Origin of the sequence: Hymenobacter aranciens (genome assembly GCF_030580865.1) — a bacterium.
GTDB lineage: Bacteria > Bacteroidota > Bacteroidia > Cytophagales > Hymenobacteraceae > Hymenobacter > Hymenobacter aranciens.
On the sequence record NZ_JAUQSY010000018.1, the window covers coordinates 1 to 57279 of the forward strand.

At 59.7% G+C, this 57279-nt stretch carries 48 protein-coding genes, 1 other RNA gene and 1 pseudogene (1 of these 50 only partly in view); 25 read left to right on the forward strand and 25 right to left on the reverse strand.

Annotated features, from left to right (window positions below; translation table 11 throughout):
* Positions 1 to 2743, reverse strand: a 2743-nt coding sequence (locus Q5H93_RS20925) for a beta strand repeat-containing protein (protein ID WP_305008655.1), incomplete at its 3' end; no start/stop codon positions are given.
* 370 nt (positions 2744 to 3113) lie between these two features.
* On the opposite strand from Q5H93_RS20925, the gene nuoK reads away from it, so the two are divergent.
* The 4 genes from nuoK to Q5H93_RS20945 all read left to right on the forward strand — a co-directional run bounded on the left by nuoK (position 3114) and on the right by Q5H93_RS20945 (position 8172).
* Entirely contained in the window at positions 3114 to 3446 is a 333-nt protein-coding gene (gene nuoK / locus Q5H93_RS20930; protein ID WP_305008656.1) for an NADH-quinone oxidoreductase subunit NuoK, read from the forward strand.
* Positions 3447 to 3519: 73 nt separating this feature from the next.
* A complete protein-coding gene (nuoL, locus tag Q5H93_RS20935) occupies positions 3520 to 5466 on the forward strand; it encodes an NADH-quinone oxidoreductase subunit L (RefSeq protein ID WP_305008657.1) in 1947 nt (648 codons plus the stop codon).
* A 76-nt stretch (positions 5467 to 5542) separates the two neighbouring features.
* Complete coding sequence (locus Q5H93_RS20940) at positions 5543 to 6886, forward strand: PQQ-dependent sugar dehydrogenase (protein WP_305008658.1); 1344 nt, start codon at positions 5543 to 5545, stop codon at positions 6884 to 6886.
* Positions 6887 to 7008: 122 nt separating this feature from the next.
* Positions 7009 to 8172 (forward strand): prolyl oligopeptidase family serine peptidase, encoded by a 1164-nt coding sequence (locus Q5H93_RS20945; RefSeq protein ID WP_305008659.1) that lies wholly within the window; start codon positions 7009 to 7011, stop codon positions 8170 to 8172.
* A gap of 9 nt (positions 8173 to 8181) precedes the next feature.
* Here Q5H93_RS20945 and Q5H93_RS20950 read toward each other — a convergent pair whose 3' ends face one another.
* On the reverse strand, positions 8182 to 8859 hold the full coding sequence (locus Q5H93_RS20950) for a hypothetical protein (protein ID WP_305008660.1): 678 nt from the start codon (positions 8857 to 8859) through the stop codon (positions 8182 to 8184).
* A 404-nt stretch (positions 8860 to 9263) separates the two neighbouring features.
* Here Q5H93_RS20950 and Q5H93_RS20955 point away from each other — a divergent pair, with 404 nt between their 5' ends.
* Both Q5H93_RS20955 and Q5H93_RS20960 read left to right on the forward strand, forming a co-directional pair.
* On the forward strand, positions 9264 to 10244 hold the full coding sequence (locus Q5H93_RS20955) for a hypothetical protein (protein ID WP_305008661.1): 981 nt from the start codon (positions 9264 to 9266) through the stop codon (positions 10242 to 10244).
* Between the two features lie 53 nt (positions 10245 to 10297).
* Positions 10298 to 10471, forward strand: a complete 174-nt coding sequence (locus tag Q5H93_RS20960; RefSeq protein ID WP_305008662.1) for a hypothetical protein — start codon at positions 10298 to 10300, stop codon at positions 10469 to 10471.
* Positions 10472 to 10622: 151 nt separating this feature from the next.
* Here the strand turns inward: Q5H93_RS20960 and Q5H93_RS20965 are convergent, their stop codons facing one another.
* Complete coding sequence (locus Q5H93_RS20965; protein WP_305008663.1) at positions 10623 to 11345, reverse strand: hypothetical protein; 723 nt, start codon at positions 11343 to 11345, stop codon at positions 10623 to 10625.
* On the reverse strand, positions 11338 to 12777 hold the full coding sequence (locus Q5H93_RS20970; RefSeq protein ID WP_305008664.1) for an AAA family ATPase: 1440 nt from the start codon (positions 12775 to 12777) through the stop codon (positions 11338 to 11340). The genes Q5H93_RS20965 and Q5H93_RS20970 overlap by 8 nt, the downstream gene beginning before the upstream one ends.
* A 230-nt stretch (positions 12778 to 13007) precedes the next feature.
* On the opposite strand from Q5H93_RS20970, the gene clpB reads away from it, so the two are divergent.
* Positions 13008 to 15617, forward strand: a complete 2610-nt coding sequence (clpB, locus tag Q5H93_RS20975) for an ATP-dependent chaperone ClpB (protein ID WP_305008665.1) — start codon at positions 13008 to 13010, stop codon at positions 15615 to 15617.
* Between the two features lie 134 nt (positions 15618 to 15751).
* Positions 15752 to 16972 carry a hypothetical protein gene (locus Q5H93_RS20980; protein WP_305008666.1) on the forward strand — a complete coding sequence of 407 codons (1221 nt, stop codon included), beginning with the start codon at positions 15752 to 15754 and terminating at the stop codon, positions 16970 to 16972.
* Between the two features lie 70 nt (positions 16973 to 17042).
* Here the strand turns inward: Q5H93_RS20980 and Q5H93_RS20985 are convergent, their stop codons facing one another.
* The 3 genes from Q5H93_RS20985 to Q5H93_RS20995 all read right to left on the reverse strand — a co-directional run bounded on the left by Q5H93_RS20985 (position 17043) and on the right by Q5H93_RS20995 (position 19465).
* On the reverse strand, positions 17043 to 17750 hold the full coding sequence (locus Q5H93_RS20985; RefSeq protein ID WP_305008667.1) for a hypothetical protein: 708 nt from the start codon (positions 17748 to 17750) through the stop codon (positions 17043 to 17045).
* A gap of 371 nt (positions 17751 to 18121) precedes the next feature.
* Positions 18122 to 18979, reverse strand: coding sequence for a hypothetical protein (locus tag Q5H93_RS20990; protein ID WP_305008668.1), 858 nt, complete (start codon positions 18977 to 18979; stop codon positions 18122 to 18124).
* Between the two features lie 15 nt (positions 18980 to 18994).
* Positions 18995 to 19465, reverse strand: coding sequence for a hypothetical protein (locus Q5H93_RS20995; RefSeq protein WP_305008669.1), 471 nt, complete (start codon positions 19463 to 19465; stop codon positions 18995 to 18997).
* 138 nt (positions 19466 to 19603) lie between these two features.
* Here Q5H93_RS20995 and Q5H93_RS21000 point away from each other — a divergent pair, with 138 nt between their 5' ends.
* Entirely contained in the window at positions 19604 to 21970 is a 2367-nt protein-coding gene (locus tag Q5H93_RS21000) for a M1 family aminopeptidase (RefSeq protein ID WP_305008670.1), read from the forward strand.
* A gap of 76 nt (positions 21971 to 22046) precedes the next feature.
* Here the strand turns inward: Q5H93_RS21000 and Q5H93_RS21005 are convergent, their stop codons facing one another.
* From Q5H93_RS21005 to pheT, 6 genes are all read right to left on the reverse strand, one after another.
* Positions 22047 to 23282, reverse strand: coding sequence for a pyridoxal phosphate-dependent aminotransferase (locus Q5H93_RS21005; RefSeq protein WP_305008671.1), 1236 nt, complete (start codon positions 23280 to 23282; stop codon positions 22047 to 22049).
* A gap of 30 nt (positions 23283 to 23312) precedes the next feature.
* A complete protein-coding gene (locus Q5H93_RS21010; RefSeq protein ID WP_305008672.1) occupies positions 23313 to 24071 on the reverse strand; it encodes a hypothetical protein in 759 nt (252 codons plus the stop codon).
* A gap of 99 nt (positions 24072 to 24170) precedes the next feature.
* The gene (gene rny / locus Q5H93_RS21015; RefSeq protein ID WP_305008673.1) at positions 24171 to 25859 is read right to left on the reverse strand and encodes a ribonuclease Y; all 1689 of its coding nucleotides are present in this window, start codon (positions 25857 to 25859) and stop codon (positions 24171 to 24173) included.
* 135 nt (positions 25860 to 25994) lie between these two features.
* Complete coding sequence (locus tag Q5H93_RS21020) at positions 25995 to 26291, reverse strand: cell division protein ZapA (protein WP_305008674.1); 297 nt, start codon at positions 26289 to 26291, stop codon at positions 25995 to 25997.
* A gap of 39 nt (positions 26292 to 26330) precedes the next feature.
* Entirely contained in the window at positions 26331 to 26627 is a 297-nt protein-coding gene (locus Q5H93_RS21025) for a hypothetical protein (RefSeq protein ID WP_305008675.1), read from the reverse strand.
* A gap of 116 nt (positions 26628 to 26743) precedes the next feature.
* On the reverse strand, positions 26744 to 29167 hold the full coding sequence (pheT, locus tag Q5H93_RS21030) for a phenylalanine--tRNA ligase subunit beta (protein WP_305008676.1): 2424 nt from the start codon (positions 29165 to 29167) through the stop codon (positions 26744 to 26746).
* Between the two features lie 127 nt (positions 29168 to 29294).
* On the opposite strand from pheT, the gene Q5H93_RS21035 reads away from it, so the two are divergent.
* Positions 29295 to 29903, forward strand: coding sequence for a Uma2 family endonuclease (locus tag Q5H93_RS21035; RefSeq protein WP_305008677.1), 609 nt, complete (start codon positions 29295 to 29297; stop codon positions 29901 to 29903).
* Here the strand turns inward: Q5H93_RS21035 and Q5H93_RS21040 are convergent.
* The 3 genes from Q5H93_RS21040 to radC all read right to left on the reverse strand — a co-directional run bounded on the left by Q5H93_RS21040 (position 29894) and on the right by radC (position 32501).
* Positions 29894 to 30418: a DUF1684 domain-containing protein gene (locus Q5H93_RS21040; protein ID WP_305008678.1), complete on the reverse strand. Its 525-nt coding sequence runs from the start codon at positions 30416 to 30418 to the stop codon at positions 29894 to 29896. The genes Q5H93_RS21035 and Q5H93_RS21040 overlap by 10 nt on opposite strands.
* Positions 30419 to 30538: 120 nt before the next feature.
* Positions 30539 to 31726 carry a PQQ-dependent sugar dehydrogenase gene (locus Q5H93_RS21045; RefSeq protein WP_305008679.1) on the reverse strand — a complete coding sequence of 396 codons (1188 nt, stop codon included), beginning with the start codon at positions 31724 to 31726 and terminating at the stop codon, positions 30539 to 30541.
* Positions 31727 to 31769: 43 nt separating this feature from the next.
* Positions 31770 to 32501, reverse strand: coding sequence for a RadC family protein (radC, locus tag Q5H93_RS21050; protein ID WP_305008680.1), 732 nt, complete (start codon positions 32499 to 32501; stop codon positions 31770 to 31772).
* A gap of 114 nt (positions 32502 to 32615) precedes the next feature.
* On the opposite strand from radC, the gene Q5H93_RS21055 reads away from it, so the two are divergent.
* From Q5H93_RS21055 to Q5H93_RS21075, 5 genes are all read left to right on the forward strand, one after another.
* Complete coding sequence (locus Q5H93_RS21055) at positions 32616 to 33857, forward strand: metallophosphoesterase (protein ID WP_305008681.1); 1242 nt, start codon at positions 32616 to 32618, stop codon at positions 33855 to 33857.
* Positions 33858 to 33983: 126 nt separating this feature from the next.
* Entirely contained in the window at positions 33984 to 34643 is a 660-nt protein-coding gene (locus tag Q5H93_RS21060) for a hypothetical protein (protein WP_305008682.1), read from the forward strand.
* Between the two features lie 196 nt (positions 34644 to 34839).
* Positions 34840 to 35454, forward strand: coding sequence for a carboxypeptidase-like regulatory domain-containing protein (locus tag Q5H93_RS21065; RefSeq protein WP_305008683.1), 615 nt, complete (start codon positions 34840 to 34842; stop codon positions 35452 to 35454).
* A gap of 114 nt (positions 35455 to 35568) precedes the next feature.
* A complete protein-coding gene (uvsE, locus tag Q5H93_RS21070) occupies positions 35569 to 36546 on the forward strand; it encodes a UV DNA damage repair endonuclease UvsE (protein WP_305008684.1) in 978 nt (325 codons plus the stop codon).
* A gap of 52 nt (positions 36547 to 36598) precedes the next feature.
* On the forward strand, positions 36599 to 36946 hold the full coding sequence (locus Q5H93_RS21075; protein WP_305008685.1) for a hypothetical protein: 348 nt from the start codon (positions 36599 to 36601) through the stop codon (positions 36944 to 36946).
* Between the two features lie 70 nt (positions 36947 to 37016).
* Here Q5H93_RS21075 and Q5H93_RS21080 read toward each other — a convergent pair whose 3' ends face one another.
* The 4 genes from Q5H93_RS21080 to ssrA form a co-directional block, all read right to left on the reverse strand.
* The gene (locus Q5H93_RS21080) at positions 37017 to 37403 is read right to left on the reverse strand and encodes a hypothetical protein (RefSeq protein ID WP_305008686.1); all 387 of its coding nucleotides are present in this window, start codon (positions 37401 to 37403) and stop codon (positions 37017 to 37019) included.
* A gap of 121 nt (positions 37404 to 37524) precedes the next feature.
* Positions 37525 to 37842: a hypothetical protein gene (locus Q5H93_RS21085; protein ID WP_305008687.1), complete on the reverse strand. Its 318-nt coding sequence runs from the start codon at positions 37840 to 37842 to the stop codon at positions 37525 to 37527.
* A 109-nt stretch (positions 37843 to 37951) separates the two neighbouring features.
* Positions 37952 to 38485 (reverse strand): hypothetical protein, encoded by a 534-nt coding sequence (locus Q5H93_RS21090; RefSeq protein ID WP_305008688.1) that lies wholly within the window; start codon positions 38483 to 38485, stop codon positions 37952 to 37954.
* A gap of 299 nt (positions 38486 to 38784) precedes the next feature.
* Positions 38785 to 39153, reverse strand: a transfer-messenger RNA (tmRNA) gene (gene ssrA / locus Q5H93_RS21095).
* A gap of 156 nt (positions 39154 to 39309) precedes the next feature.
* On the opposite strand from ssrA, the gene Q5H93_RS21100 reads away from it, so the two are divergent.
* From Q5H93_RS21100 to Q5H93_RS21115, 4 genes are all read left to right on the forward strand, one after another.
* The gene (locus Q5H93_RS21100) at positions 39310 to 41298 is read left to right on the forward strand and encodes a DNA polymerase III subunit gamma/tau (protein WP_305008689.1); all 1989 of its coding nucleotides are present in this window, start codon (positions 39310 to 39312) and stop codon (positions 41296 to 41298) included.
* A gap of 166 nt (positions 41299 to 41464) precedes the next feature.
* Positions 41465 to 44503 (forward strand): M16 family metallopeptidase, encoded by a 3039-nt coding sequence (locus tag Q5H93_RS21105; RefSeq protein ID WP_305008690.1) that lies wholly within the window; start codon positions 41465 to 41467, stop codon positions 44501 to 44503.
* 150 nt (positions 44504 to 44653) lie between these two features.
* On the forward strand, positions 44654 to 45919 hold the full coding sequence (gene icd / locus Q5H93_RS21110) for an NADP-dependent isocitrate dehydrogenase (protein ID WP_305008691.1): 1266 nt from the start codon (positions 44654 to 44656) through the stop codon (positions 45917 to 45919).
* Positions 45920 to 46008: 89 nt separating this feature from the next.
* Positions 46009 to 46731 carry a hypothetical protein gene (locus Q5H93_RS21115; RefSeq protein WP_305008692.1) on the forward strand — a complete coding sequence of 241 codons (723 nt, stop codon included), beginning with the start codon at positions 46009 to 46011 and terminating at the stop codon, positions 46729 to 46731.
* Positions 46732 to 47028: 297 nt separating this feature from the next.
* Here Q5H93_RS21115 and Q5H93_RS21120 read toward each other — a convergent pair whose 3' ends face one another.
* Positions 47029 to 47742, reverse strand: coding sequence for a hypothetical protein (locus Q5H93_RS21120; RefSeq protein ID WP_305008693.1), 714 nt, complete (start codon positions 47740 to 47742; stop codon positions 47029 to 47031).
* Positions 47743 to 48219: 477 nt separating this feature from the next.
* On the opposite strand from Q5H93_RS21120, the gene Q5H93_RS21125 reads away from it, so the two are divergent.
* Positions 48220 to 49368 (forward strand): hypothetical protein, encoded by a 1149-nt coding sequence (locus tag Q5H93_RS21125; RefSeq protein WP_305008694.1) that lies wholly within the window; start codon positions 48220 to 48222, stop codon positions 49366 to 49368.
* A gap of 5 nt (positions 49369 to 49373) precedes the next feature.
* On the opposite strand, the gene Q5H93_RS21130 is transcribed toward Q5H93_RS21125, so the two are convergent.
* Positions 49374 to 49814: a hypothetical protein gene (locus Q5H93_RS21130; RefSeq protein ID WP_305008695.1), complete on the reverse strand. Its 441-nt coding sequence runs from the start codon at positions 49812 to 49814 to the stop codon at positions 49374 to 49376.
* A gap of 18 nt (positions 49815 to 49832) precedes the next feature.
* The gene (locus Q5H93_RS21135) at positions 49833 to 51233 is read right to left on the reverse strand and encodes a mercuric reductase (protein ID WP_305008696.1); all 1401 of its coding nucleotides are present in this window, start codon (positions 51231 to 51233) and stop codon (positions 49833 to 49835) included.
* A 264-nt stretch (positions 51234 to 51497) separates the two neighbouring features.
* On the opposite strand from Q5H93_RS21135, the gene Q5H93_RS21140 reads away from it, so the two are divergent.
* The 3 genes from Q5H93_RS21140 to Q5H93_RS21150 all read left to right on the forward strand — a co-directional run bounded on the left by Q5H93_RS21140 (position 51498) and on the right by Q5H93_RS21150 (position 54033).
* Entirely contained in the window at positions 51498 to 52226 is a 729-nt protein-coding gene (locus tag Q5H93_RS21140) for a hypothetical protein (RefSeq protein WP_305008697.1), read from the forward strand.
* A gap of 183 nt (positions 52227 to 52409) precedes the next feature.
* The gene (locus Q5H93_RS21145; RefSeq protein WP_305008698.1) at positions 52410 to 53192 is read left to right on the forward strand and encodes a hypothetical protein; all 783 of its coding nucleotides are present in this window, start codon (positions 52410 to 52412) and stop codon (positions 53190 to 53192) included.
* A 49-nt stretch (positions 53193 to 53241) separates the two neighbouring features.
* Positions 53242 to 54033, forward strand: coding sequence for a hypothetical protein (locus tag Q5H93_RS21150; protein ID WP_305008699.1), 792 nt, complete (start codon positions 53242 to 53244; stop codon positions 54031 to 54033).
* Between the two features lie 68 nt (positions 54034 to 54101).
* Here Q5H93_RS21150 and sucD read toward each other — a convergent pair whose 3' ends face one another.
* Positions 54102 to 54983 (reverse strand): succinate--CoA ligase subunit alpha, encoded by an 882-nt coding sequence (gene sucD / locus Q5H93_RS21155; protein ID WP_305008700.1) that lies wholly within the window; start codon positions 54981 to 54983, stop codon positions 54102 to 54104.
* A gap of 289 nt (positions 54984 to 55272) precedes the next feature.
* On the opposite strand from sucD, the pseudogene Q5H93_RS21160 reads away from it, so the two are divergent.
* Positions 55273 to 56247 (forward strand): annotated as a pseudogene (locus Q5H93_RS21160) (PLP-dependent cysteine synthase family protein); the annotation flags it as partial.
* Between the two features lie 75 nt (positions 56248 to 56322).
* The gene (locus Q5H93_RS21165) at positions 56323 to 56739 is read left to right on the forward strand and encodes a response regulator (RefSeq protein ID WP_305008701.1); all 417 of its coding nucleotides are present in this window, start codon (positions 56323 to 56325) and stop codon (positions 56737 to 56739) included.
* A gap of 180 nt (positions 56740 to 56919) precedes the next feature.
* On the opposite strand, the gene ade is transcribed toward Q5H93_RS21165, so the two are convergent.
* On the reverse strand, positions 56920 to 57279 hold the final stretch of the coding sequence (ade, locus tag Q5H93_RS21170; RefSeq protein ID WP_305008702.1) for an adenine deaminase. 1284 nt of this gene lie beyond the right edge of the window; 360 of the gene's 1644 nt are visible here — the last part of the coding sequence; its start codon lies off the right edge, out of view; its stop codon occupies positions 56920 to 56922.

A 57279-nucleotide genomic window follows, 5' to 3' on the forward strand; every position in this document is an offset into this window, starting at 1 on the left:
CGCTGCGGATGCTATAGTAGGCCGTCACCGGCCCGAATACCGTCGATTCGCCGGCCGTGTACTCGCCGTCGAAGTAGCCCACGTTCGGGAATTGAATCACCGACGTGGTGGCGCCTTCCACTACCTGGTTCACGTTGTTGGTGCTGGTCCAGGTGGTGGGGATGTAGCGGCCGGGCACGTAGCTGGTCAGGGTGCCGACGGCGTCGGTGTTCAGCATCGTGAAGCTCAGGCTCACGCCGCCGGCCGCAATGGTGCCGAAGTCCACGCTCCGCACTTTCCAGTAGTAGTTCAGGGCGTTGGGGCCGGTCACGAAGGGGTCGCGCACGGCGGCCGGGCTCACGCTCACGCGGCCGTAAGCCTGGGGCGCGGCGTTCAGGGTGATGGTGGCGGGGGTGTATTTGCCAGCCGTGCCCACCGCGAAGGTGAAGCCGTTCACGCCGCCGTAGGTTTTGCGCAGGCCGCCGTCGCTCTGGTTGCCGGCCGTCCGAATCATGCGGGTGGTCGAGAAGCCGCCCGCGCCCGCCACCAGCGCCGTGGGGCTGATGTCGGTCAGCGACAAGCGGTAGATGCCGATGTCGAGCAGGTTGTTGCTGGTCAGCGTGAGGGTGCTGGCCACGCTCTGCTCCGCCACGAGGGTAGCGCCCACCGCGCCGGCTGCCGCCGTCGAGTTCAGCACGAGGTTGCCGAATACACCGCTGCCGGTGCCGCCGATGGTCTGGCTGCCGTTGCCGCTCAGCGTAATGTTGCCCGAGCCGCCCGCGCTGGTGTGCGAGGCCGAGTTGATGATGTTGCCCACCACGCTCAGCACCTTGCCGCCGTCAAACAGCACGCCGTTGAGCAGGCTCAACGTGGCGTTCACGGTGAAGGTCGTGGCCGCGCCATTCAGCTGCAGCGTGCCGGCCGTCTTGTTCATCGTCAGGTTATTGAGGTTGCCCGCGATGGTGCCGCTGTTGGTGAAGAGCTGGTTGTTGGCCCCCGTAAAGAAGGTCGTGTTGGTGGTCGGCGTATAAGTAGTGCCGCTGTTGATGGTGAAGTCGCCCTGCACCGTCACGTTCTGGGTGTTGGCGTCGAGGGTAGGGGAGTTGCCGGTTACCAGCGTCAGGTTGCGCTGCACTACCAGCGGCTGGGCCGTCAGGGTCGCCGCACTACTGTAGGCCGGCGTAACCGTCAGGTTGCCAAACGTGGCCTTGCTCGTGCCACCCGCTACCGGCTTCTGAATGTTCAGGTCCCACAGCGGCGCCGTGCTCAGAATAACAAAGTTGACGTTCGACGAAGGCAGGTTCACCTCAATCACGCCGCCCGAAACGATGGCGTTGTCCGGATTCACGCCGATGTGCAGGCCGCCGCCGTTGGTCGTCACCGGGTTGGCAATGCGAATCGTACCGCCCGTCATCCGGAACGACTGCGTGCGGAACGGCACCGAGAAGCGAGCGTAGTCCGGGTCGCTGCTCGTGCCGATGGCCTCAAACACGCCGCCCGTCATCGTAAAGCTACCCCGGTGGTTAATCGACGTGTTCGAAGGCCGGAACTTGGTCACCGTCGTCGTGCCGCCCTCAATCAGGTATTGCCCGTCTTCGCGAATTACCGCGCCTTCCGAGCCATTGCTCTGGAAAATACCCCCACTGATGCGAAACGAGCCGTAGACTACCAGAGCATTAGAGTTGTTGTTGCGCACGTCGGCGCCCGCCACCCACAGCCCCGGGCTGCTCGACGTGGTGCCGATATCATAGTTGTTGCCCGTGATATTGCTCAGGCGGGGCAGCACAATGTTGGGGCCCAGCTTCAGCGTGCCGCCGCTCAGGATAACCAGGTCGGCCGAGCCGAAATAATTCAGACGGAGGTTGTTGCCGTTGGCCGTGGTGTTCAGAGTAGCGCGGCTGCCCGAGCCTTTGCTCACCTGCAGGCGGCTCAGGTCCGTAGGGCCATTGCACACAAAGTTAGCGTCGGTAGTGCCCGTGAAGCGCAGCAGCACGCGCTCATTGTCGTTCACCCCGTTGTTGTTGTGCAGGTTAATGGTGCCGTTGTTAATCAGGCTGCCACCCACGTTCCAGAGGTGCGCGCCGGTCACACCGGCCGTGATGCCCACCGTGTTACCCACGCCCACGTTCACGTCGCCGTTCACTGTGAAGGTACGGTCGGCGGCCGTCTGGCCGAAGTTCAGCGTTACGCCGCCGCTGCCCGAGCGGGCCAGGCTTAGCGTGCCGCTCACGGTCAGGTTGGCGTCAAGGCGGGCTTCGTAGGCAGTGCTGGTGGTGTTCAGCAGCCGCAGGTTGTTATAAGTGTTTGAGCCCGGTTGGGGCAGCACGCTGGGCGTAGTGGCCCAGTTGTAAAATTCCACCGTGCCCGTGTTCGGGTCGTCAAAATCGTTGGTCGTAACCGCCGGGAAGTACGCCTGCCCGATGCGCAGCGTGCCCTGCCCCGCCAGTCGCGTCAGTGGGTTGGTGAAGCCAAAGGTGCCCAGGTCGAGCGTACCGCCGCGCTGCACCGTGATGGTCAGCCCGGTAATGGTGGTTTCGTTCGCCGTTAACTGAGCTACAAAGCTGTTGGTAATAAATACGTTGTCGCCACTGACTGGCACCCGAGCCCCCACGCTGGTCGAGCCGGTTGGGTCGGTCGTCCAGGTAAAAGCTGCGTTCCAGTTGCCCGAAGTGCCTCCGCCGTTGAAAGTGTATAAGTTACCACTCTGGGCACTAGTGGCAAGACTGCATAAAAACAGTAAAAATAGTAGAAGTGATGTTCTCACGGAGTAGGTAGTTAAGTGAGTAAAATACAATACAAAATTGCGGATTTTTAGCCGGAGTACAAAGAAAATATCGGGCCAAACAAACAGAATGTTCGAAAATCAAGGTTTATTCAGACCCCACAACTGATTATTTAGACCATTTTAATCTTCATGAATTTTATCTAAAATTCAAAAAGTGCAATTTGATGGGCTTTTCTACGCGTAGGGCAAGTTGGATTTTTGTGGCATACGTTCTGGCTTGGTTTAATGGATTTAGTGCCACCATTAGAGCACCAATTTGCTTGCCCCAACGGGGTTTTCTGTATTTTCAGAATAACTTTGCCTGCTAAGTCCGACCGGGTAGCGCCCGGCTCACCCCGTTCTCCCTCGCATGGAAACCTCGATTCCGGAAGTCATTCGCACCGTTCCGCTGCAGTATTACGTCTTTTTCGCCACGGCTCTGTTTGCCATCGGCGTTACGGGCGTGCTCATTCGGCGCAATGCCATCATCATCTTCATGTGCATTGAGTTGATGCTGAATGCTGTCAACGTCCTACTCACCGCTTTCTCGGCCTACCGGGCCGATGCCAATGCGCAGGTGTTCGTGTTCTTCATCATGGCTGTGGCCGCCGCCGAAGTAGCCGTCGGCCTGGGTATTATCGTTATGATTTACCGCAACTTCCAGAATACTGACGTCAACCTGCTTAGCCGCCTTAAATGGTAAATGGATGATTGGGTGAATCGCTTTTCAGCTTGCCTCATTCACCCAATCACCCATTCACCCATTCACCCTCCGAATGGAAACTGTACTTCCCGGCGCCAACGCCCCGTACCCGACGATTTTCTACGTCCTCATTCCGCTACTGCCCTTCCTGGGCTTCCTGCTGAATGGCTTGCTTAATAAGCGCCTCTCCGGCACCGTGGCCGGCCTGCTGGGCAGCGCCACCGTGCTGGGGTCGTTCCTATTGTCGCTCACGCTGTTTTTGAATTTCGAGTACCAGTATACCGTCCAGCTGTTCGACTGGATTTCGGTGGGCTCGCTGCAAATTCCCTTCAGCTACCAGATTGACCAGCTCTCGCTGATTATGCTGCTGCTCGTCACGGGCGTGGGCTTCCTCATCCACGTCTACAGCATCGGCTACATGCACCACGACGAAAACGTGGGCAAGTTCTTTAGTTTTCTGAACTTGTTCGTTTTCAGTATGCTGCTGCTGGTAATGGGCGCCAACTTCGTCATCCTCTTCATCGGCTGGGAAGGCGTGGGGCTGTGCTCCTACCTGCTCATCGGCTTCTGGAACAAGAACACCAGCTACAACAACGCCGCCAAGAAAGCATTCATCATCAACCGCGTGGGTGACCTGGGCTTCCTGCTTGGCATCTTCCTGATTTACCTGACTTTTAACTCGGTGCAGTACGCCGAAGTGTTCCAAAAAGCCAGCCTCGGGCAGTTTGGCACCTACGGCGTGGGCGTGTGCACCTTCATCACCCTGCTGCTGTTCGTGGGCGCGATGGGTAAATCGGCCCAGCTGCCGCTCTACACCTGGCTGCCCGACGCCATGGCCGGCCCTACGCCGGTATCGGCCCTCATCCACGCCGCTACCATGGTAACGGCGGGTATCTACATGGTGTTGCGCTCCAACGTGCTGTTTACCCTCGCGCCGCATACGCTGGAAGTGGTGGCCATTGTGGGCGCCGCCACGGCGCTGTTTGCCGCCACCATTGGCCTGGCGCAGAACGATATTAAGAAGGTACTGGCTTACTCCACGGTGTCGCAGCTGGGCTATATGTTCCTGGCGCTGGGCGTGATGGGTTACACCTCGTCGTTTTTCCACGTACTCACCCACGCCTTCTTCAAAGCCCTGATGTTCCTCGGAGCCGGTTCGGTTATCCACGCCATGAGCAACGAGCAGGACATGCGCCGCATGGGAGGCCTGCGCAAGGCGCTGCCCATCACGTTCATCACTTTCTTCATCGGCTGCCTGGCCATTGCCGGCATCCCGCCTTTCGCCGGCTTCTTCTCGAAAGATGAAATCCTGGCCCACGCCTACGAGCACAACAAAGCGCTGTGGGCTATGGGCCTGTTCACGGCCTTCCTGACAGCATTCTACATGTTCCGCCTGCTGTTTCTCACGTTCTTCGGCGAGTTCCGTGGTACCGAGGAGCAGAAGCACCACCTCCACGAGTCGCCCGCTACCATGACGCTGCCGCTCATCATCCTGGCCGTGCTGGCGGCCGTGGGCGGCTTCATGAATGCGCCGATGTTCCTGGGCAAAGCTTACCTGAGCGACTTCCTGGCCCCGCTCTTCACGTATTCGAAGAAAATCAACCCGGCAGCCTTCGCCGAGCACATCGACCACGGCACCGAGCTGATGCTGATGGGCTTCTCGGTAGCGGCCGGCGTACTGGGCATCATCCTGGCTTACGTCATCTACGTGGCCCGCGCCCAGCGCCCGGCCGAGGAGGACGCCCAGCGCTCGGGCCTCGAAAGCCTGGTGTACCACAAATACTACGTGGATGAGCTCTACGATACACTCTTCGTGCGTTCCATTATGGGCCTGTCGCGCGGCCTCTACCGCTTCGTCGAGCAGGGCGTTATCGACCCCATCGTGAACGGCTTTGGCCGCATCGTCACGGGCGGCGGCCACTTGTTGCGCTACGTGCAGACCGGTGCCGTAGAAACGTATTTGATTCTGATGGTGGTGGGTATTGTGCTGATTCTGGCGCTGAACTTCGGGCAGTTATAAGCGGAGACAACCAAACTCCTTCAAAAAAGTAAAAAAGCTGCCGGGCACTGAGCCGGGCAGCTTTTTTATTTATCCTATGTTTTCCAAACCCACTGCTTTTCTGGCTGCACTAGGCTTGCTGGCCGCCTGTTCTGGCCCCAGCAAAAAGGAAAAAGCCGTCGCCCAAGCCGATACCCCCGCCCAAACTGTCGAAACGCCCGACGCCCAAAGGGTCAAGCTGCCCGCACCCTACGAAACCAAGTCGACCACCAAGCGCGTGAAGGTAATTGGCTGGCCTGCTGGGAAAATGCCGGTAGCCCCCGCCGGCTTTACCGTGACGGAATACGCTGGCAACCTCACCAGCCCGCGCTGGATTTATGTAGGGGGTAATGGCGACGTATTTGTGGCCGAGGCCAATACCTTGCCCAAGGGCACGGCTAAGGAAATTGCGGCCGCCTTGAACCTTGACAAGTCGAAGTCGCTGCGGGCTACCAGCGCCGACCGCATCACGCTGCTGCGCGATGCCGACAAGGACGGCAAGCCCGAAGTACGCGAAGTGTTTCTGGACAAGGCGAACAGCCCCAAGCAGCCCTTCGGCATGTTGCAGCTTAACCAGTATTTCTACGTGGGCGGCACGGCCGAAGTGCGCCGCTACCCCTACGAAACCGGCCAGACCAAGCTCACCAAGCCCGGCCAGAAAATCCTCGATTTGCCCGAAGGTGGCTACAATAATCACTGGACCCGCAACCTGCTGGCGGCCCGCAATAATGCCACGATTTTCGTAACCGTGGGCTCGGGCTCCAATGTGCAGGAACACGGCGCGGAAAATGAGGTGCGCCGCGCCAACGTGCTGCAGATTAATCCCGACGGCTCGGGCGAGAAAATTTATGCCAGCGGCCTGCGCAACCCCATCGGCCTGGGCTTTCAGCCCACTACGGGCCAGCTGTGGACGGTGGTGAATGAACGGGATGAGCTGGGTGACGAGCTGGTGCCGGACTACTTCACCAGCGTGCAGGAAGGCGGTTTCTACGGCTGGCCCTACTCGTATTTCGGTCAGAATATCGACCCGCGCCGCAAAGGTGAGCATCCGGAGCTGGTGGCCAAGGCCATTGTGCCCGACGTGCCGCTGGAGCCCCACGTGGCGGCGCTGGGGCTGGCTTTTTATGACAAAACTGCCTTCCCGACTAAGTACCACAATGGTGCCTTCATCGGCGAGCACGGCTCGTGGAACCGCTCGAAATTCTCGGGCTACAAGGTCATGTTTGTGCCCTTCGCTAACGGCAAGCCCGGGAAGCCGGAAGATTTTCTAACGGGCTTCTTGGTGGGGAATGACGAGGAGGCATATGGCCGGCCGGTGGGCGTGGCTACGTTGCCCGACGGCTCACTGCTGGTGGCCGACGATGCGGGTGGTAAAATTTGGCGGGTGGCGGTGGCGAAGTAAGCCCTCTGTCATGCTGACGAAGGAAGCATCCTTCTACGTTTCAACGACTTGTTGTGGCGTGAGAGGATGCTTCCTTCGTCAGCATGACAGTGTCGGTGGGTAAGGATGCGTTTACTTGCAGCATGAAACAGCTTTTCCAGCTTTGTCTGTGTCTGCTGGTCTTCACTGCCCAGGCGCAAAGCGGCACCACCCTCACCGGCAGCATCCGGGCCGGGGGGCGCGTGCGCGATTACCGGCTGTACGTGCCGCCGAGCTACCAGCCCGGCCGCGCTACGCCGCTGCTGTTTAACCTGCAGTGCTATGGCTCGAATAATCTCAGCCAGGAGCGTTACGGCGACTTTCGCGCCATTGCCGATACGGCGGGCTTTCTGATTGTGCATCCGAATGGCACCATTGACCCGGGCACCAGCTACCTCTACTGGAATGCCTGGAACCAGAGCGGCGGGCCGGATGACGTGGCGTTTCTCGCGGCGCTTTTTGATACGCTGGCCCAGCGCTATACGATGGACCCCGACCGCCTCTACAGCGCCGGCTACAGCAACGGCGGCTTCATGAGCTACGAGCTGGCTTGCCACCTGGGGGCACGCGTGGCGGCCGTGGCCTCGGTGTGCGGCAGCATGGAAACTGGCCAGCCTGGCACCTGCCGGTCGGCGCACCCGATGCCGGTGCTGGAAATCCACGGTACCGGTGATACCAACGTGACCTATACCGGCGGGAGCTGGTTTGTCTCTATCCCCACGGTGCTGAATTACTGGGTGCAGGCGAATGGCTGCAACCCGGTGCCGGTGGTGACGGCGGTGCCCGATATCGACCCCACCGACAACACCACGGCCGAGCACAGCGTGCGGCGCGGCCCGCGCGTGGGGGCGGTGGTGGAGCATTTCCGCGTGCTTAACCGCGGCCACGTGTGGCCGGGTGGACCACCCAGCAGCACCGACGTGGTGAACCGCGACATCAGCGCCAGCCGGGAGGTGTGGCGGTTTCTGCGGCGGTACCGGCTGAGCCGGCTGGGGCTGGTGGCGGTGCCGGCCGGGGGGCCCGCGTCGGTCAGCATTTTTCCTAACCCCGTGGGGGAGGCGGCTACGGTGGTGCTGCGGGCGGGCCCGGGGCTGCGCCCGCCGCAGGTGCGGGCCTACGATGCGCTGGGCCGGGCGGTGCCGCTGGCGGCTACCGCTGGCCCCGGGGGCGCCGTGCAACTGGATGTGCGCAGCTGGCCCGCCGGGGTGTATGGCCTACGCGTGGCCGATGACGCGGCGGGCAGCCGCTGGGTGAGGCTGGTGAAATAAGCCGGGGCCCTAGGCGGTGGGCAGGGTGGCCTGATAGGTGTCGGCGTACTTGAAGTCTTCGAGCCAGTAGTCGGAGCTGATGATGTCGAAAACGACGCTGGTTTCGGTTTGGTCGCTGGGGGTGAGCTGCCAGAGGATGGCGGGGGCTTCGGGGAAGTCGGCTCCGGCTAATTGGGTGTCGAAGAGGCGGTGGAGCAGGGCGCGGTCGGAGAGGCCGGGGGCGAGCAGGCGGAGTAGGGTGGGGGCGGGGTCTTGTTCCAGCAGAGCGAGGTCGGCTGCCTGTTGGGCGGTGATTTTGACCTGGAATTCTACGGCCTGGGGGTGGGGGAATTTGCCGTTGAAGGCGAGGTAGAGGAGCTGGGTGGCGTTGAAAAAGCCCTGGTGAAGCTCCATTTTGGGGTTTTCTTCCCAGAGCTTTTCGGTTTGCATCTGGTGGGCGAGCTGGTCGATTTGGCCGGGGGTGAGCTGCCCGGCGAAGAGGTGGGTGAGGACGACCTGGGCGGCGGCGGCGGGCTCTAAGTCGGTGAGGGCCATATGGGTCATTTCCTGGAGCTCGGCGGGGGGGATGGCTTCGGGCTGGTCGAAGTCGAGGGCGGTGAGCAGGGCGAGGTAGTCGGCGGGCTGCCAGGCGGCGGGCAGGGCGGCGAGGTGCTGGAAGGTGAGGCGTTCGACGGTGAAGGTGGGCATGGGGCGGGGGTGAGGGGAGGCCAAGGGGGCCGGGTGGGTGTACGGGGGCGGGGCGGCGGCGGGTGGAATAGGCTTACCTAAGTGTGCAGCGGGCTTACCTAGGTATCACGGGCCCTTACCTAGGGCCCACGGGCGCTTACCTAGGCATCACGAGCCCTTACCTAGGGCCCACGGAGCCTTACCCAGGCATCACGGAGCCTTACTTGGAAGCCACGGAGGCTTACCTGGTGCCCAAGGCCGCTTACCTACGCGCCACGGGCCTTTACCTGATGCCCACGGGCGCTTACTTGGTGAAAAAAAGAAGGTTTTATACCGACTGCGGGAAGCATAGCGTTGTTTTTTGGAAAACTCTTTATCTTTCCGGTCTTCATTTACTTACCCACCAAAAGTCCTACCCCATAACCATGGATGCTCCCGACACCGCCACCCTCAACAGCGCCGAGCAGGTCGGCATTGATTTGGTCCCGTTTCAGGATTTGATTGACAGTTTTGAACCCCTGAAAGAGGCGCACGAGCAGCGGGGCGACTACGTCACGGCTATTCGTGAAAAGGCCGGGCTGCAGGGGACCGACACGGCCCCCAACGCCACGGGCAAAGACAGCGCCCGCGAGCTGATGGCCCGCTCGGCGGATGCCCTCTCGCAGCGCGCCGTGCCCTACGCGCTGGTGAAGGGCAACCTGGAGCTCAAGCAGAAGCTGAGTTTGTCGTACGCCGACGTGCGCTACGGCGAAGCCGATGAGGACGTGCTGGCCGTGCGCGCCCTGGTGAAGACCGTGCGGGCGCTGCCCGAAGACGTGCGCACGAAGTACTGGCTGACCAAGGAGCTGATTGACGCGCCCGAGGCGGCGGCGAAGGATTTTGAGAAGGCCGACGTGGACAAGACGGCCGCCCACGGCAGCACCCGGCTGGCGACGCTGGAATTGCCGGCGCTATTTACCGGCCTGCGCGGGCAGCTGACAATTATGAAGCAACTGACGGCTAGCCTGGCGACGCAGAAGGACAAGCGGTGGAAGTCGCTGGCAAAGGCGTTTGCCGATGCCAACAAGCGCCGCAAGGTGCTGCCGAAGCAGCAGCGCGATACGTCGAAACCGCGCATCATTCAGCGCTTTGAGGTGCGGCTGGCGGATGGGCAGCCGGCCCGGCTGCTGCGCAAGGTCTACGGGGCGGCGTATACCTTCACGGTGGAAAACCGCAGCGGGCACGACCTGCGCCTGTGGCTGGCCCAGGCCGACGGGTCGCCGACGACGCCGCAGACCTGCCCGGCCGGGCAGGTGACGGTGCTGACGCGGGCGGACATGGGGCCGGAGACGGCGACGTATCTGATGGGGCAGTTTGTGGGGGGCGGCGGCGAGGCTGGGGTGTTGGTAAGGAAGGTGGGGGAGTGAGGGCAAACCGGCAGCAGTGTATCTTCGTTGAGCCTACTCTTGCTGCTACTTCTATGAAACTCCGCGACCGATACCGCCAATTCCGCGACCCTGCGGTGGTGAAAGCCAATATTGTGCGCTCCGTGTATGCCTCGATGGCACTGGAAAACCAGACAGTTTCGGAGGAGCGGCTTAGTGAGCTGTACGACCAGCAGCGGCGCGAAGGCCGCTCAGTCCAGCAGGCGTAGCTGCTGGGTGATTAACTGCTCCAGTTCCTGTAAACCCTGGGTATCTCCAAGCTGAATGGCTTGGAGATACTTTTTTCGGCTGTTGCCAGCGGCCCGTTAGCACAGTGTCAATATGTGGCTTTACCAGCATTCAAGACTGCTGTTAATAAGGCTAAGGACACGTAAATTCATGAGTCTTGGCTTCGGAGAATTCAGGGCTGTTTATTATGTCATCTAAATTAATTTCCAACTCTTCCTTTTCTCTCCCCTTGTTTTCAATAAACATAATTTCAATATTAAATGTTTGGCCAAAATAGTCTCTCAGAATTAAACTTTTGCTTTTGCCCTCTTTAGAAGCTAAAAAAGCAGGATATAGTTGGTACTTTTTAATGTTAATATCGGCATTCGCTTGCTGAGTTACATGCTCAGTATTAAACGCTATTAGAAAAAAGAAATTCACCCTTTTTATGTAAGAGTGCCTCTCGTTGAATATAAAAGGTGTAGCAAAAAGGGAAAGCTTGCTTAAGGAATCCCTTAACTTATCCTCAATCTTTAGTAGTCCGTCATCACCACTTCCATATAGTTTGCTTTTCATCTCTATCAGTATAACATACGCTTCTTTTTTTGAAAATACAATAAGCCCTTTTTCTACCTTACTACATTTTGGTGTATAAAATAATTTATCCTCTATCTCAAAGTCAAACGACCAGATATTTGTTATAGATGATTTTTTAGAAAATGGAATGCCTTCAATATTTATCAATTTAAGATTGCCGGGCTGATTAGCCCTCTTCTCTCTGATTTGATATTCAGAGTCTTCAATTGCTTCAAAAACCCTGAACGTCTGCAAAGCATCCTTAACAAAGTTTCTGTTTTCTAAGAACGGGCTAATCATGCTTATTTTTTAAAGATGAAATCTTGTGACGCAGAAAATCGGAAGTTTCTCGAATCTTGGATTCTTCCTGAACGAAATCTCTGAAATACACCCCATAATCGTCAGGCTTGTATTCGCTAACTTGGCCGTCAGAAAAGAAATAAACCCCATATGCTTTGCTCTTTAGAGCGTTTTCTGTTATATAATCCTTGTTAGGATAATCGGTAGCTTGCAAAGACTGTTTCTCTTTAAGATAAGAGAGAAACATGTTGTTATTGATTGTCTCGGCGACAAGTGGACTATGTGTAGTGATGAGCACTTTATTGGTCCCTCTATTGGCGAAGTTTATTAATATATTAGCGACTTTTATTTGATTTTTTGGATGTAGATTTTCTTCTGGCTCATCAATAATTAAAAAATTGTAATCTGGGGTTGCCCAATATTTGAAATAAAGGTAAAGTAGGCTTAGCTGATTGCTTGAGGAACTTGCTAAATACATATCTATGTCATCGCCTCCGTCTAGTCTTAATTTAAAATCAATGGGTGCGATTCCTTCTTTTTGTGAGAATGTAAGTTGACCTGATATTATCTCTTCCAACTCGAGCAATAAGTCACTATATTGAGTTCGAGCCTGTAATCTAGGTAAAGAGGAAATAGCTTCAATCAATTGGTTTACAGGCTCGGTATGAGGGTACTCACTAATAGCATCTAAGTCTAGTTCATTTGTGTAACGGAACTGTCTTCTAACGGATTGAAATTCCTTCGCCTCGGTGCTGTATATATACTTGAAATAAGATGGGAAGAAAATTCTGTTTGCAGGCAGAAAAAATGGGGTGTGGTGAAATCGGAATAAAGTTTCCTGTATAGTGAAATCTACTATATCAGTTACTGACTCTTTAAGATTGCCAAGCATCGCACTCGTTAATGTGAATTTTAGCGAACCAAATATTTTGCTGTTAGGGGCGTCAATGAATGGGGTTTCACTCAAAATAAAATTCGCTTCACCTGATTTTTTTTCGAGGATATATTGATTGCTAGTTTTGTCTTGAAAGCTTTTTCCAAATAAGACTTTGTGTCTTGATTTTAACCACTCTTTTTCGTAATCACCTGTCAAGGTGATTCTAGCTTTCTTAAAAGCTGGATTGTCAGGAGATACATTAAAGATATTGCTTAAACCTAGGCTTAGGTTTTTACTGTAATCCGAAGCCACCTGAGAAATCTTCTCTGTGGTAATAGGTACCTCAATATTATTTCCTGCGAAATCGGGAAAGCTTATAGGAGTAGATTTTGTGTTATGAATATATCTCCTTCTTTGAGTGGCATACAAAGACCACAATGCATAAGATGCGTATGTTTTTCCACTATTGTTGTATCCAACAAATACATAAAAACGTTTATCTAAACTGATGTTAGCTTTGGCGATAGGGCCGATTCGGTTCAGTATAACATTCATGATTAGGCTTGGATATTCTCTGCAAAGGTAGTATGAACTTACACTTGAAAAAAGTTCTCATCTAGACTCTTCAACAGAACAGCCTTCGCGTCATTTTGTCTTTTGCTCAAACTCTGTAAGGCACATAATAAAGCCAAAAAGTCCGAAACTCCCCTCTCGCACCCCATTTGCTACGCCCTGCGTAGAACCCTTCGCCCACCGCGAAGCACCCACCAAGCACTTAGCAACCAATGGACTTTAAAAATTTCACCATCAAGGCGCAGGAGGCCGTGCAGAAAGCCACGGAGCTGGCCGGCGCCAACCAGCAGCAGGCCATCGAGACGGGGCACCTGCTGAAGGGCCTGTTTCAGACCGACGAGAGCGTGCTGCCCTTCCTGGCCAAGAAGCTGGGCGTGAACCAGGCGCTGCTCACGCAGCGGCTCGATGCCCTGGTGGCCGGGTACCCGCGCGTGAGCGGCGGCTCGCCCTACCTCGCCAACGACGCCGCGGCCGCCGTGCAGCGCGCTAATGCGGCCATGAAGAGCATGGGCGACGAGTTTGTGGCCGTGGAACACCTGCTGCTGGGGCTGCTCGGCGGCAAGGACGCGGCCGCCACGCTGCTCAAGGACGTGGGCTTTACCGAGAAGGACTTGCAGGCCGCCATCCAGGAGCTGCGCGGCGGGCGCAAGGTGACCAGCCAGAGCGCCGAAGACCAGTACCAGAGCCTCAACCGCTACGCCATCAACCTGAACGAGCGGGTGAAAACCGGCAAGATGGACCCCGTGATTGGGCGCGACGAGGAAATCCGCCGGGTGCTGCAGATACTGAGCCGCCGCACCAAGAACAACCCCGTGCTGCTGGGCGAGCCCGGCGTGGGCAAAACCGCCATCGCCGAGGGCCTGGCCCAGCGCATCGTGGCCGGCGACGTGCCCGAGAACCTCAAGGACAAAACCCTGATGAGCCTCGACCTGGGTTTGCTCGTGGCCGGGGCCAAGTACAAGGGCGAGTTTGAGGAGCGCCTCAAGGCCGTGATTAAGGAAGTGACCGACTCGGAGGGCCAGATTGTGCTCTTCATCGACGAAATCCACACCCTGATTGGGGCCGGCGGGGGCGGGGAGGGCGCCATGGACGCGGCCAACCTGCTCAAGCCCGCCCTGGCGCGGGGCGAGTTGCACGCCATCGGGGCCACCACGCTCAAGGAGTACCAGAAGTACATCGAGAAAGACAAGGCCCTGGAGCGCCGCTTCCAGGCCGTGCTGGTGGACGAGCCGAGCGTGCCCGACGCCATCAGCATCCTGCGCGGCATCAAGGAGAAGTATGAGCTGCACCACGGCGTGCGCATCACCGACGACGCCGTGATTGCGGCCGTGGAGCTGAGCAGCCGCTACATCACCGACCGGTTTTTGCCCGACAAGGCTATCGACCTGATGGACGAGGCGGCGGCCAAGCTGCGCATCGAGCTGAACTCCATGCCCGTGGAGCTGGACGAGGTACAGCGCCGCATCATGCAGCTGGAGATTGAGCGCGAGGCCATCCGGCGCGAGGAAAACCACGACCGCGAGGCCGTGCTGAGCAAGGATTTGGCCGAGCTGAACGAGCGCCGCGACGCCCTGAAGGCCAAGTGGGAAGGCGAGAAGTCGGTGCTGACCGGCATCCAGACCGAGAAGGAAAACATCGAGCGCTTCAAAACCGAAGCCGAGCAGGCCGAGCGCCAGGGCGATTACGGTCGGGTGGCGGAATTGCGCTACGGTAAAATCCAGGAAGCCGAGCAGAAGCTGAAAACTCTGCAGGATGAGGCCAACGCCAATAAGGACGGCGGCGGCATGCTCCAGGAAGTGGTGACCAGCGAGGACATTGCCGAGGTGGTGGCCAAGTGGACCGGCATCCCGGTGAGCAAGATGCTGCAATCGGACCGCGACAAGCTGCTGGCCCTCGAAGCCGAGCTGGGCAAACGAGTAGCAGGGCAGGCCGAGGCCATCGCGGCCATCTCGGATGCCGTGCGCCGCTCCCGCGCCGGCTTGCAGGACCCCAAGCGGCCCATCGGCTCGTTTATTTTCCTGGGTACGACGGGCGTGGGTAAGACGGAATTGGCCAAGGCCCTGGCCGAGTACCTCTTCAACGACGAGAATGCGATGGTGCGCATCGACATGAGCGAGTTCCAGGAGCGGCACGCGGTGTCGCGGCTCATCGGGGCGCCTCCCGGCTACGTGGGCTACGACGAGGGCGGGCAGCTCACGGAGGCCGTGCGCCGCAAGCCCTACTCGGTGGTGCTGCTCGATGAGATTGAGAAAGCCCACCCCGACGTGTTCAACATCCTGCTACAGGTGCTGGATGACGGCCGCCTCACCGACAACAAGGGCCGGGTGGCGAACTTCAAGAACACCATCATCATCATGACCTCGAACACGGGGGCCGACATCATTCAGCGCAATTTCAAGGAGCTGAACGAATACAACCACGACGAAGTGGTGGACCGCACCCGCGACGAAGTGGTGGAGCGCCTCAAGCAGCACATGCGCCCCGAGTTCCTTAACCGGATTGACGAAATCGTGATGTTCCAGCCGCTCAAGCGCCGCGAAATCCGCCGCATCGTGGACATCCAGTTCCGGCAGATTCAGCAGCGGCTGCGCGAGGCCGGCATCAGCCTGGAGGCGACCGACGAGGTGCTCGACTTCCTGGGCGAGCAGGGCTTCGACCCACAGTTCGGGGCCCGGCCGCTGAAGCGGGTGCTGCAGCGGTTGGTGCTGAATGAGCTTTCCAAGGAGATTCTATCCGGGAATGTGAGCAAGGATACCGTGGTGGAAGCGGTGCTGGAAGATGGGGTGGTGCGGTTTGAGAATGTAGAGATGCCGGCGGTGTAATTCCGTTTGGTTTTGAATGGGAAAGCTCCGCTGGCGTTTAGCTGGCGGGGCTTTTTCTGTGGAAGTGTCTCTGCCGATTTGGTGGCAACAGGCCGGCTTGCATACATTTGGCTTTCTCCTTCGCTGCTAGCTGTATGAATGCCGACGACCTTCCCCCCGCTGACGCCCCCGACGATGCGGCGCTGCCCCCGCTGCCCGAGGTAACCCCCTATGCCTTCCTGCAGGAGCGCGCCGACGAAGAGCAGGCACAGGCCCGGCAGGTGGATGCTTTTATCGACGACCTGCGCACCAACCCGCGCTACCGCCCCTGGCTGGAGCAGTTTCACCCCGACAGCATCGGCGACTTTATCCGCCACTACGCGCTGGAGAAGGGGCGGGTGCTGCGCTACGGCGACAGCTCGACGCGCTGGCTGCAGGAGCGCATCACCGAATACACCGATGCCGCTTACGAGCGGCTGTGGGATATTCAGCAGAAGAAACTGTTTGACTTGCAGTGCCGCTGGCGGGCCGAGCAGGTGACTGTGCCGGGCATCGACGTGAGCGCCGAATTTGAAGATTGGGGCAGCGACAGCTTCATCTACCGTTGTCCGTTTCTGGAGCCCATCACGGCTGAGGAGTTTGAGCTGTACTGCCAGTTCGTGGCCACTACTACCGACTTTGAGGATGATGTGGAAGGTAACGACTTCGTTGACTGGCAGAATTACGAGGAATACCGGGACGAGTACCTCGATAAAACCGACGGGGGCATGACCATGCCCGAGTGGTACCATTTCCATAACGCCCGGTGCGGCACGGCAGTGCTCATGAGCCTGCCCGATGTGCGCGGGACCAAGGAAGAGCGGTACTTGAAGGTTGCGCGGGAGGCCTTTCGGGCCAAGCGGGAAAAAGCCCGGGCCGAGCACGCGGCCGCCCAGGCGGCCACTCCGCCCGACCCCCGCCCGCGCCTGAGCTACGCCGAGCAGGACGCCCGCACCCTGGAATTTGCCGCGCAGTTTGAGCCGGGGAAGGTGCAGCGCCTGTTTGCCGCCTACCAGCAGGCCAACAAAAACCACAACGTGAGCGGCCTCGAAGAAGCCCTCGAAACCCTGCAGAATGCCCACGAAGACCTGATTCCTATCGAGGCGCACGCCGACTGGCGGCAGGCCATCCTGCGCGCGGCGGCCAACTACCGCCGCCAGCGCCTGCTGGAGGCCCTGCCGGTGGTGTACGACGAATACCTGACGCGGCAACGCCTGGGCATTGCCCACCCGCCGCTCACGGAGTACGAGTCGAAGTTCCGGGCCGCGAAATTCATGAAAAAGCAAATTCTGAAAGGCCGGCGGCTGCTGGGCGAACCCGAAGATTTCGATTTTTGAGCGAGCCTGCCCCACGCGAAGAAGCCCCGCCGGCACCAGGCCAGCGGGGCTTTTTAAGGCTAAAAGCTACCTACTGCGGCGGCTTCACCGGGCTCTCGCCGTCGGGGTTGCCGGGCGCGCTCTGGCGCACGTAGTCGTCGTAGCGGGCGGAGTCGGTGCCCCGAAACTTGCGCTGACACTTGCCCTGGATGCGCGTGATTTCGTCGTTGAGCGGGTTGTGGGCACGCACGCGGGCCTGGGCGTTGAGCGAGCGCTGCTCCTGCAGCCGGGTGCGCTGGTCGAGCACGTCCACCAGCGCCTGACGGGCCGGGCCGATGGCGGCCAGCTTGTCCAGGGTGAGGCCCTCGCGCACCACGTCGGCATCGGTGAGCAGGCGGGTGCCGGCGGCGTGGCAGTCGGTGGCGGCGCGCAGCAGCTCGGCGTCGTTCTTGCCCTCCAAATCGACGATGCCCAGGGCCCGGTAGCGGGGCGATTTCAGCCCGTACACGTCGATGACCGGCCCGGCCACGGCCCGGATGGCGTCCTGCAGGGTGTTCACGGCCGCGTCGCGCACCTGGGTTTCGGCGGCCTGGGTGGCTTCGTCCACCGTGTCGGAAGGCAGCAGTTCAAAGGCTTTGATATCCTTTTCGAGCTTATCGAGACGGTCGGCGTCCACGCCGTCGTCGGTGAGCAGGGGCAGGTCGCGGCGGGCGGCCACGAGCAGGCGGCGGCCATCGGCCACCAGGTCGGCATCAGAAATGCCGGATTGCCGGGTTTTGGGTTCGTTAGGAGTAGGCATTGCGTTAAGGTTTAGGAGGTGAGAGATGAAAACTGTGCCCAAACATACGACAAGCCCGGCTATTTACAACCGCCTTATCTCGAATAGTGTAAAAGAAATGCGATGTAACAAGCGACAAGAGCGAAAATCGTCGCTTCGGGTGCTACAGTGGAGGACAGTTGTGCCATCGACCCGGCCCGGGCTTGTGAAGTCGCATCTGCTCGTGCGAAAGAAGAAAACAGCCTTCCTAAAGTAGTAACCGGGCCTGCTAAACACATCGGCAGCCCTACTAAACACGTTTTCATGACAATACGGTAGTCGGCAACCGGGGTCGGCGAGTGTTTTGCTGCCACAATGGCAGGTTTTGGCCCCGCTGCTGCCCGGGTAGTTGCCTAGTCGTAGGGTTGCAGGTCCTTTTTGCGGAGGTGGCGCCGGATGGCTTTGGGCAGGGGCTGGCCGGCGCGGTAGTTGCGCTCGGCTTCGTCCTGCTTTTCTTCACTGTAAGCCGTGAAGTGGTACAGGCTGATGGCCAGTGGCAGCACAATGCCCACGCCGGCCCCTACCGCCAGCCCGCCGGCCGTGACCGGGCGGCTGTTGGCGGTGCTGGTGCCCAGGGCCAGCCGGGCCAGCGCCAGCGTGCCGCCGGTGCCGCCCGCGTAGGCCCAGGCCTTGCCGTTGCGCTGGTGGCGCTCAAACAGCCGCGTGATGGCGCGCAAGGTGTCGGCGCGGGCTTTTTCCTGCCGCTGCTCGGGGCTAAGGGCCGCCAGCACCGGCGGTGGGGCAATGCCTTCGGCCAGCAGCGGGTTGTAGTCGGAAGCGGCGCCTTTCACCACTTCAAACTTCCCTCGCAGGCGGCGCAGCACGCTGGGGCGCAGGTGGCCGGTAGCGGCCAGCTCGCGCAGCACCCGCCGCTCGCGGCCCCGCCGAAACTGAATGGTTTTGTTGAGTCCGATGAGCAGAAAGCCCGAGCTGATGACCACGCCGGGCGTCCACACGCCGGCGCTGGTACTTTGCAAAGCGGGGAGGGTAGAGCCCGCCACGCCCGCCGTGCCCAGGGCCAGCCAGCCCACGCCGCCCCCGCGCCGGCTTTTGAAGAGTCGCCGCACGGCGCGGGCGGTATCAGCGCGGGTCATGTTTTCGTAGCCCAGCGTCCGGGCCGGCGGGAGCGGGGCGGGCGTCGTTTGGGCCATGGCCCGGCTGGTAGCGGCCAGCAGCAGCGCCAGGCACAGCAATCGAAATGAAAAAAGCATCTGAAATCGGCCGGGCTATTTCTTGAAATCCTCCCGCGTAAGCCGCCGGGCCATGGCGCGGGGCAGCGGCTGGCCGCTGCGGTAAGCGCGGTCCACTTCGTTTTCCTTTTTCTCGCTGAAGCGCGCCAGCTTGCCAATGCCGATGGCCGCTGGCAGGGCCACAAAGCCCAGGCCCACCACGGCCACGGCCCCGCCATCGACCTCGCTGCTGGTCTGCACGCCGTTGACGGTGGTAGTATTCGGGTTAGCCACCACGCGTAGCAGCGCCAGAATGCCGCCCGCCCCGATGCCCACCCACACCTTGCCCCCGCGCCGCCGCCGCTCAAACAAGCTGGTGAGGGCTCCCAGCGTATCGCGGCGACCCTGCGTCAGTTCGAAGGGGGCGGGTGGGGTAGCGGCCGGGGCGGCGGGGGCTACCGGGGCCGTCTGGGCGTGCGCAGCCACTGACAATAGACCGCACAGAAGGACGAGTAAGCGTTTGAACATAAAAAGAAGCAGGTGGAAAATACGGGCAAAGGTAACGGCCGCGCCCACCCGCTGGTATGCCCGCCGCAACGGTTACCCATAAAATCCCGACTTTTACACTTCCGCCCCCTGGCCGGGCATTCTGCTTGCTTGTTTTCTATGATTCGTTCGCTATTCGTTACCCTGGGGGTGCTGGCCGCCGCCACGCTGCCCACCCGGGCTCAAACCACCAACTCGGGCACCGACAAATTTGCCCAGCTCGAAACCCTGCTGCCCACCCCCAACACCTACCGCACCGCCAGCGGCGCCCCCGGCCACCAGTACTGGCAGCAGCGCGCCGACTACGCCATCAAGGTGACGCTGGACGACGCCAAGCAGGCCATCAGCGGCAGCGAAACCATCACCTACACCAACCTCTCGCCCGACGTGCTGCCCTACCTCTGGGTGCAGCTCGACCAGAACATCCTGGACAAAAACTCGATGACCACCGCCACCCAGGTCATGCAGATTGAGGGCGGCAAGCTGCCCTTCCAGGCCGTGGAAAACCTGGTGGAGAAGAACTTCGACGGCGGCTTCAAAATCGAGGCCGTGACCAGCGCCAGCGGCCAGCCCCTGAAGTACACCATCAACCACACCATGATGCGCATCGACCTGCCCACGCCCCTGCGGCCCAAGCAGAAGGTGAGCTTCGGCGTGAAGTGGCGCTACAACATCAACGACCAACTGAAAAACGGCCAGCGCAGCGGCTACGAGTACTTCCCGGAAGACCAGAACTACCTTTATGAGATTGCGCAGTTTTACCCCCGCATGGCCGTGTACCACGATGCCAAGGGCTGGCAGCACAAGCAGTTTCTGGGTAACGGCGAGTTCACCCTGCCCTTCGGCGACTACAAAGTGAGCATCACCGCCCCCGCCGACCACGTAGTAGGCGCCACTGGCACCCTGCAGAACGCCAGCCAGGTGCTGACTTCCACCCAGATGAGCCGCCTCAACCAGGCCAAGAATGCGAAGAAGCCTATTCTCGTCGTGACACAGGACGAGGCCACGCGCAACGAAAGCAGCCGCGCCAAGGGCACCAAAACCTGGAATTTCGCTGCCAAAAACGTGCGCGACTTCGCCTGGGCCAGCTCGCGCAAGTTCATCTGGGATGCCATGCAGATTATGCAAAGCGGCAAGCCGGTCATGTGCATGAGCTACTACCCGAAGGAAGGCAACCCGCTGTGGGGCCAGTATTCGACCGAGGTGGTGGCCCACACCATCAAAACGTACTCGAAATTCACCATTCCCTATGCTTACCCGGTGGCTATTTCGGTGCACGGCCCGGTGGGCGGCATGGAGTACCCGATGATTTGCTTCAACGGCGGCCGCCCCGAGAAGGACGGCACCTACACCGCCGACCGGAAGTACGGGATGATTTCGGTGATTATTCACGAAGTGGGCCACAACTTCTTCCCGATGATTATCAACTCCGACGAGCGGCAGTGGACCTGGATGGACGAGGGCCTCAACACCTTCTGCCAATATTTGACGGAGCAGGAGTGGCAGCGCGATTACCCCAGCCGCCGCGGCGAGCCGAAGAACATCGTGGAGTACATGCGCACCGATAAGACCCTGCAGGTGCCGATTATGACCAACTCGGAGTCGCTGCTGCAGTTCGGCAACAACGCCTACGGCAAGCCCGCCACCGCCCTCAACATCCTGCGCGAAACGGTGATGGGCCGCGAGCTGTTCGACTACGCCTTCAAAACCTACGCCCAGCGCTGGGCCTACAAGCACCCCGAGCCCGCCGACTTTTTCCGCACCATGGAAGACGCCTCGGCCGTGGACCTCGACTGGTTCTGGCGCGGCTGGTTCTACACCACCGACCGCTGCGACCTCGCCCTCGACGGCGTGCGCTACTTCAACATCGACACCCGCAACCCCGGCGTAGAGAAAACCCGCCAGCAAAAGCAGCGCGCCGCCGAGCCCCAAACCCTCTCGCAGCAGCGCAACGCCCAGGAAATCAAGCAAACCCTGGTGGATGAAAAGCCCGAGCTCAAGGATTTCTACAACAGCTACGACCCCCTGGCCGTGACCGAGGCCGACAAGCAGCAGTACTTCGACTACCTCAAAACCCTGAGCCCCGCCCAGCAGCAGCGCCTCAGCGACAACCTGCACTTCTACGAGCTCAGCCTGCGCAACGTAGGCGGCCTGGTGATGCCCGTCGTCATCCAGCTGACGTACGACGACGGCACGCAGGAAGTCCAGAACATCCCGGCCGAAATCTGGCGCAAAAACAACGAGCAGGTGAGCAAAGTCCTCGTCACCAGCAAGCCCGTCATCAGCTTCGTACTCGACCCCTACCTCGAAACCGCCGACACCGACCTTGGCAACAACGCCTTTCCGCGCCAGCCCGCCCCCTCGCGCTTCGAGCTATTCGAACAGGGCCGCGCTGCCGGCAACAACGCCCGCCAGCCGCAGAACCCGATGCAGCAGCAGCGCAACGCCAGCCCCCTGCAAAAGCAGGAGCAGAAGCCGACAAAGTAGCCTGATAGCTAGCAAAATGAGAAAGCCCCGGCGAATTGTTTCGTCGGGGCTTTTTCGTGTTTATGAAAAAAAGAGCCTAAGAAGCATGAGCTTCGGATAGCTGCACCTCAGCAAGTTCCACCCGACCCGGGTACACCTTCAGCGCCTCTGCTAAACACACCATCGCCGCCTCCAAATCGCGCTGATTGAGCACGTATGCCAAGCGTACTTCCTGCTGCCCCAGCCCCGGCGTCTGGTAAAAGCCATTGGCCGGCGAAAGCATCAGCGTCTGGTTTTCGTGCGAAAACTCCTCCAGCAGCCACTGGCCGAAGAGCTGCGCATCGTCCACCGGCAGGCGGGCGATGACGTAGAACGCGCCGCCGGGCACCGGGCAGCTCACGCCGGGCATGGCCCGCAGGTGACGCACGGTAAGGTCGCGGCGGGCCTGGTACTCGGCCCGGGTTTCGTCGAAGTAGGAGGGGGGCAGCTCGGCGGCGGCTTCGCCCAGCAGCATGCCCAGGCCGGGCGGACTGATGCGCATCTGGGCGAAGCGGAAGGCGGCCGTCCACACCTGCTGGTTGCGCGTGACGAGCGCGCCGATGCGGGCTCCGCAGGCGCTGTAGCGCTTCGAAATGGTGTCCATCACCACCACATGCTGCTCGCTGCCGGGCAGGCTAAGGGCGCTGGTAGCGGTGGCCCCGTCGTAGCAGTATTCGCGGTAGGCTTCGTCCGAAAGCAGGTATAAATCATGCTTTTGGCAGAGGCCGAGCAGGGCTTCCAGCTCGTCGCGCCGGTACACGTAGCCGGTGGGGTTGCTGGGGCTGCAAAGCAGAATAGCCTTGGTGCGGGGGCTAATCACGGCCTCGAAATCAGCCAGCGGCGGCAGCGCAAAGCCGTCTTCGATATGCGCCGTCACGGTTACAATCTTCACCCCGGCCGCGATGGCGAAAGCCGTATAGGTGCCGTAAAACGGTTCGGCCACAATCAACTCATCCCCCGGGTTCAAACAGGTCAGGAAGGCAAACAGGATGGCTTCGCTGCCCGCCGTCGTCACCATAACATCCTCAAACTGCGCCGGAATGCCGGTCCGCTGGTAGTAAGCGGCCAGCTTGCGGCGGTAGCTCTCGGTGCCCGCCCCGTGGCTGTAGCCCAACACGCCAATGTGCGCCCGCTGCACGGCTTCGAGCAGCTGCGGGGGCGTCTGGATATCCGGTTGCCCGATGTTGAGGTGATAAACTGTTTTGCCCTGGGCCTTAGCGGCTTCGGCATAAGGGGCCAACTTCCGAAAGGGTGAAACCGGCATGGCTTGCCCGCGCTGCGATATTTCCAACATGCCCACAAAGTTACGGCGGGCAGGCGCTTACTACCGCCACAATTGATGCGGATAGAACAACAGGCTCACGGCCACCTTCAGGTTGCCTTCCCGAACATTTTCAACGTGAACATCGCCGCGCCGTCCATTGTCGGAGGTCCATGAAACGCCCGACGCAATCTGCACATACAAGAAATTACCCGCGCTTTTCGTCGCATTGAACCGGATAAAACCCATCGGCTCTACCCGCAACATCGAGCCTAAGCCAACCGGAATATCTCGATTGGTTAGTTCGTCGAATTGCACATCGGTGATGCGTAGCGCCCCACCACCGCCCAGCACCCGGCCTTGGTAGACAGCAAAGCCTTCGCCAAAAATAGTGTGATAACGAGCATCATAAATGCGCCATCGCTCATCAATGGTTAAGTCGGGGCCGAACCAACCGTTGCTGCCAACAAAGCCCCGGCGGTTGTGTGCCTGGCCATAGCCGCCCAAAATACCCACTACCAGATGCGGCTGGGGGCACCAGTAGCCACCCGCCGCCACCTCGTATTGCCGGATTCGGAAAAAGGTGGTATCCGTCGCCGTATCGCCCGGAAAGTTGTTGCGGAACCCGCCCGCCGCCCGCACCAGCACATGTTTCACGGGCGAATAGGTGACTGCTCCTTCCGCCCGAAAATTGGCGTTCAACGTGGCCGCTACTTCTACCTCGCCTTTGTCGCGGATATTAGGCGCAGCACACTGCATGGGCGCATACACGGTGCAACTGCCGAGGCCCAGCGCCACCAGAATAAGTAAAAGGTATTTCATCGGGTAGAAATAAGCCCGATAAAGCTAAGTACTTTAACTGAAAAAGCCTCCGCAGCAAGGGCTACGGAGGCTTTCTTAGCAAAGGAATTAAGCAAAGACTTACTTCGCGTAAGCCACGGCCCGCATTTCCCGAATCACGGTAATCTTAATCTGACCGGGATATTGCATCTCTTTCTCAATCTTCTGCGAGATTTCGTAGCTCAGCTCGCTGGCGCGCTCGTCGGTCACGTTCTCGGCGTCCACCATCACGCGCAGCTCGCGGCCGGCCTGGATGGCAAAACACTGATTGACACCCTTGAAGCCGTTGGCGGTTTCCTCCAGCTGTTTAAGGCGTTTGATGTAGCTCTCCATCATCTCGCGGCGGGCGCCGGGGCGCGAACCCGAAATGGCGTCGCAGGCCTGCACGAGCGGCGAAATCATGGCCGTCATCTCGATTTCGTCGTGGTGGGCGCCAATGGCATTCACTACGTCGGGGTGCTCCTTCCACTTCTTGGCCATTTCCATACCCAGGATGGCGTGGGGCAGCTCGGGCTCCTCGGTGCTCACCTTGCCGATGTCGTGCAGCAGGCCCGCGCGCTTGGCCTTCTTCACGTCGAGGCCCATCTCGGCGGCCATAGTGGCACAAAGGTTAGCCACTTCGCGGCTGTGCTGCAGCAGGTTCTGACCGTACGACGAGCGGAACCGCATGCGGCCCACCATCTTAATCAGCTCCGGATGCAGGCCGTGGATGCCGAGGTCAATGATGGTTTTTTCGCCGATTTCGACAATTTCTTCCTCGATTTTCTTGGTTGTTTTGGCCACGATTTCTTCCACGCGGGCCGGGTGAATACGGCCGTCCTTCACCAGCAAGTGCAGCGAGAGGCGGGCAATTTCGCGCCGCACCGGGTCGAAGCCCGAGATGATGATGGCCTCCGGCGTATCATCAACGATTATTTCGACACCCGTAGCGGCTTCCAGAGCGCGGATGTTCCGACCTTCGCGGCCGATAATCTTACCCTTAATATCGTCGCTCTCAATGTTGAACACCGATACGCAGTTTTCAATAGCGTGCTCCGAGGCGGTGCGCTGAATGGTTTCCAGCACAATCTTCTTGGCATCCTTAGTGGCCGTCAGTTTAGCCTGCGCCACCGTGTCTTTGATGTAGGAGCTGGCCTGAATCTGGGCCTCGTTTTTCAGCGAATCCACCAGCTGCTCGCGGGCCTCTTCGGCCGTGAGGTTGGCAACGGTTTCGAGCTGACGCTGCACGGCGTGAATCTGCGTTTCGGCCTCCAACTGCTTCTCTTCCAGCTCCGCCATTTTTTCCTCGTGGGCGAGGCGGCGCTGTTCGGCCTGGCTTTCCAGCTTGTCGCGCAGGGCTTGCGTGTCGGTCTGGTTTTTCTCGCGGGCGCGCTCCAGGTCAGTTTCCTTTTTCTGGAGCTGCTCCAGCTGGCGCTGGGTGGTGTCGGTGAGCAGCTTGATGCTGTGTTCCTGCTCGGCTACGCCTTGGCGGCGCTCGCTCAGCTCTTGGTCGAGGGCCTGCTTCAGGCGGCGGCTTTCCTGGTCAAACTCGTTGCGCAGGTTCTTGAACTTGTTTTTCGACTGTTCGAGCCGCTCGTCGGCCTGCTTGATTTTCTCGTCGCGCAGGCGGTTACCTTTTTCTTCTGCCTCACGCAGAATTTGTTGGGCGCGCGCTTCGGCCGCGCCTTCGTGGTCTTGCCGGGCTTTGCCGGCCAACTGTTTGCCGAGGAAGTAGCCGGCCGCCAGGGCCACCACTGCCGCGAGCAGACAGTATAAAATGATAGAGGACATTAAGATGGTTTTTTGAAATGAATTAAAAAACCACAGCGTCCGGAAACGTTTTCACTCCTGGTTTCGGCGGCGCGGCCGGTTGCCGCACCCGCCCGAAACCGGGCCAAAGAGTCTATATGCAGTGCGTCGGGCGGCTTACGCCACTCGTTGCACCACGCCTGCAAGCAGCCCGTCGAGGCGGGCCAGTCGCTCAGTCAGCGCCGCGTCGGTGCCGTCTTTTTCCATGCTTACCTTCAATTGGTCGGCCATCGTAGCGAGCGCCACCATAGCCAGAAGGTCCTGTTTGTCCTGAATGCCGTAGCCTTCCCGAAATTCGCGCAGCTTCTCGCCCAGCAGCCGTCCGGCCAGGCGCAGACGCTCCTCATCCTGCACGTCCACGCGCATGGGATAGTCGCGGTCAGCGATGCGAATCTTGATGGGTATCTCCGTCATTCAGTGATGAGTAGGGGTAATGTAGGTGAGATTTCTAGCTTATTCCCTCAAATAGGCAAGGCATTTATCCAGTTCGCGGATGTATTCGTTCAGGCGATGTTTAAGCTCGTTGGCGTGGGTGGGTTCCCCAGCTATGGTTTGGACAAGTTTAACAATATTTTCTTGGTTTTGGCGCTCTTTCAATTGCCGGTCCCGCTCGCGCACGTCGGCCCGTAGCTGCTGCACGGTGGTGGTGGCATCAGCCAGCTCCTCGCGCACCTGCTGATAGGCAGTTACTAAAGCAGTCACCTGCCGCTCCAGGCGGTCGAGTTGCGCAAGCTGTTGGGAGGAGGCCACGGGGAAAATATTTTTTGGGTGAAGGTAAGCAGAGCCGTCGGCAATTCACTCATCCGTCATTCGGGTGCCGTAATAGCGGCCGAAAAATGCCGACTGAATGAACTGCCAAGCGGTCCTTACTTCCGAATCAGCGCGCCGGCCTGCTTCTCGAACTGCCCAATCAGCTTCTGCATGGTTTGTTCAATAGCTTGCTCGCTCAGCGTTTGGGTGAAATCCTGCAGGGTGAAGCTCACCGAGTACGACTTCTTGCCTTCGCCCAGGTTCGGGCCTTCGTACACGTCGAACACGTTGATACTCTGCAGGAGTTTCTTCTCCGTGCGCCGGGCAATCTGCTGCAATTGGTCGAAAGTCACGGTTTTATCTACCACCAGCGACAAGTCGCGGCGCACCTCCGGGAACTTCGACAGCTCGCGGGCGGCCAGCGTGGGCTTGTACTTGCGCACCAGACCGTCCCAGTCCAGCTCGGCGTACCATACGGGCTGCGTCACATCCAACTGCTTCAGCACCGAGGGCGACACGGCCCCGAACTGCGCCAGCGGCTGATTATGCACCAGCAGCGCCAGCCCACCGGCCAGGTACGGGTGCTGCACCGGCTGCGAAGCCGCTCCGCCGAAGCCCAGCGCCGCCAGCACCTGTTGCACCGCGCCGGCCAGGTCGTGGAACGCCGCCTTCTCCGATTTCTGCTGCCAGGTTTCGCCGCTGGCGTTGCCGGTCAGGTAAATTACCAGCTTGTTCTTTTCCTGGTATTTGCCGTTCTCGTTCTGGTGGTAAGTTTTGCCGAATTCGTAGAGCTTCAGGTCGCGCTGCCGCCGGTTGATGTTGTGCCGAATGGTTTCTAGGCCTGAATACAGCAGCGTCGGTCGCATGATGTTCAGGTCGATGCTGTTGTAGTTCAGAATCCGCACCAGCGACGCGTCCTGTTCGCCATCTTTCTCGAAGTATTGCGAGTTGGTGAGCGAGTTGGTCAGGATTTCCGAATAGCCCTGCCCGCTGAGTAGCGCGGCAATTTTCACCCGCGTCACTTCCGGGTCAGGGTTTGGGAACTGGGCCAGATACGAGGCCGAATTATGCGGTTTCAGAGCCACGTTGTTGTAGCCGTAGATGCGCAGGATTTCCTCAATTACGTCGGCTTCGCGGGTCACGTCCACCTTGAAGGCAGGCACCGTGAGCAGCCACTCGTCACTGCTTTGCTCGGCAATGTCGATTTCCAGGTCCGTCAGAATCTGCCGGATGCGAGCGGGTTCGATGTGCTGGCCAATCAGCCGGTCCACCCGCGAGAGGCGCAGGCGCACCGTAGTGGGCGCGATGGGCGTGGGGTACACGTCCACCACCGGTGCGGCTATAGTAGCACCCGCCACTTCCTGCAGCAGCAGCGCCGCCCGCTGCAGCGCCACGGGCACCATGTTCGGGTCGGTGCCGCGCTCGAAGCGGAACGAAGCGTCGGTTTTCAGTTGGTGCGTCTGGGCAGTTTTGCGCACTACGGCGGGGCTGAAATAAGCGCTTTCGAGCAGCACGCGGGTGGTGCCCTCGCTTACGCCGGAGGTTTTGCCACCGAACACGCCCGCCAGGGCCAGCGGCTGGCCGTTGGCGTCGGTAATCACCAAATCCTCCGCTTTTAGGCTGCGCTCAAGGCCATCCAGCGTCACGAATTTCTCGTCGGCCGTGGCACGCTTCACGCGGATTTTATTGCCCGCAATCTGGTCGGCGTCGAAGGCGTGTAGCGGCTGGCCCAACTCGTGCAGTACGAAGTTGGTCACGTCCACCACGTTGTTGATGGGGGAGAGGCCGATGCTGCGCAGGCGGCGCTGCAGCCACTCGGGCGAAGCGCCTACCTGCACGTTTTCCAGCAGCAGGCCGGCGTAGCGCGGTGCGGCACCCTCATCCTCAATAACAACCTCAATGGCATTAGCTGGAGCCGCCGTGGGCGCAGTGAAGCCGCTCACCTCCGGCAAATGGCAGGGCTGCCCCAGCAGCGCCCGCAGCTCGCGGGCCACGCCGTAGTGCGAGGCGGCATCAGCCCGGTTGGGCGTAAGGCCGATTTCAAACACCGTATCGGAGCCCAGGCCGAAGTAGTCGGCGGCGGGTGTGCCGTTGGGCAAGTCGGTATCCAGCACCATGATGCCGGCGTGGGAGTTGCCCAGGCCGATTTCGTCCTCGGCGCAAATCATGCCCTCGGAGGCGGCGCCGCGAATCTTGGACTTCTTGATTTTGAAGGGCTCGCCGCTGCTGGGGTGGAGCGTGGCGCCTTCGAGGGCCACCACCACGCGCTGGCCGGCGGCTACGTTGGGGGCGCCGCACACAATCTGGCGCGGGGTGTCGTCGCCCACGTCCACGGTGGTCAGGCTGAGCTTGTCGGCGTCGGGGTGGCGCTCGCAGGTGAGCACCGTGCCCAGCACCACGCCGCGCAGGCCGCCGGGCGTGCCTTCCAGCTCCTCCAGGCTTTCTACTTCGAGGCCGGAGGCGGTGAGCAGCGCGCCAATGGCGGGCGCGGGTTGGTCGATAGAAATTAGGGTTTTAAGCCAATCGAATGAGATGCGCATAAGGTCGGAGGCCGGTTGGTAGCGGGCAGTTGCCCGTTAGTCGGCATTCCTGCAAAGGTACGGCGGCGCGGAACGACAAAAGACCGGCTATTGTCGTACATTAGCCCAATCCTAAATACTTGCTCTGATGACGAAACTACCTGAATTCGGCGAAGCCACCGTGCTGCGTGGTTCATTAGTGGAGGGCTTCAGCGATGAAGACTTTTTCCGCTTTTGCCAGGAAAATCCTGAGCTGCGCGTGGAGCGTAGCGCTGATAACGAAATAATTATTATGCCTCCGGCTGGGTTTGAATCAAGTTTTAGCAGTGGGCAAGCTTACACTGATTTATCAATCTGGCAGCGCCGTCTGCGCTTGGGCCGAGTATTAGAATCATCCGTCGGGTATACGTTGCCTGACGGTGCAGTGCTTTCGCCCGATGCCTCGTGGGTGAGTGCCGAACGGCTGGCCGCAGTGCCAGCAACCGAATTAAAGAAATTCCCACACCTCTGCCCTGATTTCGTTATTGAGGTTAAATCTCCCTCCGACCGCATCAAAACCCTACAGGCCAAAATGCAGCAGTGGTTGCGCAATGGCGTACGGTTGGGTTTTCTGATTGATAATGAAACGGAAACTGCTTACGTGTACCGGCCCGAACAAGCGTTTGAAACCGTTAAAGGATTTGACAATAAGCTGAGCGGCGGTGAGGTGCTGCCCGGTTTCGAGCTCGATTTGCGGGAATTGCGGCCTCAGTCGTGAAACGACTTTTCCCCGGCCGGAATAATTACCGATAAACGGTTTTCAGCCGGGGGCACCGGGCAGCTGTACTCATCATTATAAGCGCAATACGGATTGTAAGCCTGGTTGAAATCCAGCTCGATTTCACTAACGTCGGCTTTCGGGCGGGCTACGTCGAGGTAGCGGCCGCCGCCGTAGGTTTCGCGGCCGTTGCTGAGGTCGGTGAAGGGAATAAACAAGGTAGAATCGGCGCCGTTGGCTTTGCGGAACAGGGTCAGCTTCTGCGGCTCGTCCGCCAGCTCGAACGTGGCCAGGCCCCAGCGCAGATAGGGCACCGCCTCATTGGTAGAGGTTTGGATAATAACCGTATCGGGGTTGGGATTGCGAGTGATGGCGGCGGCAAAAGCGAATTCTGGCGCGGCCGGGTAATATTTCAGGCTGTCGAACCGGGCGCGCTGAGCGTCCGGAATGGGCGATTCCGGCGAGGTGCGGAACGCGGTGTTTTTCTCGCGGCGCAGCTTATTAATACTGGCCAAATAGACCGCAGATGAGGGAATTGCTTCCCGAATAAAATAAATTATAATGCCCAGTAAGGCAGCGACAAGCAGCAGTTTTTTCAACATAGACAGGGGGGCGCCAATGGTCGGGGGGCGCCGCTATTTTTTCCAGAGACAGTAAATCACGCCGTTTTTATCGTCGCTTATCAAAAGCGTGCGCGCATTCCATTGCAGCACATCGCAGGGGCGGCCGTAGCGCTGCGCCTCGGTGTTGCCCTGCAGGAAGCCGGTGAGCACGGGCACGTAGGTATCGCGGCCGGTTATCAGCACCACTTCGTTGCCGCGCTGCCGGCTGACGGTGGTGCTGCCGTGCAAAGCTACCAGCAGGTGCCGGTCGAGCAGCGTATCGGCATACTGCCGGAGGTAGCACAACCCCAGCGGGGCCGAGTGCGCCGCGAAACCGCACAAACCCGGCCGCTCCACCGAGGGCAAGGCCGTGCGGGCCGAGTCTTCGAAGTATTCGTCGGCCTTGATGCGCTGGCGCTGCTGGTAGAAGTAGGGCCAGCCGTAGTAGCCCCGGGGCCGGATGGTGGTCAGCACGTCCTGAGGGTCGTCGGGGCCCAGACCGTCGCGGCCCATGTTGGTGGCCCACAGGGTGCTGCCTACCCAGTGCAGGCCCACCGCGTTGCGCAGGCCGGTGGCGTAGAGCTGCGCCCCGCTGCCGTCGAGGTTCATTTGTACAATGCAGGCGCGAAACGCTTCCTTTTCCCGGCAGGCATTGCAGCTGCTGCCGATGCTGACGTACAGTTTGTTGTCATGAATAGTCAGGCTGCGCGTGAGGTGCCAGCCGCCGTACTTGTAGCTCAGCCCATAAGCCGGAAACCGGGCAATGACTTTGCCCGGACCAGTCGGCTGCAGGGAGCCGGGCACGTAGTCGAACATCGTTAGCTGGTGCGTTTCAGCCACGTAGAGGTAGCTTTTGCCGTTGGCGGTGTGAAATACAATCTGGTTCGGATTACGCAGATTCTCCATGAAAGGCAGCACCCGCGCAAAGCGGTGCTGGGCTTCGTCCCAGCCATCCAGTAGCAGCACCCGGCCCCGCGAGTTGTCCTCGCGGTTGTGCAGGTCGGTGACGAACAGCCGGCCGTCGGGCGCCCGGGCAAAAAAACGAGGTCGCTCCAGCCCCTGCGCGGCTACGCTCAAGTCGTGCCCCCGGGGGATTTGCAGCGTGAAAGACAGATTATTCTGCAGTTGCACCGGGACGGCCTGCAATGCCAGCTGGGCCCGGGCCGGCAACAAGCTCACCGCAGCCAACAGCAACGTAGTCAGCACACTTTTGACGGGCATTGGTAGTCGGAAGAACACGCTGAATGAGGCAGATAACCGGCGCCTAGAGCATGCCTTCGTCGGCGAAGCTGTAATAGCCGTTGTCAGTGTAAATCAAATGGTCGAGAATGGGCAAATCCAGAAACTGCCCGGCCGATTTCAGCTTTTTGGTCAGGGCAATGTCGGCGGCGCTGGGTTGGCGGTTGCCGCTGGGGTGATTGTGCACCAGAATGAGGCTGCTGGCGAGGTTTTCCAGGGCTTCTTTGAAAATCATCTTGGGGTCGGCCACGGTGCCGGCCACGCCTCCCTGGCTGATGGCGATTTTGCGCATCACTACGTTGGCCCGGTTCAGGATGACGACCCAGAATTCCTCGTGCGGTAAATCCATGAGGTGCGGGCGGATGGCATTGTAAATGTCCCGCGAACAGGTGATGGTAACTTTGGCGGGCGCGTCGGCCTCCTTGCGGCGGCGGCCCAGCTCCAGCGCGGCCACCACCGTAATAGCCTTAGCCTCGCCGATGCCGGGGTGACGGCAGAGCTGCTTCACGCTCTGGCGGGCCAGCTCGTTGAGGTCATTATCAACAGCTTTCAGCATGAGCATTCCCACATCCACGGCCGACAGCTTGGTGGTGCCGGAGCCGATGAGAATGGCCAGCAGCTCGGCATCGGAGAGGGCGGCGCGGCCCTTGGCCATGAGCTTTTCGCGGGGCCGGTCTTCCTCGGCCCAGCTTTTAATGCCGAAGGAGGTGGGTACGGAATAGGCGGGTTCTTCGGCCAGTTGGTCAGGTGAGTCCATGTGCTTTATGATTAAATGAGCCCGAAAGCTAAAGCAAAATCTGTCTCATTGCGTCTGGTGTGGCCGCCGGCTCGGCTTTAACTAAAAGCCGCCGGGCGCGTTTTACTTGCCATTATGCGAAATCCAGTGTTTTTGTGGGCCATTCTGGCCGTTGTGCTGCTAGCCGAAATTTATGGGTACTTCTCGGTGCGGACGCTCACGCAGCACGCCACGCCGGGCACGCGGCGGCTGTTATTGCTGGGCTACTGGGTGCTGACGGTGATAATGTGGGCGGTGGCCATCTGGGCCGGGGCCACGCGGCACAGCGGCAGTGCCATCACCAAGGGCTACCTGATGAGTTTGCCGCTACTGCTGGTGGCGGCCAAGCTGGTCATTCTCATTCCGCTGCTCTTTGAAGACCTGACGCGGCTGGGGCGCTGGAGCTACGGCTGGCTGTCGCGCCCGCCGGGCGGCGGGCCGGGTGTGCCTATTCCGCGCAGCGAGTTCTTTGCCAAGCTGGCGCTGGCGCTGGGTTCCATCCCGTTCATCGCCCTGCTGTGGGGCATGGTGAAGGGTGCCACCGACTACCAGGTACGCCGCGTGGTGCTGAAATACCCCAACCTGCCGGCGGCCTTCGACGGCTTCAAGCTGGTGCAGATTTCGGATTTGCACACCGGTAGCTTCACCTCCTCGGAGCCATTGGAGCGGGCCGTGGCCATGATTAACAAACAGGGCGCCGACCTTGTGGTAATGACTGGTGACCTGGTAAATAACCTCGCCACCGAAGTGGAGCCGCACATCCCCACGCTCCGCAAAATCCAGTCGAAGCTGCCCATCCTCTCCACCCTCGGCAACCACGATTATGCCGACTACGTGCAGTGGGAAAGCGTCGCCGAAAAGCAGGCCAACCTCGACCGCCTGATGCAGAACCACGCCAATATGGGCTGGACGCTGCTCAACGACGCCACCCGTTTCATCGAGCGCGGCGGCGAGCAGATTGCCATCCTGGGCATCCAGAACAGCAGCTCGCACGCCAACTTCCACACCTACGGCAACCTGCCCCGCGCCCATGCCGCCAGCGGCCGCGCCCCGTTCAAGATTCTGCTCTCGCACGACCCCTCGTACTGGGAAACCCACATCCTGAACTATCCCGACATCGACCTGACCCTGAGCGGCCACACCCACGGCATGCAGTTCGGTGTCAACCTGCAGTTCCTGAAATGGAGCCCGGTGCAATACGTGTACAAACAGTGGGCGGGCCTCTACGCGGCGGGCCGGCAGAAGCTGTATGTGAACGTGGGTCTGGGCTACCTGGGCTACCCGGGCCGGGTGGGTTTTCTGCCCGAAATCACGCTGTTTGAGCTACGGCGGGGGTAAAAAAACGGTGGAAAAAGCAGGAGGGTAACCACAGCTCAGCCATTGCCGTAAAGCGGCGGCAGGCTTGTATTAAAACCGCTTAATGCGAGCCATTTTATTCCCTTCTTTTCTTTCCCTAAAACACCCATGAAAAACTTCCTTGCTTTAGCTGTGGCCGCCACGGCTCTGTCGCTGGCTTCCTGTTCGCAGGAAAAAACCACCGAGGTAACCACCACCACGCCCGATGCCACCACCACGACCACCACTTCGGCCGCCGATATGGATGCTATGGTGGAGGCCCGCGCCCAGCGCATTGCCGATAAAATGGTGGCCGACATGAAAATCACCGACGAGGCCACGAAAACCAAAATCCGCACCATCTATGTGAACCGCGGCAAGCGTATGAACGAGATGCGCACCAAATACACCACCGACACCACTGGTATGGCTGCCGCTATGCGCGAAGCAGCGATGGAAACGGACACCGAATTCAAATCCGTCTTCACCGACCCCACGCAGTACCAGTCGTATGAGTCGAGCCGCTCGACCTACGACGAGAGCAACTACATGGACGATGCTGCCAACACCTCGTCATCGACGGACATGAGTAGCACCGATGCCAACAGCGGCACCATGACCACGACCACTGAAGAAACCACCACTTCGACCACCACCGACAACTCGGCCATGATGGCCGACGGCGGCAAGCTGAAAGCCAAAGACGCCGCTGGCAATAAGCTCAAAGTGAAAGAAGACGGCACGGTGAAAGTGAAAACTGCCGACGGCGACAAGAGCAAAATGAAATAACCAGGCACTGGCCGATGAAATCGGCAGCTTAGTCGTTTAGAGGCCCGCACTTGCAACGTGCGGGCCTTTTTTTGCCTCATTATTGAGCTACTTTGTGACCGGTTTGCGTTTAAGACGATTGATGCGTCAAGGTGTTTTGTTGAGTTATACTCTGAATTTTAACGGGCAACGCGCTGCCTTATTGCTTGTTGGGGCCTTGCTGAGCCTGCTGGCCCGGCCAGCCCAGGCCCAGACGCGCATCAGCGGCAACATCACCGAAGCCAGCTCGCGGTTGCCCATCCCCGGCGCCACGGTGCAGGTGCAGCGCACCAAGCGCGGCGTGGTGAGCGGCCCCACCGGCGAGTTTCTCATCGAAGCAGAGCGGACTGACACGCTACTCTTCCGCGCCCTCGGCTACAAAACCCTGCAGATGCCCTTGCGCGGCACCGCCCTTTCGCAGCTGGTGGTGCAAATCAAGCTGCAGCGCGACAGCGTGCAGCTAGGCGAAGTGCAGGTAACCGCCGACCGCCCCGACCGCGCCGTCATCAACCGGGCCCTGCGCAACATCAAGCGCCCCAAGCCGCCCGTGGTGAGCGGCGTGAAGCGCCCACCCAAGCCCAAACCGCTCTTTGCCGTCGATTCGGCGGCGCCCAAAAAGCCGGTGCCCACCATCGCCAGCCCCGTGAGCTTACTCTACGACCAGTTTTCGCGCGAAGGGAAGCAGCGCCGCAAGATGGAGGAAATCGAGGCCGCCGAGCGCGCCGAGAAAGCCCGGCAGGCCCGGGCCAAATATAATAAGGCCTTCAAGGATAACCGGGGCTATGACCGGTAAGAACAATTGGCAATGAGCGATTAACAATGAACAATTCTCCACTCGACGGGTGTGGCGAAACATTACTCATTGTTAATTGATAACTGCTAATTGAAGTTAGCCGTAAGCCCACGCATGAAAATCGGGTATCCCTGCGTGAACGAGGCGATGGACTGCACCGCCGCCTCCACCTTCCGGCTGGCTTTTTATTCTGAGGAGCGGCTCATTGCCAGCGTAGCCAATAACCTGGCCTGCGTGCGCCGCATGCTGGAGTGGAATGTCAGCCAGGGCTTACTGTTTTTTCGGATGGGCTCGGGCATTGTGCCTTTCGGTTCGCACGAAATCAACACCTTCCCCTGGCAGTCACATTTCAAAGCTGAGTTTAAGGCCCTGGGCGACTACATCAAGGCCAACAACCTGCGCGTCAGCTTCCACCCCGACCAGTTCGTAGTGCTGAACTCGCCCGACTCTGGCATCGTGCAGCGCAGCATTGCCGAGCTGGTGTATCAGGGCTCGATGTTCGATTTGATGGAGCTCGACAGCACGGCTAAGCTGCAGATTCACGTCGGCGGCTTGTACGGCGACCGTGACTTGGCCATCAGCCGCTTTGCCACCGTGCATGCTACGCTGCCCGAAGCGGTGAAAGTGCGGCTGGTAGTAGAGAACGACGACCGGCTGTTCAGCCTGCGCGACTGCCTGCGCCTGCACCAGCTCACTGGCGTACCCATCCTTTTCGACAATTTCCACCACGAGTGCCTCAACCACGGCGAGTCCATGACCGATGCCTTGCACCTGGCCGCCGGCACCTGGAACCTGGCCCACGACGGCGTGCCGATGATGGATTACAGCTCCCAGGCGCTCGGTGAGCGCAAGGGCAAGCACACTGATAAAATCGTAGAAGAATTATTCCGTGATTTTCTGGCCCAGCTGCAAGGACTGGACATGGACATCATGCTGGAAATAAAGAATAAGGAAGTCAGCGCCCTCCAAGCCGTCGCCATCCTGCGCGAGCTGGGCCTGGCTGCCTCCGCTCCCAATCTGCCCGTACCGCCGTTGAGCTTATCCGACGGTAAACCGAAAGCCAAACGGGTTGTAAAAGCCTCTGCCAATTAGCCCTTAACTCAAAAATACCATCTCCCATCTGTTAATCCACCCACCCCACCCCATGACCTCCGACCACCTCAACGCCACTATCGCCGCCCTCAAAAACGGCCTCACTAGCCTGCCCCTGGGCTCGGCTATGGACAACACCGAAACCTGGCAGCAGCAGTTTCTGCAAAGTGGTCTACCTGGCTTGCAGGATATTGCCCGCGAAATTGGTAACCTGCAGTCCCTGCTCACCAGTGGTGTGCTCAATGCTTCGGCCATTGGCCAGTCGCTAAGCATGCTGGGCGACCAAACCAGCCAGGTCAGCAATCAGGCCCCCGACGACCTCAAGAAAAGCCTGCGCGAGTTGGCCGACCTGCTCCGCCGCCACGGCGGCGACCTGCTGGCCCACGCCGGCAAAAAATAACGCCACTCTGAACGCAAAAGCGCCGCCTGAGCAATTGCTCAGGCGGCGCTTTTGATTGATAACAGGAGGTCTAACGGTTGTCTTGCGGCAGGCCGTTATTTTTGCCGCGTCGGTCGCGGCTGGGCACCACGTCAGTCGATTGGCGGCGGCCGCTCTGGCGGATAATGGGCTGCTCGCGCACATCAGGCACGGCCGTGGGCGACTGCTCCGGCGTGCCTGCCGGCATCCCGCTTTGGTCGGTGCTGATGCGGCTGGGTTGAGCGTCGCGGTTGGTGGGCGTGCGCTGCACCTCAGGCGGCCCCTGAATGGTGCTCTGGTTGAGAGCGGGGTTGACGGGCGGGATGTTAGTCTGGCCCTGACTACCGCCCCGCACGGGGGCCGAAGGGTCGAATGGTATCGACTGGGCCTGGGCGGCGGCGCTCAGCAGCAGCCCGGCTAGTAATGGAAGAAATTTCATGACAGGAAGAAGGAGGAAGGAGTGGAAACGAAAAAACCGGCTGCCTCACGAAGAAACAGCCGGTTTCCCAGAAGTTTAAAGGCAATGCGTTTACGCGTTTGCCTATGCCAGGGTTGGCATTTTACTTAGATTTCATTTTGCCTTTGCGGGCCTTGCGCTCAGCCTGCTTGGCGCTGCGCTCGGCGGCATTGTCGGCAGCCATAGTAGCCGGCGTGCCCGTGCCCGACGACAGCCGGTCGCGGTTGTTGCTGATATTCGCCCCATCGGGCGTGGTGGCAATCTTACCGTTTTCGGTAGTAGCGCGAGTGCCGGGCACGGTCGTCGGCGTGTTGGTAACGGAAGTGGGAGGCGCCGACTGTGGCGGCGAGGTTTGGGCGAAGGCGACGCTGCCGGTGCCCAGGGTGAGCAGCGCGGCCAGCAGGAAGGAAGACGATTTCATAACGGGAAGGGAAAGTGGACAGAAGAATGCAGCATGCTAGCCGCTGCCAGACTTTACGCGAACAGAAACAACTTGGTTGGTGAACGCCCTAAACCCAGTCTGATGCATACTACACTTTCGACTGCCGATACCGGGCGATAAGCTTACATAAATCGACCATTTCAGTCTGTGACAAAGTGCTTTTCGCGTAGTTAATAGCCATGCTTACAGACTGTATGTTCCCCAGTACATAACCCAAGCTCGGGTCAATACGGTCCAGCAAAGCGTTGCGAAACACATCATTGCGGCCAATGTATTCCGGATGTTGTAGCTCAATACCGGTAAAAGGGCAGTGGCCTTGCTGATGCTGCCATTGCGCTAATAAATCATCCAGACTAATAGTTGTTTCCTTGTCACGCCGTCGGCAGTGGCGTAAATGCTCCCGCAACCCGCTGTATTTGTCTTTCCTATTCGCAGCATGCTGTTTGATTGAATAGGCTGCCGGGTTTCCCGCCGGTGGCAGATTTCGTTGATTGCTCCGCCCAGCACAGGAACGTGAGCAGAACATGCGCCGCCCCAGCTTCAGGCTCCGTTGGTGCTCGGCCGGACGCATGTGGAAGATGTTTTGGCAATGCGTACACGCAACGCTAAGTGGTTGCTGCATTGTCAAAAATAAAACAAAAAAAGCTCATTGCCAAAGGCAATGAGCTTTCAAAGATGGTGGAGCTGCAGGGATTCGCTTTTTGTTGTATTCCAACGGTTTCCCGCTGGCATGGACTATCTCTTCTTCTGCCGGGGCAGAAGGCGGACGCTCTGGCCTGTTATGAAGGGCGCTGTAGCCCTCAGGTAGTCTCTGCACCTTCCCGTCGTGTACGACGGGCTTGGCTCAGGATTGGCATATCGGACACCGTGTCCGACGTAGCTTTCCCTGAATTCATCCGCTTTATTACCCCGCCGTCACCGGGGGGGAGGTCCGAATCTTGAACCCTGGTCCAGACAAGGAAGCCGTCGTGCTTTCTACGTGCGTATCTATGCTTGGATTGTCGGGGAACCCCGGGCGCACATCAGGCCTTTGGTGTTCCCGTATTGGCAGTTGGGTTTCGCCTGCGAGTCACCACTCCTCGCAGACTATCTTCTACTTACGACGCTCCGAACTCCCAGGTGTAAAAGCTTACCCAGGCGGAACGATGGCATTACCTAATTCTAAACTAGGCAGCCATGGCGTACGAATAGTCGCCGGTTGTTGTTTGGTAGATTTTTTAACGGGAGATTCCACCACCTCCCGGCACGCTTACCCGCGACATGCACAAGCTGTCAATTCCGGTCAGCCCCAAATGAGAAAGAACAAGTTCCGCCGGGTTTCCCAAGCGGGCCGCGAAGGTACGCGGGATTTAGGAAACGCAAGCGCCGGCCGGAATGTTTCCCTGGTGTACCTTCTTTTCGGTTGCGCCTGCGCTGGGTTGTGAGGTAACTTTGTCGGTAGATTTTATGGAGAATTTTGTCGTTTCGGCCCGTAAGTACCGCCCGGCCACGTTTCGCAGCGTGGTGGGGCAGCAGCACGTCACCACCACTTTGCAGAATGCCATTCAGAGCCAGCATCTGGCCCAGGCATTTCTGTTTTGCGGGCCGCGCGGCGTGGGCAAAACCACCTGCGCCCGCATCCTGGCCAAGACGATAAACTGCACCAACCTCTCGGCCGAAACCGAGGCCTGCGGGCAGTGTCCGTCGTGCGTAGCGTTCCAGGAAAACGCGTCGTTCAACGTGCACGAGCTCGACGCTGCCTCGAATAACTCGGTGGAAGACATTCGCTCGCTGGTGGAGCAGGTGCGCTACGCCCCGCAGGCCGGCAGCCGCTACAAAATCTACATCATCGACGAGGTGCACATGCTCTCCAACGCGGCCTTCAACGCCTTTCTGAAGACGCTGGAGGAACCGCCGAGCTACGCCATTTTCATCCTCGCCACCACCGAGCGGCACAAGATTATCCCCACCATCCTGTCGCGCTGCCAAATCTTCGATTTCAGCCGCATCCGGGTGGAGGACATGCGCCAGCACCTGCGCTACGTGGCTACGAGTGAGAACGTAACGGCCGACGACGATGCCCTGCACTTGCTGGCCCAGAAGGCTGACGGCGGCCTGCGCGACGCCCTGTCGATGTTCGACCAGATGGTGACCTTCTCAGGCAACCACCTCGCCTACAAAGACGTGGTGCAGAACCTGCACATCCTTGATTACAGCTACTACTTCCGCCTCATCGACAGCCTGCTGACCGAAAACCTCTCGGCCGCCCTGCTGCTGCTGGATGAGGTGATGCAGCAAGGCTTCGACCTGCACAACTTCGTAGTGGGCACCGCCGAGCACCTGCGCGGCCTGCTCGTGTGCAAAGACCCCGTGACGGTGCAGCTGCTGGAAGTGTCGGACGGCATCAAGCAGAAATACGTGCAGCAGGCGAAAGACGCGCCGCTGGCTTTCGTCCTCTCGGCCCTGAACCTCATCAGCCAGTGCGACCGGGAATTCAAGCAAGCCAAAAACCAGCGCCTGCACGTTGAGCTGGCCTTGATGAAGCTGGCTTATCTGAATGGGGCCGTGCAGTTTGTGCGCGAGTTGCAACCCGCCGGTGGCGAGGCTAAAAAAAAAACTAGCGACGTAAACGGCAATGGGGGAGGAGCGGTAAACGGGCACGTGCCAGTTAATGGACACGCCCCAATACCCAATACCCAACACCTAACACCGAATACTCCGCCGCCACCCCGCCAGCCTACCACCCTGGTTTCGGCCCCGCCGCCCGCCGATGGCCCCGAACCCCTGCCCGTCGAAAACGGCGTGGAAGAACTGCACGACACGCCCAGCATCGAAGCCGAGCCCGCTGCCGCCATCACCGAGCGGCACCAAATGCGTGACACGCTGCCGCACGTCGAAATCGGTGCGCCGAGTATGGAAGGGCTGGAGCCGGACTCGCAACCAAAGACCGCGCCCGCCCCGGCTTTCGCCAAAATTCCGAACCTGGGCGCTAAGCTGCCCGGCCTGCCGAGCCTGAAAAACCACAGTGTGGCTGCTGCCGCTAGTACCAGCGCCGTGGACGAACCCCAGGTTCATATCGGCCCCGTGGGACCAATTGATGCGGCCCTATTGCAGCGCGTTTGGCTCGAAATTGCCAACGAGCGCCGGGCCCAGGAACGCATGAGCGAGTACTTCCTGCTTAACCGGCCGGTGAGTGCTAACGAGGAACATCTGATTGAGCTGGAGGTGGATAACCCTATTCAGGTGGACCTGTTTAACGAAATCCGCACCGAGTTTCTGGGGGAGCTGCGGCGGCGTGCCAAACACCCGCGCCTCAATGTGCAGGTGAGCATGGCGGTGGCCGCGCCGTCGGCCAAAAAGCTCTACACGGCTTCGGATAAATTCGAGTATCTGGCCGAAAAATTCCCGGCTCTGCTCGAAGCCAAGCAACGCCTGGGGCTGGAATCCGACTTTTAGGCGCGCGTCGCGTGGGCGAGGCGTAGGCCAGGAGCAGGGAAAGCCGTTAAATGGAAGCGCGGAGAATAACCCGGCAAGATAGGGCTAAAATTTGTTTTTTATTCCCCTATCAGCCAACTACCTTTGCCTTTCTGTTTTCCGCATTAGCTTCCCGCCCGTACCCTTCGTGAAAAAACCTTTTTTGTTGCTGTTCCCGGCCCTGGCGGCGCTTGGCATCACCACGCAATGCCAGTCGAGTAAGCCGGTTGCTACCGCAACTTCTGCATCCGCTCCCGCTCCTGCGCCCCCCGCCGCGCCGAAAGAATACAAGTACGAAACGGTGCCCGGCGACCCGCTGCAGGCCCGTATCTACCATCTGGACAACGGCCTGACGGTGTACTTGTCGGACTACGACGACGCCCCGCGCATCCAGACCTACGTGGCCGTGCGCGCCGGCTCGAAGAACGACCCCGCCGATGCCACTGGCCTAGCGCACTACCTGGAGCACATGGTGTTCAAGGGCACCTCGAAGCTGGGCACGCAGGACTGGACTAAGGAAAAAGAGCAGCTCGATAAAATCGAGGCGCTCTACGAAGTGTACCGCAGCCAGCGCAACGACCCGGCCGCCCGCAAGCGCACCTACCACCAGATTGACTCTATTTCGGGCGTGGCGGCGAAGTACGCGGTGCCGAATGAGTTCGATAAAATCATGGGCGCCATCGGGGGCAAGGGTATCAATGCCCACACCTCGAACGAGGAGACCGTGTACCAGGAAGACATTCCGAGCAACCAGCTGGAGCGCTGGGCTGCTACCGAGAGCGAGCGGTTCCGCGAGATGGTGCCGCGCCTGTTCCACACCGAGCTAGAGGCCGTATACGAGGAGAAAAACCGGGGGCTCGACAACGATTTCAGCAAGGAGTTTGAGACGATGGGCGCGGTGCTGTACCCCACGCACCCCTACGGCACGCAGACGACCATTGGCACGATTGAGCACCTGCAAAATCCCTCCATCACCGAGATTAAGAAGTATTTCAGCGCGTATTACGTGCCGAACAACGTGGCCCTGTGTTTGAGCGGCGACCTGGACTACGACCAGACCATCCGGCTTATCGACAAGTATTTCGGCTCATGGCAGCAGAAGCCGGTGCCGGCCTTCAACGCGCCGGTGGAGAAGCCGATTACGGCGCCCGTGACGAAGGAAATCCTCGGGCCGCAGTCGGAAAACGTGATGCTGGGCTACCGCCTGCCGGGCCGCACCACCCGCGACGGCCTGCTGCTGAAAATGCTGGACCGCGTGCTGACCAACGGCCAGGCCGGCCTCATCGACCTCGACCTGAACCAGCAGCAGAAAGTATTGCAGGCCGCGTCGTTCCTCGATGCCAACAACGACTATTCGACCTTCGTGATGTATGGCACGCCCCGGCAGGGCCAGAAGCTCGAAGACGTGAAAGCCTTGTTGCTGGCCGAGCTGGACAAAGTGAAAAAGGGCGACTTCCCCGACTGGCTGGTGCCCGCCATTATCAACAACGACAAGCTGGAGCGTACCAAGGGCTACGAAAGCAACGTGGCCCGCGCCAGCGCTCTGTACGAGGCCTTCATCGAGCGCGTCAGCTGGGCGGACTACCTGAAGCAGCAGGACGATTTCGGTCGCATTACCAAAGCCGACGTGGTGAAGTTTGCCAACGACAACTTCGGGCAGAACTACGCGGCCATCTTCAAGCGCACGGGTAAAGACCCCAACACGGTGAAGGTGGTGAAACCCGCCATCACGCCGGTGCCGGCCAACCGCGAGACGTCGTCGGCCTACTACAAGGAGTTGACAGCCTTGCCTGCCACGGAACTGCAGCCGGTGTTCGTCGATTATAAGAAAGACATTCAGGAAACTGCGCTCAAGCCAGGGCTGCCAGTGCTCTACACCCAGAACAAGGAAAACGGGCTCTTCAATCTGTATTACCTGCTCGACATTGGCACCAACAACGACCCGCGCTGGGGGCTGGCCACCGACTACCTGCAGTACCTGGGCACCGGGAACTACTCGGCCGCCCAGCTGCAGCAGGAGTTTTATAAGCTGGGCTGTGCCTTTAGCGTGAACAGCGGGCCCGACCGCATTTTTGTGAGTCTGAGCGGCCTCGACAGCAACCTGGAGCCGGCCCTGCGCCTGTTTGAGCAGTTGCTGAACAACCCGCGCCCCGATGCCGAGGCCCTGAAAAACATGGTGGCCGGCACCCTCAAGGCCCGGCAGGACGCCAAGCTGAGCAAGCAGGTGATTCTGAGCCAGGCGATGGTGAACTTCGCTAAGTACGGCCCGAAAAACCCCTTCACCAACGAGCTGAGCGAGAAGGAGCTGAAGGCCCTGAAGCCCGAGCAGCTCACGGCCCTCGTGAAGAAGCTGCCGACTTATCAGCACCGCGTGCTGTACTACGGTCCGCGGCAGCTGACGGGCAGCGCCGCCCCGATTGATGCGGCGGAGAAGGCCGGGCAGTCGCTGGCTGCCGTGGCCCGTCCGGGTTTGCTGGACGTGCTGAAAGCCGAGCACAAAACCCCCGCCACGCTGGCCGCCGTGCCCGCCGCCAAGGAATACGCCGAGCAGCCCCTGGGGCGCAAGGTGTACTGGGTGGACTACAACATGGTGCAGGCGGAAATCCTGTTCCTGACCAAGGGCGACATGTACGATAAGGAGCTGGTGCCTACCGTGGCGCTCTACAATGAGTACTTCGGCGGCGGCATGGGCAGCATCGTATTTCAGGACCTACGCGAGAGCAAGGCGCTAGCCTACTCGGCCTCATCGCGCTACGCGAATGCCGATAAGCTGGGCCGCTCGAACTACATTCTCAGCTACATCGGCACGCAGAGCGACAAGCTGCCCGAGGCCATGGCCGGTATGGAGGCCCTGCTGACCGAGATGCCGGTGGCCGAGGCCAACCTGGCCATCGCCAAAAACGCCATCCGCAACAGCATCAGCACCGAGCGCATCACCAAGAGCGACGTGCTGATGAGCTACGAGCGCGCCCGCCGCCTGGGCCTCGACTACGATGTGCGCCGCGACGTGTACGACCGGACCCAGAATATGACGTTTGCCGAATTGCAGAAATTCCAGACGGCCAAGGTGAAGGGCCAGAACCAGACCATCCTGGTGATTGGCTCGAAGGACCGGCTCAACTTCAAGGAGCTGGCCAAATACGGGCCGGTGCAACAACTGACGCTGAAAGAGATATTCGGCTACTAACGAGAACCCATCCCACCCTTGTCATGCTGAGCGCAACGAAGCACCTTATCATCCCTGCGCTGAGTTGATTTTTTTTAAACCCACCCTGACGCGATAAGGTCCTTCGCTGCGCTCAGGATGACATTTATCGATTTTAACACCCTTTGTAACATGGCAGAGCAGAAAATCACCATTAAAAATGGCAAGCTGAACGTTCCGGACAAACCTACCATCCCCTTCATCGAGGGCGACGGCATTGGTCCGGACATTTGGCGTGCTTCCAAACTCGTGTTCGATGCGGCCGTGGAGAAAGCCTACGGTGGCAAAAAGCAGCTGATGTGGAAGGAAGTGCTGGCCGGTGAGAAAGCCTATAAAAACCTGAACAACTGGCTGCCCGCCGAAACCCTCGACGCCTTCCGCGACTACCTCGTGGGCATCAAGGGGCCGCTGACGACGCCCGTGGGCGGCGGCATCCGCTCGCTGAACGTGGCCCTGCGCCAGGAACTGGATTTATACTCCTGCGTGCGCCCGGTGCGCTACTACAACGGCGTGCCCTCGCCGGTGAAGCACCCGGAGCTGACCAACATGGTCATCTTCCGCGAAAACACGGAGGACATCTACGCCGGCATCGAGTACATGAACGGCACGCCGCAGGCCCAGAAAATGCTGGAATTCCTGCAGGACGAGATGGGCGTGAAGAAAATCCGCTTCCCCGATTCGTCGTCGTTCGGCATCAAGCCGGTGAGCAAGGAAGGCACCGAGCGCCTCGTGCGCGCGGCCATCAACTACGCCCTGGCCCACAAGCTGCCGAGTGTGACCATCGTGCACAAGGGCAACATCATGAAATTCACCGAAGGCGCCTTCAAAACCTGGGGCTACGAGCTGGCCGAGAAGGAATTTGGCCAGAAGGTGTTTACCTGGGCGCAGTACGATAAAATCGTGGCCAAGCAGGGCGTGGCCGTGGCCGATGCCCTGCAGAAGCAGGCGCAGGAGCAGGGCAAGCTCATCATCAAGGACAGCATCGCCGATGCTTTCCTGCAGCAGATTCTGCTGCGCCCGGCCGACTACTCGGTGGTGGCGACGCTGAACCTCAACGGCGACTACATCTCCGACGCCCTGGCGGCCATCGTGGGCGGCATCGGCATCGCGCCGGGTGCCAACATCAACTACCTCACCGGCCACGCCATCTTCGAGGCTACCCACGGCACGGCCCCCAAATACGCCGGCCAGGACAAGGTGAACCCCGGCTCGGTTATCCTCTCGGGGGTGATGATGCTGGAGTACATGGGCTGGAAAGAAGCCGCCGCCCTCATCAACAAGGGCCTCGAAGCGGCCATCGCCAGCAAGCGCGTGACCTACGACTTCGAACGCCAGATGGAAGGCGCCACGCTGCTCAAATGCTCGGAGTTCGGCGCTGAGATTGTGAAGAATATGTAGTAGCTTGGCGCTTGCCAATCTAAACGAAAGAACCCCGCGTTGGCTTTGGCTGGCGCGGGGTTTTTATAAAATATATTAGTAATGCCACTATGACTAACGCTCAACTAATGCGTTGCGAACACGAATACGATGTGGTGTTCGATAATGACGACCTAGAGGAAATCTCTAGCTATCTTGTAGAGAACTTTGCAGGATTTGACTTTTTGGAGCTCGTTGTTTTTATAGCAGATTTTGCGAAGTCAAACGATTTGTACTTTGACTCTATTGCAGCAGGAGTGAAACAGCAGGAGTTCCGTATGGAGTGGGTCGCAGGAGAAGGCTCAGTATATGATTTCCTGCTAGAACGAACTCTATTGATTAGGAATCAGATTAAAGTGGCTGTTCATGATATGTTTACTTTGCCAGAGCGATTGCAAGGGCAAGGGAAAGCAAAAATTATATTGCAAGGTTTTTACAAACAATACCTTGCCAGTGGCGTCCAATACATTGAGGTGCTCGCTGGAAAAACCATTGGCGGCTACGCATGGGCACTGTACGGTTTTGAAGCAATTGACCCAATAAAGGTGGCTGAAATTATTGAGTTAGGTCGAGCTCATCGGGATATTACATATGAACAGTCTGCTTTGCATTTCAAAATTTTTACCGACTTTTACGCAGTAAACTCAGCTACTACACCATTCCCAATGCGTGAATTGGCAACTTCTCCCGGTGGCAAAGCGTTACTAAAAGGCAGAAATTGGAATGGAGTGTTAGATTTACAAAACTTATTGAAGCGCGAACTATTCGAGACCTATTTGGGCTTAGCCTCTTGATATCATGATTGCACATTTGATAGCGGATACCCACATGATAATGCAAAAAGAAGAACCTATCTGCACTGTTGCTGAACGTAAGAGCCGCACATGGTCTGCCCTAGATATTATAGCCAGAGGAACGCTAGGTAGAGAGGAAGCCCTCGCTGTATACAGCGTGACTCAAGAAGATTTGGCACTCTTTGGACCTCGATGGCAGGAGTTGAAAGGCCAACTAATTTAACTGTCCAGTTCCACCAAAAACAAAAAGCGGGCGCCCCCACCGGGGCGCCCGCTTCCATTTCCAGCCCACCCAACCTACGCTCCTTCCTCCCCGCTTTCCTTCTGCTCCCGCCGCACCTGCTGCAGCACCTTGCGCAGCGTGTAGTCCTTGAGCTTCGCGTCGCCGCCGTCTTTGTAGAGGCTTTTGCCGTCTTCCAGCAGCTCCTTGATGAAGCCGTAGAGCGTCGTGAACAGCTTCACGTTGTCGGCCGTGAGCAGGCGCTGGTCGCTGAGGCTGCTGCCCTGGGTGGTGCGGTCGGTGGTGAGGTTATCGTAGAGGGTTTGCAGGTCTTTGATTTCCTCCTCGGTCAGGCCTTTGGCGGTGAGGGCATCCTGGTTGGCTTCGATGTTCTGGAGCAGAGTGCGCAGGCTTTCGGCCAGGCCCTCGTGCTCGTCGTCGTTGCGGTCGCGGCGCACGGCCTCGATGCCGAATTTCTTGGGCGCCACCGTGAGGTCCTGGGCGCGGCGCACCCGTGCTTCGAGGCGGTTGAGCAGGCGGGGCAGGGCATCCACGAGGCCCTCGATGCGCTGGGTGACGACCTGCCGCTGGGCGATGCTGGTGCTGCTGCGCACCACCTTGCCGACGTTCTCGATGGCTTTGTCGAAATCGGCCAGGAATTTGGGCTGGTAGTCGTCGGGCAGCAGGTCGACGAAGTCGGCTTGGTCACGCAGGTAGCTGGCGCGTAGCAGGCGGGCCACGGGCAGCAGCTCGCTGATGCGGAAATTGAAGGGGAGGGCAAGGGCATCCATTAGCGGTAAAGGAGTTAAGAGTGGAAATGTGCCGCAAGTATACACTTTTATTTCAAAATCAAAACGATGCAAGGCCTCGGGTAACGGGGCCTTTGCCGGATAGCATCGGCTGGCGGCTGCAACCATCGGACGGAGCTCCGGGGCCATCGGCTGGCTTCCGGATGCATCGGATGAGGTTCCGGAGCCATCGGATGAGGTTCCGGAGCCATCGGACGCCCTTCCGGGACCATCGGATGAGGTTCCGGATGCATCGGACGGCTTCCGGAGCCATCGGATGGGTTTCCGGATGCATCGGACGAGGTTCCGGGGTCATCGGATGGCTTCCGGACGCGTCGAGTGACATCCCGGAACCGTCGAGTGAGGTTTTTTGCCGGTTAAAAAATAAAAGCCGGTTGTTGATGCCAAGCCAGGGCAGCACGGTATTTCCCCCGCGCTGCTTATTTTTAAGCACTTCATTCCCGCCAGCCTCTTTCTCGCATGAGCACCCCCACTGCCACCGAAATCACTCAGGATATTCTGACCAATCCGCGGTACGACGAGTTCTTTGCCGACTATCATCCCCGCATCCGCGAAATGTTTGCCCAAACCTATGGCCATGAGAAATGGATGTGGCAGTGGGAGGGGGCCCGCGAGCTAACGAACCAGGAAAAGGCCGCCCGGCGCTTTGGGGAGCTAGCCTACGACCGCCTCTGGGACATTCAGCGCAAAAAGCTCTTCGACCTGCAGTGCCGCTGGCGCGCCGGCCTGCTCACGCTGCCCGGAGTAGACTGCAGCTACGACTTTGAGGCGCACGATGCCACCATTGAAAACTGCCCCCTGCCCGGTCCCATCACCCCCGAGGAGCTGGATATGTACTGCGATTTTGTGCGCCTGGCCCCCGACTTCGACGACGATGTGATGGACCGCAACGGCGGCCCCTGGTATGACCCGCGCGGCTGGCAGGACTACGACACCATGAAGCTCTACGAGCAGGAGTTTGACCGCGAAACCCCCGACCACGAGCGCCAAGGCATCCATCCGCCGGCCTGGTACGATTTTCATAACATGCGCACCGGCAACGGCATGCTCCTGAGCTTGCCCGATGTGCGCCGCCCCGCCGAGCTGCGCTACCGCCAGGCCGAGGCCGATGCCCGCCAGACGCGCAACGAGGCCGTTCAGGCCGCCGCGCCGCTGCCCCCACTGCCGCCCGACCCGCGCCCCCAGTACCTGCCGCAGTGGGAGATGGAAGAGTTGCTGGACGACTTCATCGACTCGTACGAACCGGCGCAGCTGCGCCGCGAAAAAGCGGCCTATGCCCTGGTGAAGGACCGCGAAGCAGAGGACAAGCAGGTAGTGGAGGATTTCGAATACCTCAAATCGCTCGAAGCGGCCGATACCGTACCCCTGAAAGAAGCGGCCAACTGGCGTGCCGCTCTCCGGCAGGCCGTGGTCGAAAGTCAGCGCCAGCAATTGCTGGCCCACCTGCCCTTGGTGTACGACGAATACCTGCTCCGCGAGCAGCTGGGCATTGCCCACCCCGAAGCCACCGAGGGCCGCTACCGCGATACCAACAACCCCTTGCGCTGGCGCAATGAGATTCTCGACGGCCGCGAGCTGCTGGGCGAGCCCCGCAACTTCGATTTCTAACCGAGCTACTGCCGCCGCAGCTCCAGGTACTTATCGCCGCAGTCGAAGCGCTGGTACTCGTTCATGGCGTTGCCGTAGTTCTGAATGAGCAGCATACTATCCTGCCAGGCGCAGCTGATGTCATCGTCCTCCGGCTCGATGCTTTTCAGGCCCACGAAGACGAAGCCCACGTCGGAGTCGGTGGCGTTGCGCCACACCCGCACCGGCCCGCGCAGGCTGTCGCAGGCAAAGAAGTAGCTCGTATCGCGCCGTGTGATGGTTATCGACAGGTTGCAGGTGGTGTCCGTCGCCGCGTAGGTGCCCTCGAAGCGCGGCCGGGCCGGTGGCGCGGATACGGCTGCGGGCGCCTCCGCCGGGGCGGTGGTGGCCGGCGCATCGGTGGCGGCGGGTTGGCAGGCGGCCAGTGCCAGCAAGCTACCCACTATGGGCAGAACAATAGATTTCATGCCCCAAAGAAAGCGCGTTTATTCCCCGGGCTTGAGCCGTTGGAAGGCGTTGTTGAGCACCTCGGCCCAGGTGGGGTGGGCAATAATCATGTCCACGAGCTGCGGGTAGCGCAGGCCGCCCGCCATTGCCAACTGAAACATGGTCATAATCTCGCCGCCCTGCTCGCAGAATACACTGGCCCCCAGAATACGGTCGTCGTCGCCCACCAGCACTTCCACGAAGCCCTCGGTGAGACCCGTCTCGTTGGCCCGGCCGATGTTGCGGGCCGGCAGCCGGCTCACCCGGAAGGGGATTTTCTGCTCCCGCGCCTGGTTTTTGGAGAGGCCGATGCGGCCCAGTTGCGGCTCGGTGAACACCACGTAGGGCAGGGGGCGGCCCTCGGCCGAGCGCTGCTTGCCGTGCAAAATGGCGTCGCGCACGATGCGGTAATCGTCGTAGCTGATGTGCGTAAACTGCGGGCCGCCCTTCACGTCGCCCAGCGCATACACGCCGCGCTGGGCGGTTTGCAGGTGCTCGTTTACCTGGATGTAACCTTTTTTGTCAAGTTCGATGGCCGTGTGCTCCAAGCCCAGGTCGGCGGTGTGGGGCACGCGGCCGGTGGCCACCAGCAGGTGCGAGCCGCGCAGGTGGCGCGGGCCGTCTTTGGTTTCGACGGTGAGCGTGATTTGCTCGTCGGTGCCGCGCGTCACGCGGCGCACCTGGGCGCTTAACACCAGCTCGATGCCCTCGGCTTCGAGCAGTTCCTGCAGCGGCTTGCTCACGTCGGCATCCTCGCGGGCCATGAGGCGCGGCTTGGTGTCGATGATGCTGACGCGGCAGCCCAGCCGCCGCATCATCTGCCCAAACTCGACGCCGATGTAGCTGCCGCCCATGATGAGCAGGTGCTTCGGCTGCTCCGTCAGGGTCAGCAGCAGCGAGTCGCTGGTGAGGTAGCCGCTGCCTTCGAGGCCCTCGATGTCGGGCACGGCCGGCCCGGTGCCCGTATTGATGAACACCAGCGGGGCCGTCACCAGCTCTTCGCCGCCGCCGTGCAGCGCCACCGCCAGCGTGTGCGGCGCCGTGAAGCGCGCCCAGCCGCGCAGCAGCGTGATGCCGTCGCGGTCCTTGGTGAGCTTGCGCTCGATGCTGTTGCGCGAGTTCTGCCGCAGCCGGTGCATCCGTTCAATCACGGCCGCGAAATCGACCTGCCACTGGCCTGGCTCGATGCCCAGCTCGCCGGCCGTCCGCACATGGTGCGCCCGCTGCGCCGAGGCCAGCAGCGCCTTGGTCGGCGCGCAGCCGTAGTTGAGGCAGGAGCCCCCCAGCGAGGCACTTTCGATGATGGCCACCCGGCGGCCGGCATCGGCCAGCGCGTAAGCCAGCGGCGTGCCGGCCTGGCCAGAACCGATAATGAGGGCATCGAAGGAAGTAGCGGGCATAAGGAGGAGGTTAGGGAGTAGCCTGCATACGGTAGGGGAGGGCGAAGCGGCTGTTTGCGGACGCAAAAAGAACGTCATCCTGAGCGCAGCGAAAGGACCTCGTCCGCGCCGTTAGGGTAGTAATTGTTTTCTTTTGAACGATTGGAAATACTACCACAGCGAAACGGGCGAGGTCCTTTCGCCTCCCTGCGGTCAGCTCAGGATGATGTTCTTTTTGCCCGCTCATCCGTTATTCAGCCACCATCCCTCCCGACCTTTGCCCCTATGAAGCTCCCGTTGCGCCTGCTGTTGCTCCTGCTACCCCTGCTCACGGGCTGCGCCTCGCTCTACTTCCCGCCGCCGCCGCACGCCCCCATGCTCACCCAGAAAGGCGAATTCTACGGCAGCCTCAGCACCAACCAGCACACCAACTTCGCCCTGCAGGGTGCCTACGCCTTCACCAACCACCTGGCCGCCGCCGGCACCTTCTCCTCGCTGCACCGCCAGAAGTCCGACCGCACCGAAGACATCGACTTCGGCGAAGCCAGCCTCGGCTACTTCACCCGCCTGCGCGATGGCCGGGTGCTCGAAGTGTACGGCGGGGCCGGCGGCGGCCATACCCGCCGCCTTGAGCGCGACGAAGCCCAGCGCACCACCCGCACCCTCGACGGCGACCTTGCCAAGGTCTTCGCCCAGGTCAACTTCGCCCGCAAAAAGCAGAAAACCCTGCGCATTTTCCGCCATGACTTTCCGCTCACCTACGGCGCGGCTCTGCGCCTGAGCTACCTGCGGCTGCACGATTTCCGCATCGACGGCCAGCTGCAGCCCGGCATCGGCAACATGTTTTTCGAGCCCATCACCTTCACCCGCACGCAGCTCGTGGGCCCGGTGCAGCTGCAATTAATGAGCGGCCAGATTATCGGCTTCCACAAAAACAACTACCTGAAGGCGGCCAACTCGGTATTTCAGTTGGGGCTGGTGATTAACCTGGGCGAGGGGAAAGCGGGGTTTTAGGTTGTCGGAATACCGCTGCAAAGCAGCTAGCGGAAATGTCGGAAAAAGGGAGACCTAAGCCGCTGGTGACAAGCGCACGGCTTTGAAAAATAGCCGGTAAGTAAAGTCTCTGAATTAAAAAGATGGGTTTGGCGGCAGCGGCAGTGGCGCGGTATTTCGGTTCGAATTACCAACGCCCGCCGAATGAACCGACTCTTTACCCGCCTGCTGAGCGCCAGCAGTCTGCTGCTGGCCTGCGCCGCCTGCTCCATCTACACGCCCATGACGCCGCACGCGCCCATCATCCGGGCCCAGGGCGAAGGTGAGGTCAGCTTTCAGCTGCAAGGCACCGGCCGGGCCGAGCTCCAGGCTGCCTACTCGCCTTGCAAAAGCCTGCTGCTGCTAGCCGCCGCCACCGGCCGCCCGAAGCTGTTTACTGACTCTGCAGCTATCGACCCCGGCGACGGCCTCCGCACGCTGCAATACGAGGTAGGCGCGGGTACTTATTTTCCGATGGGGGAGCGCTGGAGCGGCCAGCTGATTGGCGGCTTCGGGGCGGCCCAGGTAGAGCGCACCGTTTCGGAGTTCGGCATCTTTCTGGCCTTCAGTAATAATTACAATGCCCGCTACCAGAAATATTTTGGGCAAATCAGCTTTAATAAGCAATTGCACCGGCATGGTATGGGTTTCGGCTACCGGCTGGCGCTGATAGATTTCAGCGAACTCAGTGCGCAGAATCGCCAGGGCGATTACACGCTGTACCCGCTTCCGCTCGATAGCCAATTGCGGCACGAGTTATTTTACTCTTATCGGCGCTGGCTGGGCCGGGAGCTGGCCGAGAGTCACTGGTACTTGCAAGCGGGCGGCGGGCTTTCTTTCTGCCTGCCCGGCCGCACCGACCCCGTGCCTTACGACGATGTGGACTTCCGGGCCCGGTTCAATCGGGGAGGGGTAGTAGGCATCGGCTACTCACTACAGAAGCACTAAGCCGTTTTCCAGTAACTTGCTAGCCGTATCAATCCCAGCCATCCTTCTGATGCCTTCCCGCTACCCCAAAGGTTTTTATCGTTTTTCAGGGTTGGTGGCCAGTGTCGGCCTCCTCGGCGGCTGCGCCGTATACGCGCCCACCGTGCCCGCCACCCCGGTACTGGAAAAAGGCCAGGTCGAAGCCAGCCTGAGCTTACGTATGCTCATTGCGCCCGAGGCCACCGTGGCCTGGGCTCCTACCTCGCATCTGCTGGTAGTGGGCGAGGGGGCCATGCAGGGCAGCGATGGCAGCTATACCACCCAGGGCCAGACCATCACCTACAAAGACTACCACCGGCAGGGAGGGCTGGGGCTGGGCTACTACCGCGCCCCCACGGCTACGTCGGCGGCCTACCTGGCGGCGGTGGGCGGCGTGGGCTTTGCCAGCACCCGCCTGCACGCCGAAGACGTGGAAGTAGCCTCGCCCTGGCTGCCCTTCCCGTTTCCGGTGTATGCCGGCGAATACCAGGCCAGCTACCGGCGCTACTACGGGCAGGTGTACGCCGCCTGGCCCCACCCCGAGCGCCGCGTCATGGCGGGCGTTTCGCTGCGGGGCACGGTGGTCGACTACTCAAGCCTGACCCTCAACGACAGCTCCTTCACCGCTACCAACCGCGCCTTTCTGGAGCCCTCGGCTTTCGTGCGCTTTGGTCGGGGACCACTGAAATTCCAGCTCACGGGTGGCTTCTCGCTGCCCCTCACCGGCAACCGCAACGACCCCTCCGACAAGCGCACGGCCCCTACCTCATTTCTGTTTAGCGGCGGCCTGGTATTCCGCCCCGATTTGCTCAAAAAGCGGTAGCAGCGGCCACAAAAAAAGCCCTGGCTTGCGCCAGGGCTTTTGTATTATCAGGCGAACAACAACAACAATTACTTGCTGCCCAGCACGCGCAGCATCGTTTCGCCAATCTCGGCCGGCGAATCCACCACGTGGATGCCGCACTCACGCATGATGGCCATTTTGGCCGCGGCGGTATCATCCGCGCCGCCCACAATGGCACCGGCGTGGCCCATGCGGCGGCCGGGAGGCGCCGTCTGGCCGGCGATGAAGCCTACCACGGGCTTCTTGTTGCCGGTTTCCTTAATCCAACGAGCCGCTTCGGCTTCCATGCCACCGCCGATTTCGCCAATCATCACGATGCCTTCCGTCTCGGGGTCGTTCATGAGCAGCTCCACCGCCTGCTTGGTGGTGGTGCCGATGATGGGGTCGCCGCCGATGCCGATGGCCGTGGTCTGGCCCAGGCCGGCTTTGGTGAGCTGGTCCACGGCTTCGTAAGTCAGCGTGCCCGATTTCGACACGATGCCCACGCGGCCCTTGGTGAAGATAAAGCCGGGCATGATGCCCACTTTGCACTCGCCGGCCGTCATCACGCCGGGGCAGTTCGGGCCAATCATCGTCAGGCCCGGACGGTCCTTCAGGTAGTGCTTCACGGCAATCATGTCCTTGGTCGGGATGCCCTCCGTGATGGTCACAATCACCTTGATGCCCGCGTCGGCCGCTTCCATGATGGCGTCGGCCGCGAAAGCCGGGGGCACGAAAATGATGCTGGTGTCGGCCTGCGTGGCGGCCACGGCATCGGCCACGGTGTTGAACACCGGGCGGTCGAGGTGTTGGGTGCCGCCTTTGCCGGGGGTCACGCCGCCCACCACGTTGGTGCCGTACTCAATCATCTGGCCGGCGTGGAACGAACCTTCCGAGCCGGTGAAGCCCTGCACGATAACCTTGGAATCTTTATTAACCAGAACGCTCATTCTTGGGTGTTTTTGGGGTGAAGAAGGGGAGGGGCCAGCCCGAAGGGCCGTACCGCCCGCAAAAGTAGGGCTTTTTGGGGGGAGGGCAAGGCGGCATGGGATAATACCAGAGCTGTCATGCTGAGCGCAGCGAAGCATACTCTCACGTCCGAACGATTGAATTACTGCGTCGTGCTGGCGTGATAAGATGCTTCGCTGCGCTCAGCATGACAAGAGGCACCCCGCCAAAACCCGTACCTTTGTCTTCCATTCCCATCCTGCAACTCATTTTCCGCTTCCGCATTCGCACATGTACCACAATCACATCATTGAGGCCGTCGGCCATACTCCCCTCGTCAAGCTCAATAAAGTCACCGACGGCATCAAGGGCACGGTGCTGGCCAAAGTGGAGTATTTCAACCCCGGCAACTCGGTGAAGGACCGCATGGCCATCCGCATGATTGAGGATGCCGAAAAAGCGGGTCTGCTCAAGCCCGGCGGCACCATCATCGAAGGTACCAGCGGCAACACCGGTATGGGCCTGGCCCTGGCCGCCATCGCCAAAGGCTACAATACCATCTTCGTGATGAGCGACAAGCAGAGCAAGGAAAAGCAGGACATCCTGCGCGCCGTGGGCGCCCAGGTGGTGGTCTGCCCCGTGGATGTAGCGCCCGAAGACCCGCGCAGCTACTACTCCGTAGCCAAGCGCCTGAGCGAGGAAACTCCCAATTCCTACTACCCCAACCAGTACGACAACCTCTCGAACGCCGCCGCCCACTACGCCACCACCGGCCCCGAAATCTGGACCGGCACCGAGGGCAAAATCACCCACTACGCCGCCGGCGTGGGCACGGGCGGCACTATCTGCGGGGCCAGCAAGTACCTCAAGGAGCAAAACCCGAACATCGTGACGGTGGGCCTCGACACCTATGGCTCGGTGTTCAAAAAGTATAAAGAAACCGGGATTTTCGACCACAACGAAATCTACCCTTACAAGACCGAAGGCATCGGCGAAGACATTCTGCCCAAGAATGTGGACTTCGACCAGATTGACCTGTTCATCAAAGTGCGCGACGAGGACGCGGCCGTGATGACGCGCCGTCTGGCCAAGGAAGAAGGCCTTTTTGTGGGCTGGAGCTGCGGTTCGGCCGTTTTCGGGGCGCTGGAATATGCCCGCGAGCATTTGAAAGAAGATGACACGATGGTCATCATCCTGCCCGACCACGGCACGCGCTACCTGGGCAAAATCTACAACGACGATTGGATGCGTGCCCAGGGTTGGCTCTAAGCCAAACTTTGGGGAATTGTAAATTCCTTAGTAATTTCGTAGTCAACGCCACCCATAATCTATTCCGGTGCTATGTCAGCAAGCTTAAATCATATTGTGCTGGTGGATGATAACGAAACCACGAGTTTCCTTAACAACCGCCTGTTGGGCCGGCTGGGCGTGGCCGAGCAGGTTAGCACTTTTTCGCGGGCCGACGAGGCCTTTGAGCAAATCTGGGGCGAGCACGGCGCCGATGCCGCGCCCAAGCCCGATTTGGTGTTCGTGGATTTGAAAATGCCCGGCGTATCCGGCTTCGAATTCCTACAGCTCTACAGCGCCCTGCCCAAGCCCGTGCAGGAGCAAACCGTGATGGCCGTGCTCACCACCTCCATGCACAGCGCCGACACCGCCCGCGTGGCCGAGTACCCCAACGTAGAATACCTGACCAAGCCGCTGACCGAAGAAAAGATGCAGAAACTGCTGGAAAAGCGGTTTCAGTCGGCCGCGTAAGCAGAAATAACAAAAACATAAAGCGCCCCGGCTAGTGATAGTCGGGGCGCTTTTTTATGTGCTGTCATGCTGAACGCAGTGAAGCATCCTATCGCGGTCGAACAAAATCGCTGTGCCGTGAGAGGATGCTTCACTGCGTTCAGCATGACAGTTCTGGTGTCAGCACAGTCTTGTAGGTTATTACACGAACCGAAACGCCTCCCCATCAAACAAGCCCTTGTCGCTAAGCTTAAGGCTGGGAATCACCAGCAAGGCCATAAATGACAGCGTCATAAACGGCGCTTCCAGTGGCGAGCCCAACTGCTTCGCCAGCGCATCCACGGCCGTGTAAGCGGCTGCCACTTGGGTTCCTTCCTGGTCTGACATAAGGCCCGCCACGGGCAGCGGCAGCAGTAATTCCGTGCCATCAGCCCCCACGGCCGCCAGCCCGCCTTTGGCCTCAATCACCAGATTCACGGCCCGGGCCAGACTCGCATCGTCGCAGCCTACGGCGGTGATATTGTGTGAGTCGTGTCCCACACTACTGGCCAGTGCGCCATG

Excerpts from the sequence above, each read along its gene's own strand:
- nuoK (WP_305008656.1), top strand. The coding sequence starts at position 3,114 with ATGGAAACCTCGATTCCGGAAGTCATTCGCACCGTTCCGCTGCAGTAT.
- nuoL (WP_305008657.1), top strand. The coding sequence starts at position 3,520 with ATGGAAACTGTACTTCCCGGCGCCAACGCCCCGTACCCGACGATTTTC.
- Q5H93_RS20940 (WP_305008658.1), top strand. The coding sequence starts at position 5,543 with ATGTTTTCCAAACCCACTGCTTTTCTGGCTGCACTAGGCTTGCTGGCC.
- Q5H93_RS20945 (WP_305008659.1), top strand. The coding sequence starts at position 7,009 with ATGAAACAGCTTTTCCAGCTTTGTCTGTGTCTGCTGGTCTTCACTGCC.
- Q5H93_RS20950 (WP_305008660.1), bottom strand. The coding sequence starts at position 8,859 with ATGCCCACCTTCACCGTCGAACGCCTCACCTTCCAGCACCTCGCCGCC.
- Q5H93_RS20955 (WP_305008661.1), top strand. The coding sequence starts at position 9,264 with ATGGATGCTCCCGACACCGCCACCCTCAACAGCGCCGAGCAGGTCGGC.
- Q5H93_RS20960 (WP_305008662.1), top strand. The coding sequence starts at position 10,298 with ATGAAACTCCGCGACCGATACCGCCAATTCCGCGACCCTGCGGTGGTG.
- Q5H93_RS20965 (WP_305008663.1), bottom strand. The coding sequence starts at position 11,345 with ATGATTAGCCCGTTCTTAGAAAACAGAAACTTTGTTAAGGATGCTTTG.
- Q5H93_RS20970 (WP_305008664.1), bottom strand. The coding sequence starts at position 12,777 with ATGAATGTTATACTGAACCGAATCGGCCCTATCGCCAAAGCTAACATC.
- clpB (WP_305008665.1), top strand. The coding sequence starts at position 13,008 with ATGGACTTTAAAAATTTCACCATCAAGGCGCAGGAGGCCGTGCAGAAA.
- Q5H93_RS20980 (WP_305008666.1), top strand. The coding sequence starts at position 15,752 with ATGAATGCCGACGACCTTCCCCCCGCTGACGCCCCCGACGATGCGGCG.
- Q5H93_RS20985 (WP_305008667.1), bottom strand. The coding sequence starts at position 17,750 with ATGCCTACTCCTAACGAACCCAAAACCCGGCAATCCGGCATTTCTGAT.
- Q5H93_RS20990 (WP_305008668.1), bottom strand. The coding sequence starts at position 18,979 with ATGCTTTTTTCATTTCGATTGCTGTGCCTGGCGCTGCTGCTGGCCGCT.
- Q5H93_RS20995 (WP_305008669.1), bottom strand. The coding sequence starts at position 19,465 with ATGTTCAAACGCTTACTCGTCCTTCTGTGCGGTCTATTGTCAGTGGCT.
- Q5H93_RS21000 (WP_305008670.1), top strand. The coding sequence starts at position 19,604 with ATGATTCGTTCGCTATTCGTTACCCTGGGGGTGCTGGCCGCCGCCACG.
- Q5H93_RS21005 (WP_305008671.1), bottom strand. The coding sequence starts at position 23,282 with ATGTTGGAAATATCGCAGCGCGGGCAAGCCATGCCGGTTTCACCCTTT.
- Q5H93_RS21010 (WP_305008672.1), bottom strand. The coding sequence starts at position 24,071 with ATGAAATACCTTTTACTTATTCTGGTGGCGCTGGGCCTCGGCAGTTGC.
- rny (WP_305008673.1), bottom strand. The coding sequence starts at position 25,859 with ATGTCCTCTATCATTTTATACTGTCTGCTCGCGGCAGTGGTGGCCCTG.
- Q5H93_RS21020 (WP_305008674.1), bottom strand. The coding sequence starts at position 26,291 with ATGACGGAGATACCCATCAAGATTCGCATCGCTGACCGCGACTATCCC.
- pheT (WP_305008676.1), bottom strand. The coding sequence starts at position 29,167 with ATGCGCATCTCATTCGATTGGCTTAAAACCCTAATTTCTATCGACCAA.
- Q5H93_RS21035 (WP_305008677.1), top strand. The coding sequence starts at position 29,295 with ATGACGAAACTACCTGAATTCGGCGAAGCCACCGTGCTGCGTGGTTCA.
- Q5H93_RS21045 (WP_305008679.1), bottom strand. The coding sequence starts at position 31,726 with ATGCCCGTCAAAAGTGTGCTGACTACGTTGCTGTTGGCTGCGGTGAGC.
- radC (WP_305008680.1), bottom strand. The coding sequence starts at position 32,501 with ATGGACTCACCTGACCAACTGGCCGAAGAACCCGCCTATTCCGTACCC.
- Q5H93_RS21055 (WP_305008681.1), top strand. The coding sequence starts at position 32,616 with ATGCGAAATCCAGTGTTTTTGTGGGCCATTCTGGCCGTTGTGCTGCTA.
- Q5H93_RS21060 (WP_305008682.1), top strand. The coding sequence starts at position 33,984 with ATGAAAAACTTCCTTGCTTTAGCTGTGGCCGCCACGGCTCTGTCGCTG.
- uvsE (WP_305008684.1), top strand. The coding sequence starts at position 35,569 with ATGAAAATCGGGTATCCCTGCGTGAACGAGGCGATGGACTGCACCGCC.
- Q5H93_RS21075 (WP_305008685.1), top strand. The coding sequence starts at position 36,599 with ATGACCTCCGACCACCTCAACGCCACTATCGCCGCCCTCAAAAACGGC.
- Q5H93_RS21080 (WP_305008686.1), bottom strand. The coding sequence starts at position 37,403 with ATGAAATTTCTTCCATTACTAGCCGGGCTGCTGCTGAGCGCCGCCGCC.
- Q5H93_RS21085 (WP_305008687.1), bottom strand. The coding sequence starts at position 37,842 with ATGAAATCGTCTTCCTTCCTGCTGGCCGCGCTGCTCACCCTGGGCACC.
- Q5H93_RS21090 (WP_305008688.1), bottom strand. The coding sequence starts at position 38,485 with ATGCAGCAACCACTTAGCGTTGCGTGTACGCATTGCCAAAACATCTTC.
- Q5H93_RS21100 (WP_305008689.1), top strand. The coding sequence starts at position 39,310 with ATGGAGAATTTTGTCGTTTCGGCCCGTAAGTACCGCCCGGCCACGTTT.
- icd (WP_305008691.1), top strand. The coding sequence starts at position 44,654 with ATGGCAGAGCAGAAAATCACCATTAAAAATGGCAAGCTGAACGTTCCG.
- Q5H93_RS21115 (WP_305008692.1), top strand. The coding sequence starts at position 46,009 with ATGACTAACGCTCAACTAATGCGTTGCGAACACGAATACGATGTGGTG.
- Q5H93_RS21120 (WP_305008693.1), bottom strand. The coding sequence starts at position 47,742 with ATGGATGCCCTTGCCCTCCCCTTCAATTTCCGCATCAGCGAGCTGCTG.
- Q5H93_RS21125 (WP_305008694.1), top strand. The coding sequence starts at position 48,220 with ATGAGCACCCCCACTGCCACCGAAATCACTCAGGATATTCTGACCAAT.
- Q5H93_RS21130 (WP_305008695.1), bottom strand. The coding sequence starts at position 49,814 with ATGAAATCTATTGTTCTGCCCATAGTGGGTAGCTTGCTGGCACTGGCC.
- Q5H93_RS21135 (WP_305008696.1), bottom strand. The coding sequence starts at position 51,233 with ATGCCCGCTACTTCCTTCGATGCCCTCATTATCGGTTCTGGCCAGGCC.
- Q5H93_RS21140 (WP_305008697.1), top strand. The coding sequence starts at position 51,498 with ATGAAGCTCCCGTTGCGCCTGCTGTTGCTCCTGCTACCCCTGCTCACG.
- Q5H93_RS21145 (WP_305008698.1), top strand. The coding sequence starts at position 52,410 with ATGAACCGACTCTTTACCCGCCTGCTGAGCGCCAGCAGTCTGCTGCTG.
- Q5H93_RS21150 (WP_305008699.1), top strand. The coding sequence starts at position 53,242 with ATGCCTTCCCGCTACCCCAAAGGTTTTTATCGTTTTTCAGGGTTGGTG.
- sucD (WP_305008700.1), bottom strand. The coding sequence starts at position 54,983 with ATGAGCGTTCTGGTTAATAAAGATTCCAAGGTTATCGTGCAGGGCTTC.
- Q5H93_RS21165 (WP_305008701.1), top strand. The coding sequence starts at position 56,323 with ATGTCAGCAAGCTTAAATCATATTGTGCTGGTGGATGATAACGAAACC.